Source organism: Bacillus sp. FSL H8-0534 (assembly GCF_038005885.1).
Classification (GTDB): Bacteria; Bacillota; Bacilli; order Bacillales; family Bacillaceae_G; genus Bacillus_A; species Bacillus_A pseudomycoides.
Genome location: NZ_JBBOUC010000001.1, coordinates 5,171,984 through 5,229,654 on the forward strand (window position 1 = coordinate 5,171,984; position 57,671 = coordinate 5,229,654).

The window sequence follows — 57,671 nt, forward strand, 5'->3', positions numbered from 1 at the left end:
GAAGACTTGCACTATATAGAGGAGGCACTACTTGTAGCGGAATGCAAAGGAATTAGTGTTATCTTAATTACAATCGGGACAAGTAAAACACCTCTTAAACATGTATTCCAGCATTATAGGGATGAAGAGTGGCCTGCTGATGAAAGGAAATTTTCTATTCTCTGTGATTCTAGTTCAGCTTTAATTGGTAGTTTCGGAGGAGAGATTAAGCCATCTGCATTAGAGACGAATCATCCAGCAGTAATTGAAGTAATAAAAAATGCTTTTTACCATGATATGATGATGCAGCACATCGAAGAGGATTTTGGGAAAGAATTTCAAGAGAAGTATGGGGAGAATTACCGGAAAATGTTAAGCTATTTCAAAGAGAAAGGCTGGCATATTTAATGACGGCAATTGATATTCAATTTTGTAGTGAACTAATAAAACGTGTAGGAACCCGTTTATATGAAATTGCTAAATGAGCGATTTCTTCCCATTCCACATATCCAATAAATGTACAAAAATCATTACAATGACTCAGCCAATACTCCTGTTTCCATCCACCATATCCAGGCGTTCTATGGATAAGTTCTTTTACTTTTTCTTCATCACTTACTTCCTCGCAGGAGTATGGATCTTGAAATTCTCCATCAAATTTTTTAGATGCATTTCCATTAGCAATACACCAAGGACAGATGCTTTCTACCCTTTCTATAGAATAGAAAGGACCACTATAAACATACTCACGTTCGTTTTTGCAAACAGAACAAGTCGTAAATTCTTTAAATATAATCCCTAGTTCTAATGCGTTTGGATTATATTTAAAGGTCGGTAATTGCACGTCTGATTCCCCCATAAATGCTATTTATATTTACATCGTATTTCTATTGCTAAATTGTAATCAGGTTAATTTGAATATAAACAAAATATCTTTATTTTACAAATATTACTGAGGATGATTTGACTGACACATTAACGAGAAAGAAGATTTTTTCTAATTTCATGTTACATATTTTTGTGAGTTGATTAACTTATGGATGTCCAACTTAATAGTAATTGCACGGCATTTTTTATTTAGGACTTGAATTGATAGTTTTTTCAGATTATTATGTATGAAATAGTTCATAAGATGAATCGTTATAAAAAGATCTTAAATTGTATATGAAATCTGTAACAGAATGGTGGGAGAGAATGAAATGAAAGCTGTAACTGCAAATCTGATAATTGCTTTAAAAGAGGTACTTCCTGAAAAACAAGTAGTAGTAAATGAAACGGTGAGAGAACTGCACAGTAAAGATGAATCTTATCATCCTAGCAGTCTGCCTGATGTTGTTGTATTTCCAACAATGACAAAAGAGGTTAGTGAGATAATGAAACTAGCGAACAAGTACCAAACACCAGTTGTACCATTTGGAGTAGGCTCAAGCTTGGAAGGTCATGTAATTCCATATGAAAATGGCATTACAATTGATTTTTCACTGATGAATCAAGTGCTGGAGGTAAGAGAAAAAGATTTTCTAGTTAAAGTGCAACCTGGAGTAACTCGTTCACAGCTTAATAAAGAATTAAAAAAGTATGGATTGTTTTTCAGTGTGGATCCAGGGGCGGATGCAACATTAGGTGGAATGGCTGCTACAAATGCAAGCGGAACGACCTCAGTAAAGTATGGCGTTATGCGTGATCAAGTTCGTGATTTAGAAGTTGTACTTGCAGATGGAACGATTATACATACAGGGAATTTAGCTGCAAAGTCGTCATCTGGTTATCATTTAAATAGTATTTTCGTTGGATCAGAAGGAACACTTGGCTGTTTTACGGAATTAACGCTAAGAGTATATGGAATACCTGAGCATACGATGGCAGCAAGAGCATCTTTTCCGACAGTGAATGATGCGGTAGAAGCTGTAATTGATATTTTACAAGCTGGCATTCCGATTGCGAGAATTGAGCTTGTCGATGAACTTTCAATGAAACAAGTTAACAAATATAGTGAAACAAACTATAGGGAAGAGCCAACGTTATTTTTAGAGTTTCATGGAAATGAAGCGGGATTAAAACAAGATATTGATTTCACAAAAGAAATTGTTAAAGATCACAAGTGTAAGGCTGTTTCATTTGAAACAGAAACAGCAGCAAGAAATAAATTATGGGAAGCAAGACATAATTTAGCATACGCTTATGTTCATAGTTGCCCAGGGAAAAAACTGATGAGTATGGATGTTTGTGTACCAATTTCAGAGTTAGCAAGTGCAATACAGTATGCAAAAGAGACTTTAGATTCTATGGGAATTGTTGGGGGAATACTTGGACATGTCGGAGATGGGAATTTTCACGTTCTATTAATGGTGAATCCAAATGATACAGAGGAAGTGCATAAAACAGAAGCGGCAAATGAAAAAATTGTGATGTATGCTCTTGAGCGCGGTGGAACATGTACAGGTGAACATGGGGTAGGGATTGGTAAACAAAAATATCAAGAAAAAGAGCATGGAGCAGCACTTCTTGTGATGAAAAAAATGAAACAAGCTCTTGATCCGAAAAACATTCTGAATCCAAATAAGATTTTTAAAATTAAAGAATAGGGAATGATTCTGTCAATGACCCACGACTGAAGTCGCGGGTTTGGAAACTTTGCTTCCGTTGGGGAACAAAATTTAAATAAAATTGAGACGATGCTTCACTTGAATATTGAAGCCTTAACCGTTCTGTCCTCTCTTTATGTACGTGACTATACAGATGTTGAAGGAACGCAAATCATCAATATTTCTTCAGGAGGAGGATACTTGATTGTTGCTGATGCTGTGACCTACTGCGCGACAAAGTTCTATGTAAGTGCCTTTACAGAAGGTCTCGCACAAGAATTGAAAGGAAAAGGAGCAGCCATGCAAGCGAAAGTCTTGGCTCCTGCTGCAACAGAGACCGAATTTGCGAAACGATCCTATGATGTTGATAATTTTGAATATAATGGTGTTGTTCCTAAATTCCATACAGCTGAACAAATGGCCGGTTTCTTGCTCGATTTATATGACAGTGGGAAGGTGGTAGGAATTGTGAATGGAGAAACGTATGACTTCGAATTAAGAGATCCGATTTATCCGTATGTGACCAGGACAAGAAACTAGTTTTTGAAAATCCCAACATAACAAAAAGCCGATAGTTCTGAAGTGACCCCAAAAAGTTAGACACATTTTAACAATTGGGGGCAGTTCATTACTACAAGTTCTTTTTTATTTTTCCTATAATAGCAAATGTAATTTCAAGGCTTATAATTTGTTATTTGCAAATATAGAATCTTCTAAGTGAATTACAGGGTATTGTTTAGAATCTAAGTTTTTAGTTATGACTGGATATAGTTCCATTTTTTCAGACAAATCAGTGATTGAAGCGCTCACTGTAAACCCATTTTTCGCATATAGATATATATGGAATTTATCATTCTTAGTTGGCAAAAAATTAATCTCAGATATTATACTTTGTATTTCGCTCGGTAATTTATTTAACTCCGAAATAAGTTTTCTAAGTTGTTTTTCATCATTTCTAGTAAATTGTTTTATTACAGGTACACTTTTGGAGATTTTATCATTTGTAAATTTATCCAACATTGTACCATTTTCAAGTAGAAGATAATACTTATTATCTTTAATCATATATGCAACAGTGCTATTTTCTTTAATATTAATAGTGACTCGACTTGGAAAGTTCTTTGAAATTTCGACTTCTTTAATCAGATTATTTTTCTGTATTCTTTTTTTTATATCTTCTTCATGTAAATTCCAATAATTATCTTTGTCGCTTAAATTGGATAGACTTATAATTTCTGCTTTTGAAATTATTTCATTTCCAGTTACATATATTGTTGAAATTTTTCCAAAGCGATTTAAAAATAATAACAAAATAAAAGTTATTAATACACATATACTTAATGCTTTTTTCCTTCTAGCTGCTTTTAAATTTCTACTTTGTATTAGTTGTTGATGACGAACCTGTTGGTTAAATGGATATACATTATTTTGATTCATAATACCTTCCTCTAGTAGCCTATTATATTCCATTTAAAAAAATGCTCTAACATTTGTTGTTTAGTATGTTAATGGCCATCATGTACATATTTAGACTTTTTTACACTGCAGGGTGTATCCCCTAGCCCTGAAACGGACATAAATTCCTAAAACATTATATACATAATAGAATAATTTCTCAATATAGTTATAATATACAAGTGATATTCTTCGCAATTAAATAAACAGATACAGCATTTTAGATTTCTAATTAAAAAATTAGTAACATTTAGTGATATAGTAAATCATCTCTAAGTGTTCTTAAAAAAATATCACCATTTTGTAAAATAATCAAGGTATCGAAAGAAATTTCATTCTCCCGATATCTAATATAGGGAATAAGGGAAGTAATGCTAAGAAAGATGAATGATTATTTTCGTCGCGGGACTGAGAAGATGCCACCCCTAAGCGAAGGCTAGGTGGCGAGTAGTTCATAAATGCTTCGTAAAAAATTACATAAACAAAGGGAGAAGAGTGATAAACATTCTTCTCCCTTTGTCTGTAATTAGGGTTAGCATTATACTAATAAATATACGCTGTTGTGAACTGCTAGATGAACAATCCACTTCTAAGATTTTAACAGAAATAAATAATAATATGATATGCAATATTGCATATTAAGATATAGGTGTTCGGTATATACCCTAAATTGGAAGACTTGTATTCTTTATTTTTTCCATTCTGTAAGTGTAACATCCCATAGTAATACATCGGTATCAATGAACTTGATACAAAGTTCATTTGCTTTATCCAACTCTATTTCAAAGGAACTTTTTGATGTAGATATGTTTTTTTCAGAGAATTGAACTGTTTGTACATCTTTTCCATCCACAGAAATAATTATCTTTCCAGAACGTTTACTAGCACCATCTGGGATACCAAGATAGCCCGAAATTTTTATATATTTACCCTTTAACAAGTATTTAAATTGCTGAAAATCTGTTCCATTACTACTATACATATTTAATTTAGATTCAATTTTTTTATGAGCAATTTCAAAACTATGGAAATTTTTGTCTTTCGGTGCATATCCATTAGTTTCTGTCAGTTGATTTAGTCCTATAATAGTTCCGTTTTTGAGAGAGTGTGGCTGCTTTTCTAATGATTTGTTAAATTCACCTACAACAACAATCAATCCTAAAGTAAGGATTGATGCTGTTACACAAGTAATAATAAGTTTTTTTAAAAAAGTATTTGAACGAAATCCTATTTTATATGCAGCAAATCCTATTATAGCACCCATTGCATTCACAATTACATCATCAATGTCAAAACCTCCAAGAAAAGTTAGCATTTGTAAAACTTCTAGTATAAGGATTGAAATACAAAATGAGGTAATGAATCGAATGAAGCTACAGCGGTATAACAAAGGAATTAGTACTCCAAAAGGTATGAATGCAGTTAAATTCCCAAAATTAAAAACCCATAGGTTAAAGTCTTCTTCACCTGTCATATTTGGTAATCCTAAAGGAATACTAGTCGGAATTAACTGGTATTGGTATTCATAATTAATATATTTTAATCCCAACCTATCAAAACCAAGAAACATAAAGTAAAGTATTAAAATTGAATAAAAACCTAATATTGTGAGGACAATCTTACGGTGTTTACCTTTGATAATAAAACCTCCTATTACTCAAGAATATTCGTATTGTTTTTATTAAATATGTATTTTTAAAATATAGCAATAAAAACATATTAATATAAGTAATAATGATGTATCAACAAAAAAATAATTTGTCAAAAAGTTAAATTGATAAAGGTGGTGAATAAGTATATCGGAATCAATTTTTGGTGATTTATTTATTTTAAATGTCGTTTAAACGTAATTTATATTTTTGAATAAAACTTATACACTACACAATTTTAAAAAGGTATTTTATACAGTTCATTCATAAAACGATTATTAACAATTCGATAAAATTTGTGAGGATTCAAAAAACATTTTTCAAACAATAACAAAATTATGGAACACGCTTGTTGAGAAGATTGAACATGAAATGTGTATAATCCGTAGGACAGGGTGCTTACAATTTAGATTTTGAATAAATTTATTGTGGAATAAATTTTATAAAACTTATATATAAAGATATTAAATTATTGTCGTTAAAGATATCCCTAAAGACTCTAAATAGAGAAAGTGTTCTTTAATTTTGTTTGACAGGAAAATTTTCATTTGTATAATTAAGAAATGAGTTTATCTAGGTATTGCTATTTTATTTTTCATTTGAAAATGGATCTATCGCTCTCACATTAGTAGTTATGCTAGTAACAGACGGATTGGAAACGTTTAATATAATGTCGTTTTTATTTGATTTATAATAATGTTTATTATTTCCGAAAAGTACAAATACTCCCGTTTAATAACATATTAATAAGTTTACTTGGGTATTTGAAGTTGTATTATCGTTAATCGTAAAATGCAATATACTAAATTAGTTAATGATTTTTTATTAGAAATCTATCAGCTGTAATAAACTTATTATTTTTAATTACATTTAGAACTGTATTATTTTAATATATTGTACTTAAGAGGAGAATGAAATGAAACAAAAACAGAAAAAAAATACTAAAAAAAGTACGATTCCCTTAAGGTTGAATATATTGTTTTTCTGTGTATTTTTACTATTTTCAGCTGTTATTATTCAGCTAGGAAAAGTACAAATCATTGATGGAGAGAGTTATAAGAATATAGCGGAGAAACAAGGGAATTCCACAATCAGCATTCCCGTTCCACGTGGGCAAATTTTTGATCGAGAAGGAGAAAAAGTTGTTAACAACAATGCTATTCGTACTATTACATATACAAGGATGAAGGGTGTAGATTCAGAAGGTATTCTAAAAACAGCTAGAGATCTGGCGAACGTACTTGAAATGCCAGAAGAAGACATAAATAAGTTAACCGAAACAGATAAAAAGGATTTTTGGGTAAAGTTAAATAAGGAAAAGGCTCAAAAAAAGATTACGAAACAAGATGAGGCAAAATTCCGAGCCAAAAATATTGAAGGGAAAGAGCTTGATAAAAAAATAGAGGAATTAAGACGAGAACGTATCACAGATAAAGAACTAGGCGAATTAACACCAAAAGATTTAAAAGTATTAGCTATTAAAAGTAAAATGAGTTCGGGCTACTCAATGACACCTCAAATTATAAAGAAAAATGTGCCTGAGAAAGAATACACCATTATAAGTGAAAATTTAGCTAAATACCCAGGGGTAGATACAACAGTTGAATGGGAACGTAATTATGTAAATGGTGATTTATTTCGTTCGGTATTGGGTAATATAACAAATTCTGAAGAAGGACTGCCTAAAGAACACTTAGACTCTTATATGGTACGTGGTTATAGCCGCAATGATCGCGTAGGAAAAAGTTATATTGAACAACGATATGAAGATGTATTACATGGAACAAAAGCAGAAATTAAAAATATTACTGATAAAGAAGGAAACATTATTCGAACGGAAACCGTTTCTAAAGGGAAAAGCGGAAACAATGTAACGTTAACAATAGACATGAAATTACAGAAACAGGTAGAAGAGATTATTGAAAAGCATTTAAAAGCTTTTAAAGGTTCAGAACGTTTATTAGACCGAGCATTTGTTGTTATGATGAATCCAAAAACGGGGCAACTTTTATCTATGGCAGGGAAAAAATTAGTCAAAAAAGATGGAAATATAGAAGTGGAAGATTATGCTTTAGGCACAATGACAAGCTCCTACGAGCTTGGATCTACTGTAAAGGGAGCAACACTTTTAACAGGATATGAGACAGGTGCCATAACACCAGGAACATATTTTTATGATGCACCAATGAAATTTAAGGGAACAGCAAAAGCTAAGAAATCTTGGAAAGACTTTGGAACTATTGATGATATAAGAGCATTACAAGTTTCATCTAACGTGTATATGTTTAATACAGCTTTAAAAATTGCAGGTATAAATTATGTACCGAACAGTTCTTTAGATATTAAAGCGGCTACATTTGATAGGATGAGATATTATTTTGGGCAATTTGGATTAGGAGTTTCGACTGGAATTGATTTACCAAATGAAACGTTGGGACAACAAAAAAAACAAAATTATCAACCAGGTTTTTTACTAGATTTAGCTATTGGTCAGTTTGATACATATACGCCTTTGCAACTTGCACAGTATGTTTCTACCATTGCAAATGGGGGGTATCGAATGAAGCCGCAGATTGTACAAGAAATTCGGGAGCAAACAACGCAAGAAGAAGATATTGGTAAAGTTGTACAAACTATGCAACCCATTGTGCTGAACCGCGTAGATATGAAAAAGGAATATATCGACCGAGTACAAGAAGGCTTTAGGCAAGTGTTCCAAGAGGGTGATGGAACTGGTGTGAGGTATTTTCAAAAAGCTCCTTATAAACCAGCTGGTAAAACAGGAACAGCGCAAACAGTTTATGGAGGCGAGGATCCTGTTGGTAGAGATTCAGAAGGGAATCGTATTCATTGTTACAATTTAACTTTAGCAGGATATGCCCCATATGATAATCCAGAGGTTGCATTTTCCGTTGTTGTACCATGGGTAAATGATGATAAAGGTGGAATTAATTCAATGATTGGTAAAGATATCTTAGATGCATATTTCGCTTTAAAAAAGAATCAAGGAAGTAACGTTTCTCCATAAACAAACAAGTTGAATGCTTCTAGTAAATATATATAAACGAAACGCCCCTACATTAAAATTTTGTAGAGGCGTTTTTCATGAAAATAATCAATAAGGAATGGAAAAACATGAAGCAAAAGAACCCAAAATATTGGTGTAATATAACATTGTTTTTATTGATTACAGTGATGCTTATGATAATAAGTTTAAACTTTTTATTATGTAAAATAGAAGGGGAATCTATGTATCCTACTTTACAAAATGAAGAGTATATACTAGTTAATAGAGCAGGTGCAGCAATTTTTCCATTACGTCATGGAGAAATTGTTATTATAAAAAAACCCAATGATCCTAAGTATTATGTGAAAAGGATAATTGGATTGCCAAAGGACAAAGTTAAAATAGAAAATGATATTCTGTATATTAATGGAAAGGAAAAAAAAGAAAACTATATTTATAAAGATTTAAGTAATAAATCCCAATATCTTGCTAACTTTGAAGAAAGAGAAGTACCTTCAAATAAATTATTTGTAATGGGGGATAACCGTTACCATAGTAAAGATAGTCGAAATGGTCTGGGATATATTGATAGATCTAGTATTGTAGGAACAATAATATATCAATTTTAATTATTTGAATTTTGATATTTTGTATCTAAATTCAAATGGTAGTATTGCTTCATAAAGTAACTAAATAATGGATTTATGATTTGAAATGATGGAAAACAAGGGAAAACGTGAAACAGAGAAAAGAAATAGTACATTACAATGACAAGATGTTAGAAACCATGAGGAATAGATAAAAATAATTATAGTGAATGTATATCACATAGTACTTGATGAATAGCCAAAAGCCCTAGCTAGGTGCAAAGCTAGGGCCCACAGTTTAATTAGATTGCCGACTACTGACTATCTACCTATCAAGTATAACATATAGTTTCTAAAAGTTTAATAAATGAATTTTGTAAATTAGTGAACAAAGAGGAATGTATAAGGGGCACGGCAACGATTCCTTCTTTTTGTGGCTATTTTTTAAGTGCTTAATTTTTAAAGGTCTTTTTATTAAACTGTCCATTTTATAGGGTACAGGTCAGAGGGAAATAAGCATTTTTGCTATTTAGACTCACACAAATGATTTGTACATCAATTTAGCCTTGATAAACAGATCATTTGTAAGATGATAATTCATTGTAAAGAAGTAAGGATTACATGAACGTTTTTAAAAGAGTTGTTACTAACGGAATTACTCCACCTAAAAATGATAAAATTGCAATTGCGATTGCCATAATAATGCCTCCTTTATAAATTTCTGAATATTAAGAAATTTGTAAGTTTATTATAAGTTTAAGAATATAACAATATATTTTATAAATTTATAAGGGGGGATTTTTAGAATGTTCCTGTATTTTAATGCTGATGTAATTTTGAAATATACTCTGACTAAAATAGACAGAAGAAATAGAACTACAAGACAAAGTATAATAAAAAGAACCGGCCGAAATTAGAGGGATTTTCGGATATGGCGGGTTATTCTGTGAATCGTTTCCGTACCCCATGAATAGAATATTCATAATGTGACATAGCATCATTTTTGATAAAATGGAATTAAAAGGAAGTTGATGCGTCTATGATAATAATAAAGGAGAAGATTATACTGAATATCTTTTTCTATTTCTTACTCATTCTGTTATTTCTTCTTGTTGATTACTATTGTTTAGATATGGATAACAAAAGATGGGGATGGTTTAAAAAAGAAGTAAAAAGCAAAAAACAATCTTTTTTACTCTAGTTCTTCTCTTAACCTTCATAGGATACATACTTATTGATGCTGAATACTTTAAAATCTGATGCCTTTAGTTAGCTAAAGAAGCCAATTTTTCTTAAGAACTCAATAGTTAATATCACTCACTTCCAATAGAGACGATTATGTGAATGGAAAATCCCTTTTCAGGTTACAAATATCTTTTGCAGTCTAAAACATTTTTATGAAATATAATTTAGTTGGTTTAGAAAGAATAACATTTTTTATACTTGAGGATAGAAAAATTCTTAAGTGGATGAGTAGGACGTACCGCCCGCATTTTAACGGAAATATACGCTAAGCAAAATTCGGCATGAAAAAGCGTTGATTTTACTAATCTAAGAAAATCCCCTAATCTCAAAAGCGTCAGTAAGTATTTGAGACAAATGCACTTCAACGTAAAAAACGTAAAATAAGCTAAAAATAGCTTAAACGGTTTCTCAAAACTTATCTTTAAATTAAAATCCCAATTGAAATCATGCTGTTGGTTTTTGAAAATCTCTTAGCGTATAAAAATATTAAAATGTGCGTGCTACACCTTTTTAAATTTCTGTTCAATCTTATCATGTACTGATTCGATTTTTTCAGGCAACACAAATAAATACTGGATAAGGACTTCTAATAATTCTGTTAATAAAGCTACTGTTTCATCATCAATTTCCTGTTTCAATTCAAGCATCTCATAAAGAGGGCTGTCTGGATGAACGAGGTGGCCAACATCTTGAATCGGTTTAGTTAAATCGATATATTTTGGCAATTGCTCAAATTGCTGGGAAAGAGGCTGCCCATTACTTTTCTCTCCAAGAAAATGTTTGAGGACACTTTCAAGAACTCGTTTTGACATTACTGCAGCAGCAGAATTATCTTTTGACTGACTGACATTTAAAGTAGAGCGATACGCCCTGACAAGGTCTATAGGGACATGTTTATTGCGTTCGAGCTGATCTGAAGGATCTTTTAAATCCGAAGGACTATAAATATAAACTTCTACTTCTTCATTTATTCGATCCATATAATCATTAAACATAATCACGAATTCTGATGGCTTTTTACATTCAAAACAAAGCCCTTCTGCGAATAATCCTCTTTTTGTAACTTGGTAAAAATTCGTTTTTAACGTAAATTCACTTGATTTACCGCATTTAGGACACTCGCTTTTGACATTTTTCGGCACCTTTAAATACCCATACTGGGTATGAGATGAAATGGCTCCTGGCAATATTTTTCTCATTTAAACCTCCTAAAAACTCAACCCTTATACGTAACTTATATAAATATTTCTGGTAACTATGCAGTCACCTCATGAAGATATAAGATATTTGGAAAAATTCACCAAAATATATTTGCCTGTTTTATCACAAGATGTAGTGTTATCGCACATGTTTGTGTTGTAGCAAAAAAATAGACCGAATTTTCGCCTATGAAACTCCTAAATTAAAGGTATTGCTGAGTAGTTATTATTTCCGTATAGTGTATAATTGATAATACAAATTTTTAAAGTTATAGAAAAAGTATAACTTTAAAAATTATAATTACAATATGTAATATATGGAAATAAAAGTTTTTTCTAGTAGAGTATCATCATAAATGCCCACATTTTAACACCAAGAAAGAGGAGGAAATATTATGGAAATCACAATGTCAGTTTTAAAATTTGTAGGTGGATTACTTCCATTCGTACAAGAGCTTTTAAAAGCATTTATGTAAGTTCATTATTTAGCAATTATTTATAAAAATTATCATACAAATGATCTGTATATCAAAGATGAATTGATGTGCAGATCATTTGTGTGAGCAAGGTCCCTTTAGACATTATGAATGGACTTATTTAACTTGCTTTATGCTTAGCGTACAGACAGCTACTGTACGTTAAGAGATACTTGTTCAGAAAATCATATGTTTATGAACAAAGGATAAATCGGTATTGGATTCACTATTCTATTATTTAATTTTATAATCTGTTAATTTTTAATACAGAGAACATACAGACTGTAAAACAATCAAGTAAAATTAAGAATTTGTAATTAGATGATGGTAAAGCTCAGGTATGTTTTTCATACAAAAGGATTTTTTCACCCCTCTAAGTAAAATAAAGTTAGGTATTGTATTTTTTAATAATATCCAGCTGGTTTTATGTTGAATTTGATTACCGTAAAAATATAAATAAGTTAATAAAGAAAGAGGTTTATGTAAATATGGTTCATTACAACAATCAAGATAGCTTACATCGAGTATTTACATTAAAAGGAACGATTATAAGGGATATTTCCCCTCAAATTTTATTATATATATGTGTCTCAACAGGTATGGTTATAATTAATCACTGTTATGTAGAAATAAATATAAATCAAACTCCATGGGTTATTGTTGGTGGAGCTTTAGGTTTACTATTAGTATTTCGGACCAATACTGCCTATGATAGGTATTGGGAAGGAAGAAAGTTATTTGGCGCTATTGGTGGCTCTACTAGGAATTTGGCGGTGAGTTTTTTAAGTCATTGGGATTCTAAAGGGGAAAATACGGATCAGGAGAAGCTGAAGTTTTTACATCTATTAATTGCTTTTCCAAAATTGGCTAAACAACATTTGAGAGATGAAAAAGATTTATCTGAAGTAAAAGATTTGTTTAAATTATGTTCTGATAAGGAAAAAAAGCTATTGATTGAGTCAAACTATTTACCGATTACTATTGTGTTTATGTTAAAAACTATCCTATCAAAAGGATTAAGATCTGGTCACCTTCACCCCAATATAATAATTAATATGGAAGCTGATTTGAATAATTTGCTTACTGCTATTGGTGGATGTGACCGTATCAAAGCAACCCCTATTCCTTTTGCATATTTCGCCCATATAAAAAGTTTACTGATTATATTTTGTGGGACTTTACCAATTGGTCTTGTTGATAGTCTCGGATGGTTTACAGTGCTTGCAACTACGTTTATTAGTTTTGCATTTATAGGGATTGAAGCGATAGGAGTTGAAATCGAAGATCCATTCGGTCATGATCCAAATGACCTTCCACTAGAAGGGATTTGTATAGGAGTGGAAACTCATTTATTACACTTATACAATCAAAATAATCTATTAGAGTCGTCAGCTTTAAATTCTCATAAAAAAATCATCTAATTGCATATTTCATGAGACTTTTTAAATTATTTATTCATATCATTAACAAAAAGAGTTCTATTCATTTAGAACTCTTTTTATATTCTCTTCATAAATGAATTCAAAAGTAGAAATACATTTAATAAAACACACATGGACTTTTCTTTATATCATAGCTTCAGTTTAATGATAGATAATTACCATGTAATTAGCAGTACTAAAAAAATACATATGATATTTTTATCTCCAGAGTTATATGATAGTGAACTGTTTTACGTTAATACCACGAAATTTCCTCAATTTCGTTTTTCATACTTCTTCATTATGTTATGTATTTTTGTAAATTTAATTTTGGTATTTATCATTTTTCTCTAAGGTGTTTTGAGGGAAAATAATTCTTCCTTTTTGATATGACTTAATATTAACTACTTGAGATTTATCTAAAGGTCACTATTACGCAATTTACTAATAACAAATAACCAATTACATTCCAAAACACTATTATGAGAGTGTAACTTTTTTATTATGTAATTCATTTTAAAAGTTGAATTTATATGGATGATGGCTTGGTTTTTAAATCTTGTCAAGAGCGAATTTTTCGCTTAACCACGGCTTTATATTTTTTATATAAATATATAATATTTCTCCGTGCTATAATCCACTCATGAAATGTGCACGTTTCTAAAATATAGAATCATAAGAGAATTGAATTGAGGAATAGTTGTATGTATCCAGCTATTTGCGGGCAGTAAGAACCCCATCTCAAAATTCGGCAAAAGCAAAGAAATTAGGTGGGGGGTCGGGCTGCTCGTAAAAGTCAGATTGATGAGAGCTAATAATCATTGAGGGATGAAGCCCCCCACTGATTAAAGTTTCACTTTATCTTGATAATGACTTGTTTCAATCAGTTACTCAATAACCCTTAAAATAGTGAGGTAAACAATATGAATCAAATACACAATGGAATTATTTTTACTGCAATACCAAATAAATCGAATCAATATTATCGACCATTTTATGAAGATCTTATTTATTTTAATGAGAACCTAAATGAAAATAAAGCATTTACCGATCAACTTATATCTTTAACTGTGGAAGAACAAGACTTTGATACAAACTTTTTTGAGTATGACGACATTTGGTTAAGAGACGTTGCACCAGTTGTAACAAATCACCTCGTTAAATTTAAATACCAACCAAATTACTTACCTGAAAGTCAAAGTCGATATTTAAATCAACAATTCAATAAATGGCTGAAGAAAAATGACTTTGAATATATTACTTCCCCATTGATATTAGATGGCGGTAATCTCATTTGGAATAAAAAAGATACAATTATATTAACGGATCGTATACTTGATGATAATTATGATTGGACAGAAAAAGAAATTATAGAGCAACTGGAATGGGATTTAGATGTCAGTCGAGTTATTATCATTCCTTCTGAACCAGGAGATGTGCTTGCACATGTAGACGGTATGATTAAGTTTATTGATGAATATACAATGTTTATCAGTGACTTTCTAGGAGATTACGAATTTAGGCATAGCATTCAAGAGATTATTCGAGAGCAAATGCCTGAAGCGGAGTTTGTAGTTGTTCCTTCTTCATATACAGAAGAAGGGCAATATGATCAAGAGATTGCATCAGCCAAAGGTCTATATATAAACATGTTAGAAACAAAAGATGCTCTCTATGTTCCTAGGTTTGGATTATCTAAAGATCAGGAAGTCTTACAATACATCCAAAAACATACTGATAAACATGCGATTCCAGTTCATGTAGGAGATATATCGACAATGGGAGGCGCAATTAATTGCTTAACGTGGTATTGTCCCATTCATTTGTTACCTCAAAAATTTAAAAGAATGAAAAGTCGGGAGGATGAATTCTCCATTTCGGATTTTTTTAATTGGAAATGATGTCTGTTTGCAAACTCCCTGTAAAAAAATATAATACCTTTCACGTTCATGCTTATTATGAGGGTGAAAGGTTATTATATGAGATCATAAAAGGCGTAGTAAATAAAGTTACTCAAGGAGTATTTAAATGTATAAAATTACTGAATTTTCTCGAATTTGTAAAATGAGTACTCGGATGTTGAGACATTACGACAAAGAGGAAATACTGAAACCAGCATATATTAATCCCATAAATGGATATAGGTATTATGAACAGGGTCAATTGGAAATGGCATTACAAATCAAAAAACTAAGAGAGTACAGATTTCCTCTCTCGAAAATCAAAATAATTCTTCAGTCATCAGACCAAAATTCACTTATCAAACATATGAAATCGCAAATTATGGAGTTATCACATGAAGTAAGAGAACATTTACAGGTTATTTCCGAAATGAGTGAAATGATAAATAGAAGCATAGATCTCATTTCAATCCAACGTAGACACTACGATATATTAATTGGAATGAGAAGTGAAATAACTGTCATAACGCAAAGATTACAAATCGATATTAATGATATAGATGAACATTTTGATTTATTATATGAAAAAGTACAAGTGAATAATTTTCAAATAATAGGTTCTCCATCCGCCATCTTCTATGATGAAGAGTATATTCCGAATCACAGTGATATTGAATTAAGAATTCCAATTATTTATGAGAACACTGGAAATTTATCATGGGATTGGGAGATAAAAAAGCTAGCTCAGCATCAAATTGTTACTACCTTGCATCATGGGAGTTATGACGATATAGGTTACGGTTATATGGCGCTAGAAGAATGGATTAAAAATAATGGATATCTGATAGTTGCTCCACCATGTGAAGTCTATTTAAAGGGTCCTGAATGCGATTGCCCAGTAGAGGATTATGTGACGCAAATTTGTTTTTCAGTTATTAAAAAGTAACAACAATAATGATTTGACCTTGACACTATGTTAACGTTTATTCTATTTTCAAAAGCAATTTATCTTAATAAAAGGAGTAGAAAAATGAAGGAAATTCCAAAGAAAGCACTAATGGTCATTTAATATGGTATTGATTTCAGCATGCGCTCCTGAAGTGGGGGAAGCCAAGCGAAATAGCACTGTTCTGCCTAACCATTTGCCAGACAATGTAGTATTTAAAAATGGGAAAATCTATACTTCTAATGAAAAACAAGATATGGCAGAAGCAGTAGCAATTAAAGATGGTAAAATTATATTTGTTGGTTCCGACAAGGATGTAGAAGAATTTATAAATAAAGATACGAAAGTCATAAATCTACAAGGGCGTTCCGTCCTTCCCGGTTTTGTGGACAATCATAATCATATATTTGAAGCAAAATCACCCGCGGCAGGAAATTGTAGTGTGTCATCAGATGCTTCATTACAAGACCAACGTTCGTATTTAAAGGATTGTCAAAAAGATTTAAAAGAAGGGGAATGGATAAGCGGATCGGGATTTAGTTTGGAAAGTTTGTTAAAAGACATGAGCGAAGAATCGGAAGAGCAGACTCCATTGCAGCTCCTTGATGAGCTGTTCCCCAATAATCCTGTAGTAATTATGGAAAGAACCTCTCATTCTGTATGGGTTAACTCCAAAGCAATGGAGTTGGCTGGAATGAATAAAGAGACGAAAGATCCACAGGGGGGGAAGAATTATTCGGGACCCGGAAACAGGAGAGCCTTTTGGTATTCTTTATGACTCAGCTGGTGATATTGTGATGGAGAAAGCATGGAGTTCACAACCAAATCTGTTTGAAAAAAATTACGAAGGTTTATTGGATGGCTTAGATGAGGTTGCGAAGAATGGTATTACTACAGTTGGTGATGGACGTCTATATTGGAAACGAGGTTGGTTAGATGTCTGGAATAAAGTTAATGATGAGAAAAAGTTAACATCACGAGTAGTACTTCGTCCGTGGGTGTATCCAAATTTAAATGAAGCAGAACAAATTGAGTATTTCAAAAAAATTAGGCGAGACGATTCATCGTCTCGAATGCTTATTAATCAAGTGAAAATGTATAGTGATGGAATTAGTATTAACAGCACAGCTAAAACACTAGAAAAATATAAATTTGAGTGGTTTAAAGGAACTCCATATGGTTTGAACTATATTCCAGAGCAGAAAATGAAATGGTGGTTGACCGAACTCGATAAAATTGGTTATGGTGCATTGATTCATACAATTGGAGACGGTGGAGCAAGAGAGAGTTTAAACGCAATTGAAGCAGCGAAAAAAGAAGGAGCAAAACAACCTTATACGCTCACGCACGTGGAAATGGTAGAAGATAGTGATATTAACCGTTTTGCTGATTTTAGGTGTTAGTGCGGATTTTCAAGTAGGGCATGATTTTGCGGAAGATCCTAAGCAAAGCTGGGCAAGTATGTATTTTTCAGATCAACAGATGAAACGAATTATGCCGCTAGGACGAATTTGGAAAACAGGAGCAAATGTATCGCTTAGTAGTGATTGGGACGTAAATGAACTGAATCCACTTGTCACTATTTCGAATTCACTAAGCATTGGTGAAAAAGGTTTACCTGATGTATACGCAGCTATTGATGCTTATACAATTAAGCCTGCCAAATCATTAGGACTTGATAATATAGCTGGTTCTATTGAAGTAGGTAAATCTGCTGATATGGTAGTACTTGATGAAAATATAACTGAAATGAGTAAGGATAAGATTCCAGATGCTCAAGTTTTAATGACAATTTTACAAGGAGAAGTAGTTTACCAAAAGGAGAAATAGATGAAAGGAAAAGCTTATGAAATTAATGCAAGCGAATCCAGAAATTTTTAAAGATAAAATCATTAAGCCGTCCAACTATTTAATTGAGCATGTCGGAAACAACCAATATCTATTGCATAGAGAAATTGCAGAATATGAAAAAGAAGCATTTAGAACAGAAAAATTATTTCAATATAAAGGAAGGAGTTTTTTACCAAACATTGAACAGTTTACTTCAGAAGAGCAAGCTAAAGCAGCTGTATACTCTTATTGGGAAGCAATTAACCAATTATATTAAAAGTGGATTAAATCACAGCTTGTTATTCACACAAAGAAACGAAAAATAATTTTTTATTAATGAGCTAAAAAAGAGGGCAGAATCAAAGAGGCCACTGAAAAAGTCCATATAGTTTAAACAAGTGAAGGCTTCCTCGATGAAATCGAGGAAGCCTTCACCATTTTTATGCATAATAGTTGTACTAATTCTAGGTGGTGTCTCGGATGATTTCAAACCAACAATCTCTTAACCTTAGTCCTTTCATGGCAATTTACGATATCGTCGTGCCGAAAGATAATATGCTTCGTCAATTTAATGAATTAGTTGAGTTTTCTTTTGTTTTAGAGGAATTACAGAATAAATATTGTCTTGATAATGGCCGCAATGCAGTGCCGCCTGTTCGTATGTTCAAATATTTATTGCTAAAGTCCATTTTTGACTTATCAGATGTAGATGTTGTTGAACGCTCAAAATATGACATGTCCTTTAAATATTTTTTAGACATGGCGCCAGAAGATGCGGTGATTAATCCGAGTTCGTTCTATGTTAGGATTAAAATCATTTAAAACAGCAATCTCTATATTGAGTGGTGTTGAAGCCATGCATATGATGAAAAAAGGACAAGTTGTTTTACCGGACGAATCCGTCCAAAACCAGAAAGAATTTATTCATAAATTGTTTGGCTTAGCTTCATAAGATAGAAATGTAGAGGAAATTGCTATTCTATGATTCTAACTAACATTTTTGCACCAGAACCATATTTAGTCATATACGCTGATCTATGTCTATCTCTTGTGAAACTTTGCAACAGAACCCCAAGAATAATCTACATGAAATGTATAATAATCTGATGAACAATTAGTTTGAAATTAAGTATAAAAGCAATTATCTGGAATCTAATTGTAATTCAGCTTTGTCGCTTGTGAGTGTATTAGAAAAATTACAATTTCCAGAGTAGATGGCTCTTGATTCATCACACGAATCAGATTTTTCACATCCTATAAGTATTCCTAATGTTATAAACAATAATAAAATCTTTTTCATTATAATACACGCTCCATAATAGTTAGAATGTTATGATGTACTTAGACTAAGATAGGACTCACTACACATACCCATCAACTTAAGAAATGGGTTGTTTCCCAAGACGAAAAAAAGAGTTGAATTCTCATAAATAACTGTAAAATAATAAAATTTTCGTTTAGGAGCTACTTTAATATCTTAACTTGATCGGAATGGCATGCTACCCTTATAACCCTAAAATTATATACGAATCAATATGTTTACATGCTATAAAATTAATAAAATGCAAAATTGCATATTTAACCTTCTCAATAGAGTGTACTCTATTGAGAATAGGGGTACCGCCACATCGCTATCAAGCTAATAAAAAGAAATGCCCCCTAAAATGAAAAAATACGCTATTCTTTCTGTAGAATCATAGGAAAGGATAGCGTTTTTTATGTTTGTTTCTGTGTCTGACGAATTACAACTATTTGCTCAAGAGATTCAAAGTTTTTTATCTCCAAATACCTTACGGGATCTTGCTAGAGATGTTGGTTTTGTACAACGAACCAGTAAGTACCAAGCAAAAGATTTAGTCGCTTTATGTGTATGGATGAGCCAAAATGTAGCTATGACTTCTTTAACTCAGTTATCTAGCTGTTTAGAAGCATCAACAGAAGTACCCATCAGTCCTGAGGGACTGAATCAACGATTTAATAAAGCGGCCGTCCAACTTTTACAACACATACTAGCCGAACTACTAAGCAAAAAATTGGCCTCATCTATGCCGATTTCTTCTCCATACACTTCCGTTTTCAAGCGTATTCGTATTTTAGATTCAACTGCATTTCAACTTCCGGATATATTTTCATTCGTTTATCCAGGTGCAGGAGGATGCAGCCATACAGCTGGGATAAAAATTCAACTTGAGTATGATCTGTTAAGTGGACAGTTCCTACATATTCATACAGGTCCAGGTAAACAACATGATCGCACTTACGGCTCTCTGTGTGTCCCAACTGTGAAAGCGAATGATTTATGTATCTGAGACTTAGGTTATTTTCATTTGAAAGACCTTCAATATATACAAGATAAAGAGGCATACTATTTTATAAAATGTTGAAGGTACCCCGTTTTACAGGTATCTCGTCTGAACCCCTGTATCACTTAATCTATGAACACATAAAAAAAGGAAGAGAATTTAAAATGCATCTTAATATGAAATATTGCATATTAAAATGTATTGATAAAAAAGTAAGTGCTTACTATAATAAAAGCATAAAGATGTACTACATCTTAACATCAAAAAAGAGGAGGAAATACTATGGCAATCGCAATGGCCGTTTTAAAATTTATAGGTGGAGTAATTCCATTCGTACAAGAGCTTTTAAAAGCATTTATGTAAGTTCTTTATTCAGCAATTATTTATAAAAATTATCATACAAATGGTCTGTATATCAAAGATGAATTGAGGTGCAGATCATTTGTATGAGCAAACTTTAAACAAGAAAAAGAATCCTAGAAATCATAAGGGATTCTTTTTCTTTATGTGTAATTAGGGCTGTAACCAGATTTATTGACTCTTTCAAGAGAAAGTTCTTCCACATAAGTTTCAAATTAACTTATCATGTTTACAATTCTATTTAATTATATCGAATAGGAGCAGAAATATATGAAGAGAAATATATTAGAATATCAATACCGCTTAAACACATTAAAAAGTTGTGTGTGGATTTTTGGGATCTTATTAATTATTAATTGGTATAATTTATGTGCAAATCTTATACTTAGACATAACTTTTTGTGGGAAAAGGCTTTATTGGTCATAATTTTTACTATCGTATTCATAAATACTTTACATCAAATTAAAACCAAGAACTATAAAATTACATAACATACATTTTTAACACATTGAATTTGATACACAAACTCTAAAATATGGTACTTACGGATTCGTTGCACACAACCTACATCTCTAGATACGCTGAATACTAAAATCCCAGTATTCTTTATTCGTTGTAAACCCAATAACCTTTAGGCTTACGCCTAACCGACATTCATCTCCCACCTACTCATTGGGCTACACCTTTTACATTCTTTGAAGTGGGATTCTTCTGTCGAGGGAATGATAAAATAATATGTAATAGCACATATTAAAATAAAATTTATGCGATACGGAAATTGTGTAAAAACATACCGAAAATATCCCCAAATACATTCCTCACTCATAAAAAAGAGATAAAGCACTTCATAAAATGCTTTATCTCTTTTTTTATGAGTATTTCTTATTTCACGTAAATTTACCATATGTATCACCTCCTACTATAACCATACACACCTTTTACTTTCTCATAACACTGTTGGATGAAGTGTTTCAGCCCTTCACTTTCCTATTGTCTTGGTGCAAGGATTCCTTGTCAGTTTAGCCATTTATAATAGCTGCTTCGAGAAACACTTATCAAACAACAGAGTAGGCTGACGGAGTATTCGGTTGTTAAAATATCGCAATTGAGTCGCTTGTATCACCTCTTTTGAAGATCCCATAACTTTTTTAATGTCATGCTTTATAATAGGAGGGTGTCCTCTATGTCTAATGAACATTAGTTCACTTATTAATAGTCAAATTATCTAGGATCTGCCACAAAAAAGAAGAAAATCACAAAAATTAACTTCTTTTTAAATAGGGAAACTTTTATGTTCATTAACTGTTGAATTCATCAGAAAACACTTTAGATTTGATATATTAAAAAATTAAAAAATCGTATAAATATGAAATATTGCATATTGAAATGCATTGATATCCAAATGAATTCTCGCTATTATAGTAGTATAAAAATTTACCACAATTCAATACTCAAAAAAGAGGAGGAAATCATATGGAAATCGCAATTGCAGTTTTGAAATTCATTGGTGGAGTAATTCCATTAGTAACAGAATTATTAAAAGCAGTGATGTAGTTTAGTTTTTGCAATTATTTATATCATATGAAGCACAAAATAAAGAGGTCAGTTTCTTTAAAATAAAGGATCGACCTCTTTATTTTGTGCTTCATATAGCCTAAGGTATTAAAAGGTTTTTAGCTTTTATTTTTTGGTTTATAGCCAGTTACTTTAGGTGGTTGTCCCATATAAATTGTTCAATAAACGTATGTACTAAATTATATCATCATTAAGGGGAAGACATTATGTTACCAACTACAACACATCGACCAACTAAAAAGAAAAAATGGATTATCATTGGGGTTATTGCATTAATTGTCATCGTTGCAGCCGTCAATATTTTTGTTATGCAAGGTAAGAAGAAGGAGACAGCAAAGGGAGACGCTGTTAGCTTTGAGAAAGTAACAGAACGTACACTCAATAATACAAAATTGATTTCTGGACAAGTAAAGCCTGGGAATATTGAGAGCTTCTATGCAGATCCGACAAAAGGAAAAGTGAAGGATATTGCGGTGAAAGAAGGGCAAGAAGTAGAAAAAGGGACGAAGTTATTCTCTTATGATAATGAAGAAATCAATCTACAATTGAAGCAAGCTGAGCTTGATCAAAAAATGGCAACAATGCGCTATGATCAAGGGAAAAAGAAAATAGATTCACTAAATAAAGAGATTAAGAAAGCAAAAGATAGCGGCGCTGGAAAAGAAGTAACAGATCCGTTAGAAGAGCAAGTAAGTGAACTAGAAATACAGCAAAAAACAACTGAACTTGAGAAAGAAAAAGGTCAATTACAATCACAACAATTAAAGAAAAAACAAGATGAACTCACAATTTATAGTAATTTCGCTGGTGTTGTGCAAAAGTTAGATAAAGATGCAGCACAAAGTTCAGCGCAAGCAATGGGTGGACAAGGAAAATCATTTTTACAAATCGCTTCTAAAGATTCATTCCAAATTCAAGGGACATTAACAGAACTTCAAAAATCACAAATTCAAAAGGATCAACCATTTACTGCAACTGCAAAAGCAAATAGTAAGAAGAAATGGACAGGTAAAATTACAGAGGTAAGCGAGTTCCCGACAAGTGCAGAAATGGCGCAAGCAGCTGGTGTTGGTGAGGGAACACAAAATATGTCTCAGTATACATATAAAGCTAGTTTAGATGGACAAGAAGGTTTATCTCCAGGCTATCACGTATCACTGCAAGTAAACTTAGAGAATAAGAAGATGATTGCTGTTCCTAGTAAAAGTATTATTGAAAAAGCTGGTAATCTATTTGTTTATGTAGAAGACAAAGGAAAGCTTCGTAAACAAAATGTGAAAAAAGGTTCTACTGATGGAGATTGGACAGAAATTCTTGAAGGTGTAACAATGGGACAAAAGGTGGTTAAAAATCCTTCCGACAACGTGTATGACGGAATGGAAGTGAAAGAAAAATGATTACGTTAAACAATATTCATAAAACATATTACCAAGGGAAGCTAGCGGTACCGATTTTACATGGTATTAGTTTAACAATTCAAAACGGTGAGTTTGTTTCCATTATGGGACCATCTGGCTCAGGGAAATCAACCCTCATGAATATTATCGGTTGTTTAGATCGTCCGACAGAAGGGGAATATGTGTTGAACGGCGTGAATATTTTAACGGCAGATGAAGCAAAACTTGCCCTTATTCGTAATGAATATATCGGTTTTGTATTCCAGCATTTTAACTTATTGCCACGTCTTTCAGCGGTAGAAAATGTAGAACTTCCGCTTATATATGGCGGCGTGAAGAAAGCGGAGCGCCGTCAGAGAGCTCTTGAAGCACTTGGGAAAGTCGGATTGTCTGACCGCGTGTATCACTTGCCAAGCGAACTTTCAGGTGGGCAAAAGCAGCGTGTAGCCATCGCACGTTCCATTGCAAATGACCCAACGTTCATTATGGCCGATGAACCAACAGGTGCTCTTGATACAAAGTCTGGGGAGCAAGTTATGGACATCTTCACAAAGTTAAATGCAGAAGGTACGACGATTGTCATGGTTACGCATGAAGAGGAAGTCGCTGCTTACTCTTCGCGCCGAATTGTGCTAAGGGACGGGGAAATTACAGAAGATAGAAGGTGTGTGATATGAGTTTACTAGATAGTATAAAGATTGCCCTATCTTCTATTCTAGCTCATAAACTGCGCTCAGCACTTACAATGCTTGGGATTATTATCGGTGTCGGCTCTATTATTACTGTTGTTGCGATTGGGCAGGGCGGGGAAGCAGCGTTAAAATCACAATTTGTTGGTTCTGGGAATAGTGTGATTTCTATTCACTATACTCCTGACATGAATGATTCATTTGGTATGGAATCCATGGGAAAACCGAAATTGACAGAAGAAGATATTTTTGAAATTAAAAAGCTTCCAGAGATTTCACACGTAATTAAGACGAATTCAAACATGGAAACACTTGATGTCAATGATAAAAAAGATATGGTGAATATTAAAGGGCTAGACAGCGAATATTTCGCTGCGAATAAAGTTAAGGTGTTAAAAGGCCGTTCTTTAAATGATACAGATATCGATTATGGAAATAACGTTGTCATGATTAGTTCCGATGTAGAAGAAAAGATATTTGAAAAAGAAAATCCAGTTGGAAAGATTATTGAAATGAAAGGCCAACCGCTGCAAATTATTGGTGTATATAAAGCCGAGGGCGGATTCATGGGAATGGGAGGTTCAGAAGTTCTAATTCCATTAACGTTATGGCCGTCGTTGTATGGAACAGATGAAATTCAAGAGATTTCTGTCCAAGCGAAAAATGTCGATAATTTAGATGACGCTGGAAAGAAAGCAGCTGATGCATTAAATAGTCGTAAGCCAAGTGAGTTTACAGGTAAATATGAGGTAATGAATTTAAAAGAAATTCAAGATGGTATTTCTAAAATGACAAATATCATGACGATGATTATTGGAGGTATTGCTGGTATTTCATTAGTCGTTGGTGGTATAGGGGTTATGAACATTATGCTCGTATCTGTAACAGAGCGTACACGTGAGATTGGGGTACGTAAAGCACTTGGAGCAACGCGTAGTAAAATTTTACTGCAATTCTTAATTGAGGCTGTTATGTTAACGCTTCTTGGTGGATTAATTGGGATTGGTCTTGGTTACGGGGGCGCATATATTGTTTCCACATTTGCGAAATGGCCACCACTCGTTTCATGGCAAGTAGTTGTTGGCGGCGTATTATTCTCGATGACGCTTGGTATTATCTTCGGGTTAATTCCAGCGAATAAGGCGGCGAAATTAGATCCAATTGAAGCACTTCGTTACGAATAGGTTAAATCGGGGCAGCAACTTAAGCTTATAGAAGCGGATACAATTGTAGAGCTAAATAATCTGTTTTAGAGCACAATCTTTTTTCACTTGTTCGCCCAATTATTTTAAAGCGCTAATGATAAAATAGTCATGGTACATTAAACTAATAATGAAAGTAAAAAAGACAGTATAATAACTGTCTTTTTTATTTTCATTATTCAATAAAAGAAACAAAAGGTTCATCTTCATTTTTTTCTCTTACAACAACTGCTTCAACTTTTTGCTCTGACTTTATATTCATTTGAACCTTAACATCTTTAGGGAAAACATCTAATATATTTTGGACTATCATTTGTGTAAAAGCAATCAGTTCTGATTTACCATTAAATTTAACTAAAACATTCATATCTACAGTATCCATATGATCATCTTTATAAAAAATTGTAGCATTAACCGGTATATAATCATCTTTATTGAATTTTTTCACTTTAACAGAAAACTTATCTAACTCTTCATTATCTTTATTATATACTTGTTTAAAATCATCAGAAGGATAAGCAAAGGATTTTTCGTTAATATTAGCCCACTGTCCTATACTATTCTCACCTTTTTGTACTGTTACACTAGAAATAAAAGTACCGGCTTTTAAAGAATCAGAAGCTTCCTGTTTAAAAATAGAAAAAGTAATAGGAACTTTTACAAAGTTCTTATTATCATAAAGAACTTTTAAAAGTTGATTAGCAATTTCACTGCCCTTAACATTTGCTTCTTCATTAGAATGATTTGAAGTCATGGCTAAACCGATAACAACACCAGCTAAACTCAATTCACCTGAATTTTTCTTAGTATAATAATCATATTCTATAATATTAGATACATAAGGTATTTCTTGTTTTGTGAGTAATTCGTCTATTGTTTTTTGAGCAATATATTCACTTCTTTGTAATAAATGATTTTTTGTATCAAATTGCTTAGATGCCATATTCATTAAACCTAATTCTAATTTATCTATATCTAATTTAGAATTAGTTTGTATATTAACTGTATTTATTATTTTATGCTCTTTTAAAGGAATAATAGTTTTATAATAATTATCAGAAATAGAATATTTCGGAATAATGCTATTTCCCTTCGTATTTTTTTCTACAACTTTCTCTTCTTTTTTAATAATATTAGTACCATTACAAGCACTTAATAACAAACTAATAATTATCAAAAATAATGATATCTTTTTCACCTATAATAACCACCTTTAACCATTTCTCTCGCTTTATACAACATATAGTGTATCATTAAATATCTAAAAAAAAAGAGATTAATGAAAATATATATATGCATCTAACAATATTCCCTAACGTTAAAAATAAAAATATGATATTTATATAAAAAAGCTACAAAAAACTCTTGAAACTATCCCTTCTGGATATTCTGTTATGTATTAAATTACTAGTTACGTAGGACCAACATGAATTCAAGCTTAGATTTATTAACATAAAAAAGAAGAGGGTTTTTATAATCCTCTTCTTTTTTATATGTTCATTAGCTGTTTTATTCACTTAAGAGTGCTTTAGAATTTACCTATTCTATTATAACTGTATAAAACACATTTTTAATATGAAATATTGCATATCGGAATGTATCTAAAATGAAGGTATAAGATTTACCACATCTTAATACTCAAACAAGGGGAGGAAATACTATGGCAATCGCAATGGCTGTTTTAAAATTTGTGGGTGGAGTAATTCCATTCGTACAAGAACTTTTAAAATCATTCATGTAAGTTTTTATTTCAAACATGTATGTAAAAATCTCACACAAATGATTTGTATATCTGGGCATAAGTGCTTTGTGAATCAATAGTATGAACAGATTTTAGAAAAGAAAAAGAATTTCATTAGGAATAGCAATCAAAAAGCACTCATTCGAGTGCTTTTTGATTGTACAGTAATACTTTAATACTCTATAATTAACTTTGGGGAAGGTAATCTAAGAGCATTAGACGTAGTCTTAGCATTATCTTTTATTTGATAAACCATAAAATTGAATAATTTTGTGGTTTATTTTTTGTAAATCCACAAGTTTTAAACTACTTTTAATAAACGTAATCATGAAATTAACATCGAATTACAGTTCCGGAATAGAGAGTCAGGAAATGGCCACCAATATCAATTATAGTAGTTGCTTGTATATAACCTTTAAAACCATCTGATGAATAATAAATTTCTTTTGGAATACTTTCTTTAACCTGATAACTAGTTTTTGAGTACTTCACATAATGGTTTGTGATTACTTTTGATTCAGGGACAATATTAGCTCTTTGTTCAAAAGTATTTGTGATAGTAGAAGGTGAATTAAATTCAACATTTTCATGAGAAATACGATCCAAACTTTCAGCTTTTACACCTTCTGTTTGAGAAAAGGCACCTAAGCTACCTATTCCTATTAATGTAGCAAGTGTAAACTTTGAAAATCCTGTAAATTTCCCCATTTTATAAGCCTCCTTTAAGTTTTTTGTAAGATAAGGTCCTTACACTTCACAGTCTATATCTAGCAGATAGGAAGTGTACATACATATCATTAGACAAAAATCTACATTATTCTCTATTTTTTTCTAGGTTATGTATAATAATCCGGTGTTCAACAAGTTGTCACAAATAAAAAATGATAATGATAACAAAAAAATGAATAGTATATTCGTTGCTTGTATTATTATTAATTATTTTAATATTCTAAAATAATTGGATAAAATCGGTTCTGGTGCAAATATATGAAGAATAACACGGAGAATAGTAGACTCCTAACGGAATCGTATTTTATGCTATAAGTCTAAACACTGGGTGGATGAACTCTTTTTGGTTTTGGACAGACTGGTTTTCTAAATCAATCTGTTCCTTTTTTATCATATGCATGGCTTCAACGTCACTCAATATAGAGGTTGCTGTTTTAAATGACTTGAATCCCAACATAGAGCGTACTCGTTTCTTAATAAAACGATGGTCTTGTTCCACATGTTATTCAGATATTTTATCTTCCTGGTTTGGATGCTGGCTGGCCTCTCTTTATCTAATAAAATAGAGATCTAGATTTACCACTAGATATTATGAAAAAACAATCAATTGTATTTAGCGCTGAGAAAAGAGTAGTTGAACAAACTGTGTAGGTTCTATATCTATATTAAATGATTTTGCATCAGAACCGAAAAAATGCCACTCCATTAGGTAAAGGAGTAGCATTATGTTGTAAAAATAGTAAATCATGAGAAGGTGTTAACTTAATTCTTTCTCATGTACCACAAAAAGTTCGATAAGGGCGGGATGATGGCGCCGGTGGTGTACAGTACTCAGACTGTTCAGGAGAGTGAGCATAAGGATTTGAAAGAACAACAAGCAGTTGTTCCATTACGCTGTGGTCCCCTTGTTTGACTGCGGCATCTAATGCTTCTTCCACGCGGTGATTTCGTGGGATTATCGCAGGATTGGTGTCTCGCATCAGCTGATCTGAAGAAGATTTCGACTCCTCCTGTCTGCTTAATCTTGCCTGCCATTTTTCATTCCACTTCGTAAATTCTTGACTTTTAAACAAATCGGTATCTTTATGTGTACCAAAAGTTAAAGCAAGGAAGGTATTAGTATAGTCTGCGCGATATTTCTCCATAATTTTAAGGAGCTCATCAATGAGGGCTTTATCTTCTGCTTCTTCGTTAAATATACCTAGTTTGGTCCGCATCCCAGCGAGCCAATGCTTTTCATACAGTGTGCCGAAATCTGAAATCGCATCTTGGGCTATTTGGGCAGCTTGTTCTAGGTCTGTATGTAGAAGCGGCAATAGAGATTCTGCAAATCGCGCGAGATTCCACACACCAATATACGGCTGGTTACCATAGGCGTATCGGCCTTGCGTGTCAATGGAACTAAATACCATTGCTGGGTCATATTCATCCATGAAGGCGCAAGGACCATAATCGATGGTTTCTCCGCTAATGGTCATGTTATCGGTATTCATTACCCCGTGAATAAAGCCAACGAGTTGCCACTTTGCAATTAAGCTGGCCTGTTGCTTCATCACTTCTTGTAGTAACGCTAGGTATGGATTTTCCTGTGATTGAATAGCTGGAAAATGACGCTTAATCGTATAGTCAGCCAAAATTTTTAGCTCCTCAACTGAACCGCTTGCTGCTGCGTATTGAAATGTGCCAACTCGTATATGACTGCTAGCTACACGTGTCAAAATTGCACCTGGTAAAGCAGTTTCGCGTATGATTGACTCACCTGTTGATACTATAGCTAGACTACGGGTAGTAGGAATACCAAGCGCGTGCATTGCTTCACTGATAATATACTCGCGTAGCATTGGTCCAAGTGCGGCGCGGCCATCCCCTCGGCGGGAGTATGGTGTTCTACCAGAGCCTTTTAATTGAATATCAAATCGTTCACCTGAAGGAGTAATCTGCTCACCGATTAGCAGCGCACGGCCGTCTCCTAGCATGTTGAAATGCCCGAATTGATGCCCTGCATAAGCTTGAGCAAGAGGGATAGAACCTTCGGGAATTCGGTTTCCAGCAAGAACCGCTACTCCATCTTCGCTTTGTAGTTCCTCAATGTTTAGCCCTAGGGATGTTGCCACAGGATGATTGAGAATGATTAACTTTGGTAAGCCTACAGGGGTTGGGCTAAGGGTGGAAAAAAATGATTCCGGTAGACGGGCATAACTATTGTCTAAGTTCCATCCGGTTTCTTTTGTTTCTTTTTTCTTTTTCATTGTATCTCCTTCTTTTACGTTTTTTTCTGTTACATAAAGCATAGATATAAATATTCAATGATATTCTCCATTTTATTGAGAATATAGAAGATTGGAATTTAATATTGATTAGTTAGTGCGCATTGTTTTTATAATTCACTTGTAGTTATGTACATTATATCCTTAATCAATGAAAAAAACGTATTAGTACTTGTTTTTTATAAACTATAATATTTTATCATTTTAACCGAGAAGACCTCCACCTCTAAAAGAAGTGAAGGTGGGGGTATTTCAATTAGCGGCTTATTAGGGTTCTTTGGCATTGGGTGGTTTAGTCTTTTTATGGTTGAAGTTGTTGAAACATCGCGGCAGGATTCAGTAGGAATTACGGTTAGCTTTGCACTTACGCTAAATCAAATTGCTATTATTTTAGCTCCGCCTGTTTTTGGCTTCATAGTGGATATCAAAGGGTATACGTGGGCGTGTGTGTGTATGGCTATATTGCTGTTTGTTTCAGCAATAAGTTTATTGAAAAATTGCAAAAAAAAAGTCATACGAATGACATTTTTTTGCAATATGATGTATAATCAATTTTGGTATGAATTTTAAAATGGTGATATTATGACATATAAATGAATTTGATTCTTATTCTTATTAATATTTGCTTTTCGTTCATTTCCTCTTTTGAAATTCCCTATTATTTTGGCCGTAATGAGCTTCCTCTCTTTTTATTGTTTGCATGATTTATTTTACTTGAAAATTTTTCTGCATCTTTTCTTTTCTTTTGACAATCATAATTTATTTTCCGTAATACTCGATAAATACCATGCTATTTTTGTTTGTTCGATAACTGAACATTTCACTATCTAGTTAATTTTGCTTATCGATGAATGCTAATAGATTACCTTTTTTGGCATTATTGTATATGTTGTTTGCAAGGAATGTTACATAAAAAAACAAAATTATAGTGAGATGAATCGGATTGTTGGGTGGAAATTTTCTAAGAAAGAAATACAATAGTAAGTGATCAAAAATTTGAGTATGGGAAGCTTCTCTTGAATAACTTTCCAATAATACAAACTTTTTAGGAAGATATAGATAATCAAGAGACATGCTAATTTATAGTAGTAGAATTGAGGATGAAATAGTAATATGTAGTTCATTTCTCGAATATAGTTCTTCAATAAATTTAAGCAAAAATTAAAGTCTTCTTTTAAATGAATAGAGATAGAATAAAACAATGAAAAGAGTAACAAGTATAAATTGAATAAAAAGAGGGCTCCTGTATGTTTAAGAGATGTTTAATCGTTTGCTTTATTATCGCGATTTTTTGCTTAAGTGTATATATGTTCATGCAAACAAATAAAGGTAAAACGCAGAATTTAAAGGCATTTTCAGATTCTACTAGTAAACTAGAAACAGATACACCGAAAGTAGATAGAAATCAGCGAAATCGTTATGCTGGGGCAACACAAAAATTAGACCAATATTTAAAAGAAAAGGGATTTAATGGAACGGTACTTGTGACGGATCAAAATAATGTGATTTTGCGAAAAGGGTATGGCTATGCAAATATGCAGGATAAAGTCTTAACAACGCCAAGAACAAAATATCGTATTGGTTCTATCACTAAGACAGTAGTGGCAGTGTCTATATTGCAGTTGCAGGAAAAAGGGGAATTGAATATAGAAGATAATGTAAATAAATATATTCCTTCATTCCCAGCGGATAAAAATATTACTTTAAGACATTTATTGACACATACATCTGGATTACCTGAACAAGGGCAAGGGAAAGTTGATGCGGCATCACGTTTAAAATTAGTGACATGGATTGGTTCACAAAATCTTGAATTCCCTGCTGGAACAGGTTGGAGATATACGGATTATAATTATATGGTACTTGCCTATGTTATAGAAAAAATCTCTAAACAACCATTAGCTGAATATATAAAAGAACATATTTTCACTCCAGTTGGAATGCATGAATCTGGCATGGGGGCAAAATTCCCTGGAGATATATTTTTCGCAGAAGGTTATACAAAGAAAGATAATGAATTCATATCTACTCCTAGGTTAAGAATGAACTGGCTATACGGTTGTGGTGAAATGTATACAACTGTAGAAGATATGAAGAGATTAGATGAGGCGATTATGACTGGCAAACTTCTTTCCAAACACAGTTTATCAGATATGTTTACTGTATCACCTGCAAGAAAATATGGATTTAGTTTTTACATTTATCCAGATTATTATCATAATCACGGTGTATTAGCTGGGTGGAATACATTTAATAATTTCAATTGGGATAAACGAATTTTTGTTATTCTATTCTCTAATGTTCAAAACGGTATGACCGATGAATTTAATCAGGAATTTCGGAAGATGGCAAAAGATTTATTGGAAGGAAAATAAGCGGTCTGTAGTATTCTGATTCATATAAATAAGTTAGATTAAGAAATTCTTTATAAATGATTTTATCCCGTATTAACGGGCAGTAATACTCCCACCTCAAAATTCGGTGAAAGCAAAGAAGTTAGGTGGGGGATCAACTGACCGTAAAAGTCCGATTGGTGTGGGCTAATAATCAGTGGGGGATGAAGAAAACCCCCACTGATTAAAGTTTTACTTTATCTTAATGTTTCTAATCATAAATTCCCCATTCAAACAAAAAGTAATGACTTTCAGACTGCCCAAATATTTGATCGTAAACATGTCCTTTTTTCACTTGTATTGTCTCAATATTATTCAATTTCATTAAAAGTTCTTTAACGATCGATTCAGGTGAGTCTACATCAAATAAATCCACTTTAAATCTATTAATAAAATTTTCACTGTTTACGTATTCTAAACAAATACCCCTATACTTTAAAAAGTACTCATGAATCCATATGTTTTTTAGAGCCTCTATCCATTGTTTATCTGAAGGCGCTGGTTCATCACTAATATCCCATTCTTCTCTTTCAAACAATTCTTTCTTAAATATTGCAGCAAACGCTTCTTGAAGATTTTTAAATTGGCTTTTTTCAGCGAATATTAAATCTACTACCATCTCATATTTTCTAAAGCTATATACATCAAATGATAAATTTGACAATCGGGCTTTTGCGATTAGTTTGGCAAATAAATCTCGTTCATTAAACAATTCTTGAATTTCATTTTTTATTATAAAAACCTCCTATCTGAGAATAAGTAAGAATTAAAGTTTTACTGTCGAAATACTCTTATTTTTTGTGATTAATATTATACCATGCTGATATATGCAGTATTATTTTCAATTAGTTTTTGTTTTTAATTCAAATTTCTATTTTTTGATTATTAAATTTTAAAAATGTAATAATCAAAAGCCAACTTCTTTAATATTGAAGAAGCTGGCTCTTTAAATGACCTAACATAGAATTCTGTCCATAGAATCTTATCATTTTTTGTTAAAGTGACGAAAATTCTTCAATTAGTTTACTAAAGCGTCCTAGTGCACTTTCAATTGGTTTTGGCGTTGTTAAATCTACACCAGTTTTCTTTAAAAGATTGAGCGGATAATCTGAACTTCCACCTTTTAAGAATTCGATATAATTTTGCTGAGCGGTAGGATCGCCACTTAAAAGCTGATCTGCAATTTGAATTGCGGAAGCAAATCCGGTAGCGTATTTATAAACGTAAAATGGTCGGTAAAAATGAGGGATTCTAGCCCATCCATATTTTACTTCTTCATCGAATATGAGTGTATCCCCATTGTATTCTCTAAATAATTTTTCATATACATCATTAAATGCTTGGGCGTTTAATGGTTTACCTTGATGCGCCATTTCGTGCGTAATCTTTTCAAATTCAGCAAACATAACTTGTGTAAAGAAAGTTCCTTTAAATTGATCAATAAAGTGATTGATTAAATGGTTGCGTACGTCTATATCTTTTGCTTCTTTTAATAGATGGTGAATTAAGAGTATTTCATTCACTGTAGAAGCGACTTCGGCCACAAAGATTGAATAATGAGCAGAGATTCTCGGCTGAAACTTATGTGAATAATATGTATGCATACCATGCCCACATTCATGAGTAAGTGTAAAGAGACTATTTAAGTCATCATTATGATTTAACAGGATGAAAGGGTGAGCGCCATATACGCCAAAATTATAGGCACCCGAACGTTTTCCAGGTAATTCTCTTACATCTATATAACGTTTATCTTTAAAACCTCGAAGTGTTTGAAGATATTCTTCACCGAGTGGAGAAAGGGATGTAAGCATGATTTCGAATGCTTCATCATAGGGAATCTCTTGCTTTACACCTTTTACTAAATCAACATGTAAGTCGTACTGTCTTAATTCATCTAGCTGCAATTTTTCTTTTCGTAAATGATTATATGTATGTAGAGATGCAATGTTCTTTTTAGTTGTATCAATTAAAGTATCATACACTTCTTTTGGAACCATATCACCAAATAAAGACCTTTCTAAAGCAGATGGATAGTTTCTAATTTTTGAAATGGTAACATTGTTTTTTATAGCTGCTGTTAAGGTAGAAGCAATAGAGTTTTTTAATTGCACATAAGGTTGATAGTATGCTTTGTAAGCTTCTTTTCTCTTATCTCGACTTTCATCCTTAATTAATTTTGAATACATCCCGCGTGTTAAATTTACTTTATTACCATCCTTGGTTGTAACTTCTCCAAATGTAATATCTGCGTTATTAAGCATTCCGTATGTATGCTGAGGAGAAGAGAGAGCTTCACCCATTTGAGACAAGATTTCTTCTTTATCTTCGTTTAAAACATGTTTCTTATATCGATATAATTCAAATAAGTCTTCTTTAAAATATTGTAAGCCTTCGTTTTCCTCTATATAAGAATGTAATATTTTCTCATCGATACTAAGTAAAAATGGAGAAAAGAAGGAACGAGCAGCACTTATTTTAACATGTAATTGTGATGCTTTATCTACAAGGGACTGCGCTTCTGTATCACGTGTATCAAGGTCGGATTGAAGTCTTGCATAAGCATAGACTAAATTAAACAAACTTGATATTTCTTCACTTTTCGTAAGATAGGCAAGTAGGCTCTGACCATCATGGATAGTTCCATTAAATTTTTTTAAATCCTCTGTTAAGGTTTCGATTTTTTGATAGTCGTTTTCCCAGTTTTCAATCGTTTTATAAATATCCGTTAAATCCCACTTTTCTTGATCGGATACATCCATTCTATTTTTAAATTCTGTCATAATCATTTCCTTCCTAGATATGTATTTTGTATACTATAAGATTAATCAAGTAGTATCTCCACAAAATTATACTACTTTCATTTCTTAATCAGGTAATAATTTTCAGTACTCATCTTCAAACAGGCAATTATATATGGTAACTCCTGTTTCTTTTAACTCTAACGAAATTTCCTCCACTTCAGTATTCAACGTGTCAATGTCAAGAACCTTTATTCCATTGACTTGGAATAAAGAAGTGGTTAATTCGATACTCCGCCCCTAAAAAAGCCTTAAGGTAGTTACCTTAAGGCTCATAAATTAAGAAAGTATTTTTTCTATTTTTTTGTCATAATTAGTTACTATATTATTAATTTCAATTAACAAAGTATCCTCATCAGTTGCAGGTTCATAACCAATTATAACTTTTGGAATATCATAATTTTTTTTCAAATCAACTAGAAAATGTACTAGCTTTTTCAACCTTAACTTATTATCGTTCCTCTCATCCTTTAATATTTCATTTTCAGGAAAGTTAAATACAATGTCACCATATTGTTCATCAAACGAGAAAACTATTACTACGTTTTTTAATGAAATACCTAACTTCAATTCTTCTAAAAATATATTTCCTGTTCCTTTCGGTGATAGAATCTCTTTTATGTTTTTCACTTGAGAAAAATTCAAATCTTTTTCTGAAATATTATTATACAAATGTGATGATTTAAGTTTTAATGTAGATAATTTAAGTTCTCCGTAAATTAATTTATCAATTTTTCTCTTATTAAAATCAGTTAATATAATCTCTAAATTTTCCATTTATAACTCACCCTTTTTACTGGTCAATATACCATTTAAAAGTTCCATCAAGGTTTAATCGAACTCCATTTCCATCTTGTAGTTTTTTCTCCAAAAATTCTATTCCTTTAGGATTTTTAATTTTGATAAAACCTCCCGGTCCATCCATTATTTCTTCAAGATGTTTCAATGCTGTTTGATTTATTTGGTCTGGGCCGCCTTTAACTTTCCCAAAAATGCTTGGATTTCTTTATCTGTAATTTGTTTTTTACTTACTGCAAACCATGTAACATTGTTCATTGTAATACACCATTCTACAGAAGATAATCTTTTAATGCTTCCTCAATTTTTCAGATTAACCATGATTTTAGCTACAAGGGAGCTGTCTCATCCGTGAACTAGCCTACTTTTCGGACAGCCTCTTTTTGTGCGCTATTTTTTCGTACTAGCCAAATACATTAGCATGTGGAATTTTTCGTCTATTACATGATAATCAAAATAAGGTCCTGGATCTGTACAGTAACCGATATTTTCACTTTGCGTGATTTGAAATCCGTTGACTGATAAATTTTCTTCTAAGTATTTTGGATATAAAATATGCTCGTGGGAATTTGGATATAAGGCTGAAATATTTTTCAAGGATTTGGCCGAGCTATCATAATAGGAGTATCCGCCGACAATTGTTGAACTGCTATGGAAATAGTTTTTTAGAACATGAATTGGAAACTGCGGATTGAGTAGTGAAAAATCAGTTGCTGTAAAACTATCCACAAAAATATCGATGCTAAGCGGTTTCAATGGCAGATTTAAATCAGAATTCAAAATATAAAGGACGTTTGGCTTCGGATTCATACGCTCAATTCTCTTTCTAACCTTCTTGAGCATTGCAAGCGAATAGCCACTGAATACATAGGATGCGCTCGTTTCAAGAACATCGATATATTTGGGTAGTGACACAAAAGCGTCAACGTTTGTTTCCACGATTAATTTGTTTTTCAAATCTACATTTTGTAGAACTTTTTGAAACCAAAAATTACTTTTTTCAAATAAGTTAATCATTTTGGGATTGATCTCTTTAATCGTTTCTTTATCGTAAAAATAAGATGGATAAGGAGACGTCTCGTACAAGTTCGCGGTAATGATAATACCTTCCTCGATAGCTGCCTCGTATCCACAAGTACAAGTTAAACTCCCCGTTTGAATGTAGACTTTTTTAATCGTTACATCTTTCATTTCAAGTGGAATGTGGCACTTCGGACAATAGAACAGATTTACAAAGGAAAGTGGGATCCCTGTAAGGTTCTCTTCTTTGGATGAAGGCGAGCTGGTTTGAACCGCTTTTTCAATCAATTGGATAGCTTTTGATATGTCTTCTTTTTTCTTGGTCAGCTGGTTCTTTTTATCAATGAGCAAGTTGTTGTAGTAGTCGATATCCTCATGGTCCGAGAAGTTTGTGACACGCTGATACGATAAAATTTGTTGAATTTCTAGCAGTGAAAAATGAAGTTTTTTCAGCTCAGTAATAAAAGCCATGTCGTCGAGACACAATTGGTTCATTTGATACTGGGTGTTTTTTTTGTCTGGTATTAATAATCCTAGTTCAATGTAATAACGAACGGTATCAGTTGTAACATGAAAAAGCTTTGCAAATGTACCAATTTTCATAGATGCCCCCCAACGAAAAAAGTGGAGTTACTCCACTTTTTTCACAAAAATGAATTCAAAAAACTCTCAAATGGCTATTGACTTGGAGGAAACTCCAAGTCATATGATAGACTCAAGAAGTTTGAATATTTTGAATAATTTTTGACTGTATTGTAACATACATGTCACAAAAGGAGAAGAATTAGCTATGGATAAGATGGATCGAATGGATACTCTCTCACTGTGGACAGCGACTGCAAACAGCTATGAAAAAGGAAAACTTCTTGAAGGAAATGAAGAGGCGGATGTTGTCATTATTGGCGCAGGCTTCACAGGTCTTTCTTCTGCATATCATTTGCAAAAATTAGGGAAGAGTGTCATTGTCCTTGAGCAAGAAACGATCGGATATGGCGCAAGCGGTCGTAACGGCGGAATGGTATTGCCAGGCTATAAGCCAACGATGCAGGAGCTTGCCAAAAAGTATGGTGCCGACGAGGCGAGACAGCTTAACGATCTCTCCCTATTTAGTGTTGAACTGGTTAAAAACATCATCGACGAGCATCAAATCAACTGTAACTTTAGAAAGACAGGTCACATTGTGGCGGCTTACAAAGCCAAGCATTTTGAAGGATTGAAACATGAAAGCGAATACTTAAACGGAAATTTCGGGTACGAATCAAGCGTGCTTGATCGAAGTCAGTTGCATCGAGAGATCGATTCTCCACATTATTATGGCTGCTTAGTCGACAACTCGAGTTACTCGTTCCAGCCACTGAACTATGCAATTGGTTTGGGAGAAGCAGCTAAATCGATCGGTGCAAAAATCTTTGAGCATTCGAAAGCACTATCTATTGAGTACGGTCGAAACAGTGTGAAAGTTGTAACAGAAAAAGGTGCTGTTACTGCGAAAGACATTATTGTGGCTACAGATGGTTACTCTGGAAAAATCATGAATGAACTGAACAAAGGCGTACTGCCAATTTCGGCACGTATTATTGCTACTGAACAGCTTCCAGAATCACTGGTGAGTACCGTCATTCCTAAAGATCGCATGGTTTTTGATACAAGCAGTTTCCTTTACTATTTCCGACGTACACCAGATAATCGGATCGTATTTGGCGGTGGCGATGTTCGTCCAAACTTAGGCGATGCTGTTTATCAAAGTGTTTACGATGCCATGGTTAAAATAATGCCAAAACTAGCAGGAAGCAAGATTGATTTCCGTTGGGGTGGATTTATCGGGGTTACAATTGATACGTTCCCGGTTATCGGCAGATCCAAAGAAGGCGCATATTTCGCAACGGGTTATACGGGACACGGTGCGTCTCTCTCAACATTGTTTGGTAAGTTATTGGCACAATGGATCGTTACGGGGAGTGCAGGTGGATATCGATTTGAAAAGGAACGCCTCAAATCATTCCCGTTCTATAATCAGAAAACGATGCTGGTCAATCTAGCACATATTGGTTTCAAACTGTTAGATATTATTGCGTAAAGGAGAGTTGTTTTATGAAAATTAACATGTTCATTGACGGGAAATGGATAGAAGCGTTATCCGGTGCTAGACGAAACATTATCAATCCTGCAACCGGAGAGGTGATCGCAACGTCTGCTTATGGATCAGCAGACGATGCGAAGATAGCAATCAAGGCGGCTCGTAAAGCGTTTGACAGCGGAATCTGGTCGGATTTATCGGCTGATGAAAGAGCTGACTATCTCTATAAGATTGCAGACCGTCTTGAAGAGAAGGCAGCTGAAATTGCACGCTTGGAAACTGCAAATAACGGTAAGGTTATTCGTGCAACCACTTATGTGGATATTCCGGTATCGATTCAATGCTTCCGCTATTATGCTGACTTGATCAAAGGCATGAAAAAGGAATCTTACACTCGTGCTGATTCTTCGGAAACAATTATTATTCATGAACCGATTGGTGTTTGTGGACTTATTGTACCTTGGAACTTCCCGCTTATGTTAGCTGTTTGGCAAATTGCTCCTGCACTCGCCGCAGGGAATACAATTGTACTTAAGCCTGCTGATGGCACTCCCGTAAGCGCATTCAAACTTTTTGAAATTATCGAAGAGATTGGACTTCCGGACGGAGTGGCAAACTTGGTATTGGGACCTGGATCAAAGGTTGGGAATGAGCTTGCCGAGAGCCATGATGTTGACAAGATCGCCTTTACCGGTGGAACAAAAACAGGTCAAAGCATTATGCGCGCAGCTGCGGGCAATATGAAAAAAATCACACTTGAACTGGGTGGTAAATCTCCACTTATTGTGTTCGACGATGTGGATTTTGAAACTGCAGTCGAGAATGCGATGTTTGGTATTTTCCACAATGCTGGGCAAGTTTGTTCAGCTGCATCTCGTTTGTTTGTACAAGAGACCATTTACGATAAGTTTGTTGAAAGATTGGCCGAGCGTGCAAGCAAAATTGTAGTTGGCAACGGGGAAAGCGAGAACATTGAAATGGGAGCCCTCACACACGAGCCTCATATGAATGAAGTTTTACATTACATCAAGAGCGGAATCGAAGAAGGTGCAAAATTAGTTTGTGGTGGTAAGCGCTTAATAGAAAATGGGCTTGATCGAGGATTTTTTATTGCGCCAACGATCTTTGCTGATGTAAATGCGAATATGCGTATTGTTAAGGAAGAGATTTTTGGTCCAGTCCTTGTTGTACAGAAATTTAAAGATGAGGAAGATGCCATCCAAAAAGCGAATGATTCCATTTATGGATTAGCCGGTGCTGTATTTACTGAAGATATGGATCGAGCAAAACGTGTCATTAGTAAATTGCGTGCGGGAATTACTTGGATTAATAGTTATCATCTCGCTTATGTTGAAGGTCCTTGGGGAGGGTATAAGCAAAGTGGAATCGGCAGAGCGTTAGGTGCTGCTGGGCTGGAGCACTTTATGGAAACGAAGCAAATCAATATCCACCAGCATGCCCAGCCTGTAGGTTGGTATGCGAATTAATTGAGCTTAACTTGCTATATAAATTATTTATAAGGGGACATGCTCATGAAAATAGTAGACAACCGTCCGTTATCGAAGATAGAGCAACTAGAAGTAATGAATAAGCCGGCGTATGATTCAGTGCTGGGAACCAAAAGTATTCCGTTACTATATTTACGGTTTGCTTTGGCAGGAATTATGGCTAACGTGATTCTAGGAGTTGTAGCGGTTGTCGATGGGTATTTCGTCAGTGGCTTTCAGGAGCTGGAAATCGAAGGGATCGGAATTGGATTTACGGTCATGGTTATTACCCGTATGCTTGGCGTTCTTTTGGGTGTGGGAGCCGGAGCGGTCATTTCACTTCGACTTGGAAAAGGGAAGATCGAAGAAGCTAGAGGTATTATGGGACAAACTTTATGGTTTACTCTTTTCCTCTCCATTTTGTTAGCTGTACTTGGAGTGGTCTTTGAAAATAATATTATGACCTTATTCGGAGCAAGTAATGAAGCGCTTCCATATGCGGTACAATATAGCCGTCTGCTATGGATTTCATTGCCATTAACGATATTGGCCGTTGTATTAAGTATTTTAACCAATATCGATGAAAAACCTGTATTATCAATGAACAGTTGGTTAGTCGCAGCAGTTGTTGCTGGGATTACAGAATGGATTATGGTAACGAAGTATGACATGGGGATGATGGGTTCCTCATGGGCCAATATGATTTCGCAATCGATCCCTGTTTTCCTAATCTTTTATTTCTGGTTTGGTAAAACAAAACTTAAGCCAAAAATGAAAGATATGATGATTAATCTCAAGACGATCGGTGAAGTGGCTTGGACGGGCTTTGCATCTTTCTCGAGTCAGTTCATGATGTTTATTGCAATTATTTTCTTCAACAACTTACTGCAAAGCTACGGTGGTGGGCTGCACGTTGCCGCTTTCACGATTCAAAACGGTTACATTACAAATCTGCTTGCCTTAGCAGCGCTCGGTGGGATGACAGGACTTCAACCGATCATTAGTTATAATTACGGTGCGGGCAACCTTGATCGTGTTAAACAAGCAATTAAGATGGGACTCATTTTTACGGTTGCCTTCTTTGTGATTGTGACAGCCATACTAATCATTTTTGCAGATCCAATTGTGTCATTTTTTTCCGGTGGTAATCCTGAATTGCAGAAACTGGGTATTTGGACGACAGTTGTATTCAATTCTTTGTTTACGCTTAATGCAGTCAGCTTGCTTATCTCAGGTTATTTCGAATCACAAGAGAGAAACTGGTCCGCAACGTTTATTAGTGTTAGCAAAATACTGTTGTTCATGGTACCGTTTCTATTTATTTTCCCGAAATTCTGGGGTGTAGAAGGTATATGGTACACAGGTCCCGCTGCAGAAATTCCAGGCGTTCTCATTGCCATATACTTTATGAAAAAAGAGCTCAAACGTTTAAAAGATACAAATAGTAAGACAGTACGTTTATAGAACCTATTCCTTCAAAATTACCAATAAGAAAGAGAGAGGAGTATCATGTTTTTTGCGAAAAAACTTACAGCAGAAGAAGCACAACAACTAGGTGTTGACACGTGGGAACTATGGGTAGGCGAACCAGATAAAGGAACGTGGCATCTAGAAGAACAGGAAGTTTTCTATGTGACAGACGGTGAAGTGTTTATTACTGTTGATGGAAAAAAGTATCATATTACAAAGGACTGGGTCGTTTCCTTGGCTAAGGACCTTGTCTGTGAATGGGATTGTCCAGTATTTTTGAAAAAGAATTATAAAATGAACCATGAGATCAATCTGAAATAATGTGAAATGAGAAGTGGGCAAATGCTAAGCAGACGACTGCTCCTGCGTATTTAATGGATAAGAAATTCAGAATAGTAAAGCGAAATGGAGATAAAGCCTAATGAACCAAAAAGCCGATATTGTTCTCTCAAGTAATGTTGACGAAATGTAGTGAAATTTATGCAAATAAGTTTACATACCGTCATATGAATGCGCTTTCTTTTGCGGATGCAATAAATACATAGGACGGTTATCTTAAAATAGGAGGTTTCACTATGGTAGTAACGAAAAATGTACAAACGTTGAAAAATTATATTGGCGGACAATGGATCGAATCCACAAACAAGTAAACAGGTTGAAGATGTACCAAATCCAGCAACAGGAGAAATCATTGCTCGTGTGCCGCTTTCGACTAAAGAAAACTTAGATAGAGCTGTAGCAACTGCTAAAGAAGCATTCAAAACATGGAGAAGGGTCGCTGTGCCTCGGCGTGCTCGTATTCTATTTCGCTATCAACAGCTATTGATTGAAAACTGGGAAGAGTTAGCTAAACTCGTTACCCTGGAAAACGGAAAAAGTTATAAAGAAGCTTACGGCTCGTTATTGAAAGAGTGATGTAAAATCATAAAAGGATAGAATGGAGTTGGTGATTGTGCAAACGACAGAACAAACACAAAATTTGCAAAAAGCAGATGAAAAGTACCTTTGGCATGCAATGAGAGGAGCAGCCCCTAGTCCAACGAATTTAATTATCACAAAAGCAGAAGGGGCATGGGTGACGGATATTGATGGAAACCGTTATTTAGACGGTATGTCCGGTCTTTGGTGCGTGAATGTTGGGTATGGTCGAAAAGAGCTTGCAAGAGCGGCTTTTGAACAGCTTGAAGAAATGCCGTACTTCCCTCTGACACAAAGTCATGTTCCTGCCATTAAATTAGCAGAAAAATTGAATGAATGGCTTGGTGACGAATACGTCATTTTCTTTTCTAACAGTGGATCGGAAGCGAATGAAACAGCGTTTAAAATTGCTCGTCAATATCATCAGCAAAAAGGTGATCATGGACGCTATAAGTTTATTTCACGCTATCGTGCTTACCACGGTAATTCAATGGGGCTCTTGCAGCAACAGGGCAAGCACAACGAAAGTACAAATATGAACCATTGGGGCAAGGATTTCTGCATGTAGCACCGCCTGATACGTATCGCAATCCAGATGATGTTCATACACTGGCAAGTGCTGATGAAATCGATCGTGTCATGACATGGGAGTTAAGCCAAACAGTAGCCGGCGTGATTATGGAGCCAATTATTACCGGGGGCGGAATTTTAATGCCTCCTGATGGATATATGGCAAAAGTAAAAGAAATTTGCGAGAAGCATGGTGCGTTGCTCATTTGTGATGAAGTTATATGTGGATTTGGCCGGACAGGGAAGCCGTTTGGATTTATGAACTATGGCGTCAAACCAGATATCATTACAATGGCAAAAGGTATTACAAGTGCGTATCTTCCTTTGTCAGCAACAGCAGTCAGACGAGAGGTTTATGAGGCATACATAGGCAGTGAAGATTATGATCGCTTCCGCCATGTGAATACGTTCGGAGGAAATCCTGCTGCTTGTGCCTTGGCTTTGAAGAATTTAGAAATTATGGAGAATGAAAAACTCATTGAACGTTCCAAAGAATTGGGTGAACGACTGCTATATGAACTAGAGGATGTAAAAGAGCATCCAAACGTAGGAGATGTTCGCGGAAAAGGCCTTCTTTTAGGTATTGAACTAGTGGAAGATAAGCAAATAAAAGAACCGGCTGCCATTGAAAAGGTGAACAAAGTCATCAATGCTTGTAAAGAAAAAGGTCTAATTATTGGTAAAAATGGTGACACTGTTGCAGGTTACAATAATATTTTGCAGCTTGCTCCTCCATTAAGCATCACAGAAGAAGACTTTACTTTTATTGTTAAAACAATTAAAGAATGTTTATCTCAACTTTAACTAATTATTGATAAATCTTGTTAAAAAGCGGAATAGCATATCGAGAGATATAGCTTTAAATACTGAACGAATCACTCTAAAAGAGTAATTCCGAAAGGGCTGAGTTTATGAAAGTTGATGTTGTATTGATAAATGGAGAAGTTATTACAGTAGACCAAAAGAATACAGTAGTCGAAGCTGTAGCAATAAAAGATAATCGTATCGTAGTTGTTGGTTCAAATCAGGAGGTTAAGAGTTTTATAGGAGAAAAAACGGATGTAATTGACCTGCAAGGAAAAACGCTTCTTCCTGGATTCATTGATTCTCATATTCACCTCATTTCTCATGGGGTGAATCAGTTGGCGGTAAGTTGTAAAGCTGAACATATTGATTCTATCGAGGCTTTGTTAGATGACCTGAAAAAGAAAGCCTTAGAAACGCCTAAAGGTGAATGGATACGTGCTTGGGGCTTTAATGAAACCGCTGTGAAGGAAAAGCGTTATCCAACAATCGCTGAGCTGGATGAAATTTCAGTTGAACACCCGATTATTGTATCCCGTACTTGCAGCCATATAAGTGTGGTGAACAGCAAAGCATTAGAAATTGCGCAAATTAACGAGAACACACCGGATTCTAATGGGGGAGTTATTGAAAAGAATCAGGCAGGAGGGCTTACAGGAAAGTTAATTGAAGCAGCAAATATGGGGATGAGCGAGGTTGCAAGTTATACAGAAAGTGAACTGATGAAGGCTGTGAAAATTGCATCAGATCATTTCGTTGCAGCGGGCATAACAAGTATACATGAGGCAGGTGGATATGGCCCTGAGAGTTACCGTTTACTACAACAAGCTGTGAAGAGTAAGGATATTCGTGTCCGAATATATGCAATGATATGTCAGTTAAATAACTCCCATGAATTTGTTAATAAAATGGTCGAAGCTGGTGTGGTAACTGGTACCGGAGATGAGAGATTCAAAGTTGGACCAGCTAAATTGTTTACAGATGGAAGTAGCACCGGGCCTACAATTGCAACCCGTGAGTCGTACTCCAGTGACTCTAACAATTATGGCATTCTTTATTATAGTGAGGAAGAAATCTACCAGGTTCTAGGTGAAGCACATAAAAAAGGATATCAAATCACTGTACATGCACAAGGTGATAAAGCCATTGAAATGTATTTAAATTGTGTAGAAAAGGCGTTGGAGGAATCACCAAGAAAAAACCACCGTCATCGGATTGAGCACGCGGGAATTTCTTCACCAGATTTACAAGAGAGAATGAAAAAACTCGAGGTGGTTCCTATTCCAAATCCTCCATTTCCATATGAATTCGGAGAGATATATGTCCAACACTATGGTGATCGTGTTAATCACATGTACGCTGTTCGTGATTTTATTGATCGTGGCATCATGGCAGCAGGTGGATCGGATGCGCCAGTTACTGACTATAATCCTTTATTAGGAATTCATGTTGCTGTCAATAGAAAAAGCCAGTCTGGAATGGAGTTTGGTGCTAATCAATCTATAAGCGTAATGGAAGCTATTAAACTATACACCTGGAATGGTGCTTATGCGAGTTTTGAAGAAGAGATAAAAGGAAGCATAGAGGTTGGAAAGTTGGCGGATTTAGTTATATTAAATGACAGCATTTTAAGTGTCAACCCAAACCAAATTAAAGATTTAAAAGTAGAAACAACTATTATTGATGGTGAAATTATCTATCAAGAAGAACAATCAGTGAAAATTTAATATATCATAGTTTGCATACCACGTAACCCTTGTAATGTTACGTGGTGTTTGTTGGAACTGTAGATGCAGGATTAGGATTTACAATCGATGAAAAGGTAACTGTTAATGGATCACCACAGTACAAAGTACAAAATAGCAAGGGCAAAACATACTATGTAACTGCAAGTGAAGCTTATGTATATGTGAAGTAAGAGTTGCAAAATAGCATCCCCTTAAATAATAATTTTTAATTTAAATCAACAAAAGAGACCTCAAATGTGAGGTCTCTATTATTGGTTATTCTCCATCTGTATTTTCTCTTCACTTACTCCAGGCCAGGTAACATGGTTCATTGAAATATATAATCCTAAAGAAGACTTGTTCCTCAAAAAGTTCTTTTCTTGCCCTCAGAATCTAGCAAAATAGACTAAATCAATTCTTATAAATTGCGATAAATTCACTAGGAATCTTATCTGCTAACCAAACTTTTTCATTTCCTAAATAGAACTTAATATTTTTCTCTCGATCTTTTCTAATATCTACCATCAAAATAATGGGATGATTGTCTTTCCTTTTTCCTACTAAGGTTGCAGTTTCAACATCTTCAGAAAGATGAACATACTGTCGAGACATAGGAGATAAGCCATTCGATTCAATAGAATTTATAAATCGAGAAGAAGTGCCATGATAAAGGTATCTGGGTGGTATAGCTTCTTCTTTTACTATTTTCATGGGAATAGAGTGTCCATAGTCCATACATCGCACGGATTTTATTTCCTTTTATCTCATGTCTCTTTTTTTTGATTTTTCTATCATCATTTTCAAGTCATCTAAATTTACATTTTTCCATACATTCGACCGACGAAGAGCATTTAGTAATTGGTCTATAGAGACCCACCCATTCTCATCTAACTCTAATTCATATTCCCACGGCGCATGACGCAAAGCATATGAAATTTCTTTACTTAAATTTGTATAGAATTTTTCTTCACTCCGATTATAAGAAATCATCTCGTTTACAGCACATTCAACCCACTCCCAAAAGTCATCAAATTCTTTTCTTTGTTCAAAACCTTCAGAAGCAAAATCATGAATAAGTTGAACTTTACTTCCTTTTCCAATTTCAAAACATGCAATATCATCATTATCAACTCTTTTAGCAAAAGGAATCAACTTACGATTAGGATATCTTTTCTTCATACCATAGTATATGTTAGTAGCCTGTTCTGATTCCATTAAAAACCATATATCAAAATTAACTAAATCTAATTCAACTAATCTTTCATAAGATTCAGGGTATTTATAAATAGATTCATCCATATGAAAATTTTTCATAGTTACCACCATTTCTTTCTACTTCATTTTTTCTAGGTCATACGATCCCATTGGATTATTATTTCTAAAACTTGCTTTTTGTTTTTGTATTCTTAAATCTAAAGATTCTCCCCATGTCTTAGGCACACCTTTAGGAGTTGTAAATCTACCAACCATATCTGCTGGAAGAGGATCGCTATAATTTCTAATAGTTACTTGAACTTCTATTCCAGCCTCTCTAGATGCAGCAACCCTTGTATTATCAATAGTCGTAAGATTGCCATCTGGCATTCTAATAAAATCAATTGGATCACCTTTCCAGCCATTCGATTTCATACTAGCAATAATCTCTTCTGAACCATTCACAGAAGTTTGACTGAATCTAATTTCTGAAGGATTGACATTCCTAACATTACTATTAAGTCCGATGGCTTTCTTACTAGTATTATCCATTCCCTTAGTAGCATTTCCCTCTTTATCAAGCCTATCAGTATCTTTAACTTTATTAGCACGCCCACCAGAAGACGGAGAAGACTGGATTTTTTGAAGAGTATCCTTACCATTTTGAATTGTATTATACCAAATGAATCCACCATGTGTAATTTTGTTCTTTTCAAGTGATTTCTGTAATTGGAGATTGGTGAGTGCGATTTTCCATAATTTATTGAGAAGGGGAGAGGTATAATATTTCTCAATGTATCTAACACGAAAACAGAAGTAGGATAGATTCTCTTGCTTTTATAATACTTTAAAAATCAGTTCACTTATAGAAAGGTGATGTAGGGGGAAGGAGATGAGAAACAATGGTGATTCATTTTAATTAGAATCAACAAAAGAGACCTCAAATGTGAGATCTCTTTTGTTAATTATACTTCATCTGTAACTTTCTCTTCACTTACTCTAGGCCAGGTAACATGGTTCATTGAAATATACAATCCTAAAGAAGACTTGTTCTTCAAAAAGTTCTTTTCTTGCCCTCAGAATCTAGCAAAATAGCTAGTCAAAAGATAATTGTAATCTATCAACTTGTAAATAAACATATTGCCCCTCTAAATATTTGTAGTCTTCAAGTAAATCACTAGTTATAAAGAAACCAACATCTAAAACATTATTTTCTAACATTTTTCCAAAAAGAATATAACTTCCATTAGCAATATTTTCTATTTTTTTGAATTTATCTTCTTTTTGCGTTTCTACTGTCAAAGCGTCATTCAGAAATATATCTATCTCAGCTTCGTATTCTTTATTTACAACAACTTCTTGAGGTGAAGCATTAAAACCTGTTACTTTTTGATTATTTACTAAAAAGTCTATTTCTTCTTCAATAATTGAATCAATTCTACATATCAATATCTTATTTTTCATTTTTTGACCTCTATTCTACTGAATTGATAACAGAGATATTTTTACCATTATTCATCATTTTCCAAAAAGTTTTTCCGCTTTCTACATGGTATGTTGTAATTGCCCCTAAATTATTAGTTCCTACAAACTCAAATTTAGCTTCTTGCTCTTTAAAGCCATTTCTTTTCCAATTTCAGCTTCACGAGCTTTGTCATTATCGTATTTAAAGTATAAATCAAGTAATAAGTTTTTTAGGCACTGCAATTAATCTCGTACGTTTGTTACCTTCGTGGTCTTTTGATTCAAATATCGATTTACATTTCATTTAACTATAAAACTTTTTATAACTATAAAAACCTTGAAAGACTAAAAGCCGATCAAGGTCAAAGTTTAAATAGCGACTATTATTTATGTATTTCCCTTTCCCATACTCTCTTTCCGTCGGTTAAAAATACTGCACTTGGTGGATCATCATAGAGGGAAATTTCAACCAATGAACCTTTTTCTTGTATTAACCAATTATATACACTGTCTTGGTTAGTAGTAGGATGGGATAAAATACTATTTACTTTAAATGCAGCTGCATCGTATTCTGTATAATTTATATCATCATCATCTAATCCATTGTCTGTTTCAAAAACTGTATCGAGTTCGCCAATTATCCTCAATCCACTGTTCCATTCTAGTATCATTTCACTATCTTCATATTTTATTAATGTTCCTATTAAAGAATCATATCCCATGTGCATCCTCTTTTCTTATATATTTTAAGGTTTTGCTGGTACTATATGAGCACCGTCTTTTCCGTAATGAAGCATTCCTCTAGTAGTCTCAAGGTATTGACCAGTATCGCGGTCATAGTATTTCCCAATTGGTTTACCAAAGTCTACTCCTTCTTTTTTACCGTCTGGTAGTAGTTGACCTTTCCCGGCAAACTTATCAAGCAATTCTTGTGCTGTTTTATTATCACCATAGAAGATACTTTTGTTTTTTCCATTTGCAACCTCTTGTTTGTAGTTAGGTGCATTAGGAATATGTTTTTCTTGAGCCCCAGCTTTCACTTTTATTGGGTAACCATTTACTTCACGGTATGGACCTTTAGGTACAGAATTTTTCCATAAGAAGGTAATAGAAGAAATATAAAAAAGTGCTAGCAAGTTTGCAAACGAACTTGCTAACACTTATACAAAATAAGTATAAATTATCGCTGATATGTCACTTGGTAAATTGATAATAATTAAATAGATAAAACGAATAAACATTCCTTAGAAAACAAGACTTAGTATATTCTATATAACTATGAAATACAATAAATTGCAAAGACTCTCTGCTCCACGATAAAAAGTCTTGCCAGAAGCGACAAGACTTTTAAATTTGTAAACTATAATTGTATACCAAATGTTGCGTACAATAGGTCTGCATATTGCTCTTTTGTAATCTCTTCTTTACTCTGTTTTCCTTGCTTTGTTACTGTGAAACGATCTTTTGTTAGAGTAGCATGCCCATCAGAAGTTAGTTTTACGGTGAGAGGTACTTTATTAAAAGGAGAGTCTGTATGTTCTACAATTGTTTTTTGTGCTTCATTTAATTTTCTTTCATCAACTGCCTCTATATAAAATGCGTAACCTAATGTCCAATCTTGAGAAGAATCCTGATTTAGAAATTCATTATTTTTTTTCATCTCTAAAATATAGTTTCCCTTTGTAGTTGTTTCTTTTCGAATGCGATAGTCCCCAGTAACGGAATGAACAATCTCACCGGTGAAAGGAACAGGTGAAAGTGGAAGGTTTGAACCGAAACCGACTTCAATTAAATAAAATTCAGTATTATGTTTTAAAACAGTTGCCACATGTCCTGAATCAACAGCCCAAGTATTAGAAGCGGCATGATAAACTGTTCCTGATACTAAGTGAACATCAAAACCGCAATCTTTAAGGAAGTAATACATCGTTGGATTTAATTCGTAACAAAGGCCACCGCGGTTATGAACTAAAATTTTTTCTTGAAGATTTTCTTTTGAAATTTCTTTTACTGTACCGTGAATAATATCTAGATTCTCAAAGGGAATCGCTTGTGCCATTGCATGAAGGATTTCGTTTAAATCTTCAAATGAAATGGACTCTCTTTCTTGTATATTTAATCTGGAAAAGAATTGCTTTTGTAGTTCTGTCATGTGAATCGCTCCTTATCCATGTTACTTATATATAATTGTATCGAATGTTGAATACGAAAACATCCGTAATACGTTGAATAAACAATCCATATATATACTTACGACTAAAGTATAATAAGAAGAATATTGTAAAGTATGGAACCTTTACTTTTGTCGTAACATATAGTATGATAATTTCAATAAATTAGATTTCAATGAACATAATTATAAATTAATGAGAGGTGCTTTTTGTGAGTGCGGTAGGTTCTAAATAGGAAAAAATTGAATGAAATAAATCTAATGAGAACAGGGGATTTTTATATACTTCTAACCCCTAACTTTGTCATGGATTTATTTCAAATAACCTATGAAGATACCTACAATACTTTATAAAGCGTGTAATGATTATGGGATAGCCATATGTTTTTTTGAGATGGTTTTATTTCCTTATATATTGCACAGGCCTTGTAAATGTAAAAAGCTGCGGTATCTACGCAGCTTTTTTGTGTTTATTTTTATCACATGAAAGTTATATTTAATTAAATATATCTCATTGAAATCTAATGGGTAGGTATCTTCATTTTTGATGTGAGTAAATCATAGTGAGGAGAATAGAAATTGAATAAAATGACTTTTGAAAAGTTGCAATATAATGAGTTAAAGGAAATAGTTAAATCATATTGCGTAAGTGGATTAGGAAAACAGTTGTTAAATAAATTGGAGCCAAGTACAAGTATCAAAGTAGTGAAAAATCGTTTGAATGAAACAACGGAAGCACGAGCGATATTGGATGCAGAAGGGCATGTTCCTTTTTTCGGAATTTCTAATATCGATAGTACAATTCAAAAATTGGAAAAGGGAATGATTTTAGATCCAACCGAGCTAGTTAGTGTATCAGACTTTTTACGAGGGTGTCGAAAGGTTAAAAAGTTTATGCTGGATAAAGAATTTTTTGCACCAGTACTAGCATCATATGCGAATTCAATGTCTGAATTCAAAAGTGTAGAAGAAGAAATTAATTTTTCAATTAAAGGAAATAGTATTGATTCTGCTGCAAGCAAAGAATTAAAACGAATACGAAATAATATCGACTCCGTAGAGGGGAAAATTAAGGAACGTTTAAGCAAATTTTTAAATAGTAGTGCAAATAAGAAATATATTCAAGAGTTCTTCATTAGTAAAAAAGACGATCGATATACGATTCCAGTGAAAGCTTCCTATAAAAATCAAGTTGCTGGAACAATTGTTGAAGTTTCTTCTAAAGGCTCTACCGTTTTTATAGAGCCAAATACAGTTACAAAGTTAAACGTGGAACTAGCAAGTTTAAAAGCTGAAGAAGCGATGGAAGAATATCAAATATTAGCCACTTTATCTGGAATGATCTTAGAGGACATTTATAACATTAAGATTAATATGGAGCTGATTAGTCAATATGATATGGTGTTTGCAAAAGCGAAATTTAGTAAACATATTGGCGGGATAGAGCCGAAATTAAATGATTATGGGTATGTAAAGTTAGTTCATTGCAAACACCCATTATTAGCAGGTGAAGTTGTACCACTTCACTTTGAAATTGGACCAAATTACCGAAGCTTAATTATTACAGGGCCAAATGCTGGAGGGAAAACGATTGTTTTGAAAACAATTGGATTATTAACATTGGCGACAATGTCAGGATTGCACATCGCTGGAGACAAGGAAACGGAAATTGCTGTTTTTGAAAATATATTTGTAGACATTGGCGATAATCAAAGTATAGAAAATGCGCTAAGTACATTTTCATCTCATATGAAAAACCTTTCAGAAATCATGAGAGTGTCAAATAATAATACGCTTCTACTATTTGATGAAATAGGCAGCGGTACGGAACCGAATGAAGGAGCGGCACTTGCGATTTCTATTTTAGAAGAATTTTATCATATGGGTTGTACGACTGTTGCAACTACTCATTATGGTGAAATTAAACGCTTTTCAGAAATGCACAGTGACTTTATGAATGCGGCGATGCAATTTAATAGTGAAACATTGGAACCGATGTATAAGTTAATGATAGGGAAATCAGGAGAGAGTAATGCTCTATGGATTTCTAGAAAAATGAACGTGCGAGAAAACGTACTGCAAAGAGCGAAAGGCTATATGGAAAATAAAGAGTACCGCTTAGAGCGAGTGAATGAAAGTAGACTGAGAAAGCCTAAGATTGTCAAAGAGAAAGCAGAAGAGAAGGATGAATATAAAAAAGGGGACCGTGTGAAATTATTAGACTATGATGACTTTGGAATTGTATATAAAGAAAAAGACAATTTCTTCAATATCGTTGTGTTTTATAATGCCCAATTCATTGAAGTAAACGTTAAGCGAATTTCTTTAGAAGTACAGGCAAAGGAATTATATCCAGAAGGGTATGATTTAGACACATTGTTTGTGGATTATAAAGAACGGAAAATGCAGCATGACATAGAGCGAGGATCGAAAAAAGCGCTGCGAAAAATTCAAAAAGAAATAAGAAAGAATAGAGGATAAGATGCTGTGAATATAAAGATTAGACAAGAACTTGAGAAAGATTATAACGGGGCAGAAGAGGTTGTAAAACAAGCATTTTTAAATGAAGCATTTAGCGATCAGAAAGAGCACGAACTTGTAAATCGTATCAGAAAATGTGATGCGTTTATTCCAGAGTTATCATTAGTGGCGGTAGATAAGGAAGTTGTTGGTCACGTTCTATTATCTAAAGTTAAAATAGTAGATGGTGATACATCTGTAGAGTCGTTAGCTCTTGCTCCAGTATCTGTTGTACCAGACTGCCAGAAAAAGGGGATTGGAAGTCTGTTGATTTCTCATGTATTAAGAAAAGCAAAAGAGCTTGGGTATCATTCTGTAATTGTGTTGGGGCATAAAGATTATTATCCGAAATTCGATTTTAAACCAGCTAGCATATGGAATATATGTGCGCCATTTGAGGTGCCAGACGAGGTGTTTATGGCAATGGAATTAACGGAGAATGCTCTTCAAAATATACAAGGGATAGTACAATATTCGGAAGCCTTTTCTGAATAGAACGGATAAAAGATAGCTAGAAGAAACCTTCTAGCTATCTTTTTTATTCTGATTTTTAAGTGGAAATTATCATGGTATCAATAAAATTTTCCCTGTACTTTTTCGACTTTCCAATAATCGATGTGCTTCAGCACCGTTTTCTAAAGCGAAAGTTGTTGGAGTTTGGATATTTAATTTTCCAGCAGTAATCCAAGCAAATAGTTGGCTTGAACGGTTTTTGCGTTCTTCATACGTTGTGAGTACGTTCCAAAGATCTCCGCCAGTCAATGTTTTTGAAGTATCCATCAACATTTGCGGATCAACAGGAGCAGGATCACCACCGGCCATTCCGTAAAATACGACGGTACCACCGATTTTTGTGGCTTTAAAGCTTTCTTCTAATGTAGAACCTATTGATTCGTACACAACATCTACACCATGTCCTTTTGTGACTTGTAGTATTTCTTCATGCCATGATTCTGAATATAAAAATACGCGGTCCGCTCCAGCTGAATAGGCTGCTTCTGCTTTTTCTTTAGATGAAGTAAGGCCAATTACTTGCGCATCTCTCATTTTTATCATTTGAATGAGAAGTTGACCAACTCCTCCAGCAGCCGCGTGAACTAAAACAAAATCACCAGCTTTTACTTTATAGCTGTCTTGTGTTAAGTAATGCGCTGTTAACCCTTGTAATAAAACGGAAGACGCTGTCTCAAAGGAAATAGAGTTTGGGAGTGGAATCGCTTTTTCTTTTGGAACGGCTACTAACTCTGCATTTGCGAATGGTACATCAGCAAATGCAATGCGGTCTCCGATAGTAACATCGGTAACTTCAGCACCAATTTGCTCTACAATTCCTGAGCCTTCATACCCTAATATATAAGGTGGTTTACCAGCGAGATGATAGTCACCCCTACGTCTATATATATCAGCAAAATTTAAGCCGATTGCTTTTGTGCGAACAAGAATTTCATTTGGATTTATAATTGGGTCTGACACTTCTTGATATTTTAATACATCAGTATTTCCGAATTCCTTGAAACAAAGTGCTTTCATATGGAATACCTCCAATTTGTAAGGTGCATGAATATTGTTTGTTAATGGTTCTTATCATACAATACATATATCAATAGGAAAAGCGGATTATTTCGATGAAATCAATCGGAAATATCGATTGAAAAGAGGGAATGATATTGGAAATAAAACAATTAATTACATTTAAAACCGCTGCGGAAAATTTGAATTTTACGCAGACTGCAAAGAAATTAAATTTTGCTCAATCGAGTGTGACTGCTCAAATAAAAGCATTGGAAACTGAGCTTGGCACACCACTATTCGAACGATTGGGGAAACGTCTCTTTTTGACTGAAGCGGGAAGAAAGTTTCAACTATATGCGGATAAAATGATTGCGCTAAGTCATGAAGCAAAAATGGCTCTGAAAGGTGATGAAGAAATATCCGGTACGCTAGTTATTGGTGCTCAAGAAAGTCAATGTACATATAGGCTTCCTTCAATTTTAAAAGAGTTTAAGACGCAATTTCCTCAAATAAAACTTATATTTAAGCCTGCTCATTCGAATGAAGATGTGAAGGAGAAACTGATGGAAGGAAAATTAGATTTAGCCTTTATTTTAGATGAATGTAAAGCAGAAGATGCTTTACATGTAGAGTCGTTGGTTCGAGAAAAATTAAAAATAGTAGTATTTCCTAATCATCCTTTACTTGAGAAATCTATAATTTCTACAAAGGATTTTGAAAGTGAAACACTTTTATTAACAGAGCTTGGTTGTTCCTATCGTACTATATTTGAAGAACTATTCCGTGCAGAAGACGTATATCCTGTAAATAAAATTGAGTTTGTTAGTGTGGAAGCAATTAAGCAATGTGTAATTGCGGGCTTAGGCATAGCAATTTTACCAGCAATGGTAGTAGAAAAAGATATACAACAGGGTACAATGAAAGAGTTAGTCTTAGAGAATACAATTTCTCCTATTTTTACACAAATTGCTTGGCATAAAGATAAATGGATCACTGCGCCATTACAGCAATTTATAGAGGTAACAAGAGTGTCAATAGAAAAGTAAAATAGAACAAGTCAACTTTCTATATGGAAGTTGGCTTGTTTTTATGTTCTTTCAAATGTTTAAGCTGAGCGACAATCATGATGCTAATGACAACGAGTAAAAACCACGAACTAATCTTTCCAATGTGAACAAGGCTCCACGCTTCTCGTTGATTTGGATATTGCCATGCTCCGAAGAAAGTAGCGATGTTTTCTGCAATCCAAATAAAAAATCCAATAAGGAAAAACGAGAGAACAAGCGGCATTGTATATGTAACGTTCTGCACTGAAAATTGAACAAACGTTCGAAAGAAAACAATAAATAAAAGGGCAGTTAAAACCCAGCGAAAGTCATATACAAAATGGTGTGTAAAAAAATTCAAATAGATCATAGCCCCTAAAGGTACAGTCCACATCGCCTTGGGCCACCTATGCATTTGCAAATGCAACCTTCTCCATGCTTGGCATATATAACTAGCAACACTAGCATACATAAATCCGCTATAAAGTGGGACACCAAAGATTTTTGAATATGCTTCTTCAGGGTAACTCCATGAACCGAAGTGAACTTTATATATTTCTAGTAGGAGCCCGATGAGATGAAAAACAGCAATTACTTTCAGCTCATCTTTTGTTTCCATACCCGTTTTGTACATGATGTATTGCATAAGAAGGCATACGATAAGGATAAAATCATAACGATAGAGTCCTGGGATTGAAATGAATTTTGACAGAGCAAGTGTTACAAAAATAACGACAGGGAAAATACAAGATAAAGCTTGTTGATAAGCAAAGAAAAGAAGTTGTTTGATATAAAACATTGTTTCTCCTTTCTTACATGTGAGTTAGTTTTCTGAAAAAACAGGATGGAAACTTACTATACTATAAATCTTTAGAATAAAAAGTCAATAGTTAAAAATACAAGGATAAAGTAGTGAATATTAATCATACATCCATCAAGGGAAGAACTAAAAAGTAAGTTGAATGAATAATTCGAAAAGTATAAAATGAATGTAATCATATGAAAAGGAGCTGTGCCAATGTTATCGCTTATTGTAAATATCCCATCATTACTGAAGACTATGGAACAAGGGGATAGATAGTCCTGATAAACTACAGAGCTATCCCCATAATTGAAAAGGGGGATTTTTGAAATGAACACGAAATTGAACAATCTT

The 57,671-nt window shown here is 33.8% G+C and carries 39 protein-coding genes and 15 pseudogenes (2 of these 54 running past the window's edge); 31 read left to right on the top strand and 23 right to left on the bottom strand.

From position 1 onward, the window contains the following. A protein-coding gene (locus tag MHH71_RS26520) for a TrmB family transcriptional regulator (RefSeq protein ID WP_006095550.1) crosses the window boundary here: on the top strand, nt 1–387 show its end. It extends 399 nt beyond the left edge of the window; 387 of the gene's 786 nt are visible here — the last part of the coding sequence; the start codon falls outside the window, past its left edge; the stop codon is at nt 385–387. 16 nt (nt 388–403) lie between these two features. On the opposite strand, the gene MHH71_RS26525 is transcribed toward MHH71_RS26520, so the two are convergent. Further along, on the bottom strand, nt 404–823 hold the full coding sequence (locus tag MHH71_RS26525; RefSeq protein ID WP_050774413.1) for a CbrC family protein: 420 nt from the start codon (nt 821–823) through the stop codon (nt 404–406). 355 nt (nt 824–1,178) lie between these two features. Between MHH71_RS26525 and MHH71_RS26530 the strand changes: the two genes are divergently transcribed. Both MHH71_RS26530 and MHH71_RS26535 read left to right on the top strand, forming a co-directional pair. Beyond that, nucleotides 1,179–2,564 (top strand): FAD-binding oxidoreductase, encoded by a 1,386-nt coding sequence (locus MHH71_RS26530; RefSeq protein WP_033799025.1) that lies wholly within the window; start codon nt 1,179–1,181, stop codon nt 2,562–2,564. 36 nt (nt 2,565–2,600) lie between these two features. Beyond that, nucleotides 2,601–3,104, top strand: a pseudogene (locus MHH71_RS26535) (SDR family NAD(P)-dependent oxidoreductase); the annotation flags it as partial. Between the two features lie 141 nt (nt 3,105–3,245). Here the strand turns inward: MHH71_RS26535 and MHH71_RS26540 are convergent. Both MHH71_RS26540 and MHH71_RS26545 read right to left on the bottom strand, forming a co-directional pair. After that, entirely contained in the window at nt 3,246–4,001 is a 756-nt protein-coding gene (locus MHH71_RS26540) for a cell division protein FtsQ/DivIB (RefSeq protein ID WP_240516975.1), read from the bottom strand. Between the two features lie 706 nt (nt 4,002–4,707). Beyond that, complete coding sequence (locus MHH71_RS26545; protein WP_255295776.1) at nt 4,708–5,607, bottom strand: VanZ family protein; 900 nt, start codon at nt 5,605–5,607, stop codon at nt 4,708–4,710. A 977-nt stretch (nt 5,608–6,584) separates the two neighbouring features. Between MHH71_RS26545 and MHH71_RS26550 the strand changes: the two genes are divergently transcribed. Next, nucleotides 6,585–8,696, top strand: a complete 2,112-nt coding sequence (locus tag MHH71_RS26550) for a peptidoglycan D,D-transpeptidase FtsI family protein (RefSeq protein ID WP_003207932.1) — start codon at nt 6,585–6,587, stop codon at nt 8,694–8,696. Nucleotides 8,697–8,773: 77 nt separating this feature from the next. Continuing rightward, complete coding sequence (gene lepB / locus MHH71_RS26555; protein WP_006095556.1) at nt 8,774–9,304, top strand: signal peptidase I; 531 nt, start codon at nt 8,774–8,776, stop codon at nt 9,302–9,304. Between the two features lie 1,703 nt (nt 9,305–11,007). Here lepB and MHH71_RS26560 read toward each other — a convergent pair. Next, nucleotides 11,008–11,706 carry a hypothetical protein gene (locus MHH71_RS26560; RefSeq protein WP_018781541.1) on the bottom strand — a complete coding sequence of 233 codons (699 nt, stop codon included), beginning with the start codon at nt 11,704–11,706 and terminating at the stop codon, nt 11,008–11,010. Nucleotides 11,707–12,670: 964 nt separating this feature from the next. On the opposite strand from MHH71_RS26560, the gene MHH71_RS26565 reads away from it, so the two are divergent. The 9 genes and pseudogenes from MHH71_RS26565 to MHH71_RS26605 all read left to right on the top strand — a co-directional run bounded on the left by MHH71_RS26565 (nt 12,671) and on the right by MHH71_RS26605 (nt 20,946). Then, entirely contained in the window at nt 12,671–13,603 is a 933-nt protein-coding gene (locus MHH71_RS26565) for a bestrophin family protein (RefSeq protein WP_006095558.1), read from the top strand. A 923-nt stretch (nt 13,604–14,526) separates the two neighbouring features. Further along, nucleotides 14,527–15,504, top strand: a complete 978-nt coding sequence (locus MHH71_RS26570; RefSeq protein ID WP_006095559.1) for an agmatine deiminase family protein — start codon at nt 14,527–14,529, stop codon at nt 15,502–15,504. Nucleotides 15,505–15,631: 127 nt separating this feature from the next. Then, on the top strand, nt 15,632–16,450 hold the full coding sequence (locus tag MHH71_RS26575; protein ID WP_006095560.1) for a MerR family transcriptional regulator: 819 nt from the start codon (nt 15,632–15,634) through the stop codon (nt 16,448–16,450). 84 nt (nt 16,451–16,534) lie between these two features. Next, nucleotides 16,535–18,280 (top strand): annotated as a pseudogene (locus tag MHH71_RS26580) (amidohydrolase). A 16-nt stretch (nt 18,281–18,296) separates the two neighbouring features. Beyond that, nucleotides 18,297–18,557 carry a hypothetical protein gene (locus MHH71_RS26585; protein WP_006095564.1) on the top strand — a complete coding sequence of 87 codons (261 nt, stop codon included), beginning with the start codon at nt 18,297–18,299 and terminating at the stop codon, nt 18,555–18,557. A 203-nt stretch (nt 18,558–18,760) separates the two neighbouring features. Continuing rightward, nucleotides 18,761–19,075 (top strand): annotated as a pseudogene (locus tag MHH71_RS26590) (transposase); the annotation flags it as partial. Then, a pseudogene (locus MHH71_RS26595) lies at nt 19,068–19,232 on the top strand (IS6 family transposase); the annotation flags it as partial. The pseudogenes MHH71_RS26590 and MHH71_RS26595, both read left to right, overlap by 8 nt. Before the next feature lie 766 nt (nt 19,233–19,998). After that, a pseudogene (locus MHH71_RS26600) lies at nt 19,999–20,649 on the top strand (IS4 family transposase); the annotation flags it as partial. A gap of 110 nt (nt 20,650–20,759) precedes the next feature. Then, a pseudogene (locus tag MHH71_RS26605) lies at nt 20,760–20,946 on the top strand (hypothetical protein). Nucleotides 20,947–21,587: 641 nt separating this feature from the next. On the opposite strand, the gene MHH71_RS26610 reads toward MHH71_RS26605, so the two are convergent. Beyond that, complete coding sequence (locus MHH71_RS26610; RefSeq protein WP_033799027.1) at nt 21,588–21,848, bottom strand: hypothetical protein; 261 nt, start codon at nt 21,846–21,848, stop codon at nt 21,588–21,590. A gap of 877 nt (nt 21,849–22,725) precedes the next feature. On the opposite strand from MHH71_RS26610, the gene MHH71_RS26620 reads away from it, so the two are divergent. Genes MHH71_RS26620 through MHH71_RS26630 form a run of 3 tightly spaced genes read left to right on the top strand, consistent with a single transcriptional unit; the run spans nt 22,726 to nt 25,789 of the window. Further along, nucleotides 22,726–23,916, top strand: a complete 1,191-nt coding sequence (locus MHH71_RS26620) for an efflux RND transporter periplasmic adaptor subunit (RefSeq protein WP_078211699.1) — start codon at nt 22,726–22,728, stop codon at nt 23,914–23,916. Beyond that, nucleotides 23,913–24,593: an ABC transporter ATP-binding protein gene (locus MHH71_RS26625; RefSeq protein WP_033799016.1), complete on the top strand. Its 681-nt coding sequence runs from the start codon at nt 23,913–23,915 to the stop codon at nt 24,591–24,593. Before MHH71_RS26620 ends, MHH71_RS26625 begins: the two co-directional genes overlap by 4 nt. Beyond that, on the top strand, nt 24,590–25,789 hold the full coding sequence (locus MHH71_RS26630) for an ABC transporter permease (RefSeq protein ID WP_018767608.1): 1,200 nt from the start codon (nt 24,590–24,592) through the stop codon (nt 25,787–25,789). Before MHH71_RS26625 ends, MHH71_RS26630 begins: the two co-directional genes overlap by 4 nt. A 193-nt stretch (nt 25,790–25,982) precedes the next feature. Here MHH71_RS26630 and MHH71_RS26635 read toward each other — a convergent pair whose 3' ends face one another. The 4 genes and pseudogenes from MHH71_RS26635 to MHH71_RS26650 all read right to left on the bottom strand — a co-directional run bounded on the left by MHH71_RS26635 (nt 25,983) and on the right by MHH71_RS26650 (nt 30,526). Further along, nucleotides 25,983–27,005, bottom strand: a complete 1,023-nt coding sequence (locus MHH71_RS26635; protein WP_033799015.1) for a CamS family sex pheromone protein — start codon at nt 27,003–27,005, stop codon at nt 25,983–25,985. Nucleotides 27,006–27,881: 876 nt separating this feature from the next. Beyond that, entirely contained in the window at nt 27,882–28,256 is a 375-nt protein-coding gene (locus tag MHH71_RS26640) for a hypothetical protein (protein ID WP_006095513.1), read from the bottom strand. 325 nt (nt 28,257–28,581) lie between these two features. Next, a pseudogene (locus MHH71_RS26645) lies at nt 28,582–28,802 on the bottom strand (DDE-type integrase/transposase/recombinase); the annotation flags it as partial. 248 nt (nt 28,803–29,050) lie between these two features. Then, entirely contained in the window at nt 29,051–30,526 is a 1,476-nt protein-coding gene (locus MHH71_RS26650; protein WP_033799683.1) for a protein adenylyltransferase SelO, read from the bottom strand. Nucleotides 30,527–30,799: 273 nt separating this feature from the next. Between MHH71_RS26650 and MHH71_RS26655 the strand changes: the two are divergent. After that, nucleotides 30,800–31,114: pseudogene (locus MHH71_RS26655) on the top strand (hypothetical protein); the annotation flags it as partial. Nucleotides 31,115–31,173: 59 nt separating this feature from the next. Here the strand turns inward: MHH71_RS26655 and MHH71_RS26660 are convergent. Then, nucleotides 31,174–31,363 (bottom strand): annotated as a pseudogene (locus tag MHH71_RS26660) (hypothetical protein); the annotation flags it as partial. Between the two features lie 428 nt (nt 31,364–31,791). Here MHH71_RS26660 and MHH71_RS26665 point away from each other — a divergent pair. Continuing rightward, entirely contained in the window at nt 31,792–32,919 is a 1,128-nt protein-coding gene (locus MHH71_RS26665; RefSeq protein ID WP_033799013.1) for a serine hydrolase domain-containing protein, read from the top strand. A gap of 229 nt (nt 32,920–33,148) precedes the next feature. On the opposite strand, the gene MHH71_RS26670 is transcribed toward MHH71_RS26665, so the two are convergent. The 4 genes from MHH71_RS26670 to MHH71_RS26685 form a co-directional block, all read right to left on the bottom strand. Continuing rightward, on the bottom strand, nt 33,149–33,649 hold the full coding sequence (locus MHH71_RS26670; protein WP_239500273.1) for a hypothetical protein: 501 nt from the start codon (nt 33,647–33,649) through the stop codon (nt 33,149–33,151). 283 nt (nt 33,650–33,932) lie between these two features. Continuing rightward, nucleotides 33,933–35,720, bottom strand: coding sequence for an oligoendopeptidase F (gene pepF / locus MHH71_RS26675; protein WP_033799012.1), 1,788 nt, complete (start codon nt 35,718–35,720; stop codon nt 33,933–33,935). A gap of 297 nt (nt 35,721–36,017) precedes the next feature. Then, on the bottom strand, nt 36,018–36,515 hold the full coding sequence (locus MHH71_RS26680) for a hypothetical protein (protein ID WP_006095508.1): 498 nt from the start codon (nt 36,513–36,515) through the stop codon (nt 36,018–36,020). 411 nt (nt 36,516–36,926) lie between these two features. Beyond that, nucleotides 36,927–38,159 (bottom strand): MerR family transcriptional regulator, encoded by a 1,233-nt coding sequence (locus MHH71_RS26685; protein ID WP_006095506.1) that lies wholly within the window; start codon nt 38,157–38,159, stop codon nt 36,927–36,929. 187 nt (nt 38,160–38,346) lie between these two features. On the opposite strand from MHH71_RS26685, the gene MHH71_RS26690 reads away from it, so the two are divergent. The 8 genes and pseudogenes from MHH71_RS26690 to MHH71_RS26725 form a co-directional block, all read left to right on the top strand. Next, a complete protein-coding gene (locus MHH71_RS26690; RefSeq protein ID WP_006095505.1) occupies nt 38,347–39,633 on the top strand; it encodes an NAD(P)/FAD-dependent oxidoreductase in 1,287 nt (428 codons plus the stop codon). A gap of 14 nt (nt 39,634–39,647) precedes the next feature. Further along, nucleotides 39,648–41,120, top strand: a complete 1,473-nt coding sequence (locus MHH71_RS26695) for an aldehyde dehydrogenase family protein (protein ID WP_033799011.1) — start codon at nt 39,648–39,650, stop codon at nt 41,118–41,120. 45 nt (nt 41,121–41,165) lie between these two features. Then, nucleotides 41,166–42,584 carry an MATE family efflux transporter gene (locus MHH71_RS26700; RefSeq protein WP_033799010.1) on the top strand — a complete coding sequence of 473 codons (1,419 nt, stop codon included), beginning with the start codon at nt 41,166–41,168 and terminating at the stop codon, nt 42,582–42,584. 45 nt (nt 42,585–42,629) lie between these two features. Next, nucleotides 42,630–42,911: a cupin domain-containing protein gene (locus MHH71_RS26705; protein ID WP_006095502.1), complete on the top strand. Its 282-nt coding sequence runs from the start codon at nt 42,630–42,632 to the stop codon at nt 42,909–42,911. Between the two features lie 254 nt (nt 42,912–43,165). Then, nucleotides 43,166–43,493 (top strand): annotated as a pseudogene (locus tag MHH71_RS26710) (aldehyde dehydrogenase family protein); the annotation flags it as partial. A 34-nt stretch (nt 43,494–43,527) separates the two neighbouring features. Continuing rightward, nucleotides 43,528–44,882: pseudogene (locus MHH71_RS26715) on the top strand (aspartate aminotransferase family protein). Nucleotides 44,883–44,989: 107 nt separating this feature from the next. Then, nucleotides 44,990–46,609: an amidohydrolase gene (locus tag MHH71_RS26720; protein ID WP_006095498.1), complete on the top strand. Its 1,620-nt coding sequence runs from the start codon at nt 44,990–44,992 to the stop codon at nt 46,607–46,609. 53 nt (nt 46,610–46,662) lie between these two features. Beyond that, nucleotides 46,663–46,800: pseudogene (locus MHH71_RS26725) on the top strand (hypothetical protein); the annotation flags it as partial. A 220-nt stretch (nt 46,801–47,020) separates the two neighbouring features. Here the strand turns inward: MHH71_RS26725 and MHH71_RS26730 are convergent. From MHH71_RS26730 to MHH71_RS26760, 7 genes and pseudogenes are all read right to left on the bottom strand, one after another. Beyond that, nucleotides 47,021–47,599 (bottom strand): annotated as a pseudogene (locus tag MHH71_RS26730) (RNA 2'-phosphotransferase). Then, nucleotides 47,573–47,923: pseudogene (locus tag MHH71_RS26735) on the bottom strand (hypothetical protein); the annotation flags it as partial. The pseudogenes MHH71_RS26735 and MHH71_RS26730, both read right to left, overlap by 27 nt. An 18-nt stretch (nt 47,924–47,941) precedes the next feature. Next, a pseudogene (locus MHH71_RS26740) lies at nt 47,942–48,499 on the bottom strand (hypothetical protein); the annotation flags it as partial. Nucleotides 48,500–48,898: 399 nt separating this feature from the next. Further along, on the bottom strand, nt 48,899–49,267 hold the full coding sequence (locus MHH71_RS26745) for a hypothetical protein (protein WP_006095494.1): 369 nt from the start codon (nt 49,265–49,267) through the stop codon (nt 48,899–48,901). Nucleotides 49,268–49,650: 383 nt separating this feature from the next. Then, a complete protein-coding gene (locus tag MHH71_RS26750; RefSeq protein ID WP_006095492.1) occupies nt 49,651–49,989 on the bottom strand; it encodes a hypothetical protein in 339 nt (112 codons plus the stop codon). A gap of 24 nt (nt 49,990–50,013) precedes the next feature. Beyond that, nucleotides 50,014–50,403, bottom strand: coding sequence for a polymorphic toxin type 50 domain-containing protein (locus tag MHH71_RS26755; RefSeq protein ID WP_244268581.1), 390 nt, complete (start codon nt 50,401–50,403; stop codon nt 50,014–50,016). Between the two features lie 224 nt (nt 50,404–50,627). Next, nucleotides 50,628–51,419 carry an arylamine N-acetyltransferase family protein gene (locus MHH71_RS26760; protein WP_006095490.1) on the bottom strand — a complete coding sequence of 264 codons (792 nt, stop codon included), beginning with the start codon at nt 51,417–51,419 and terminating at the stop codon, nt 50,628–50,630. A 597-nt stretch (nt 51,420–52,016) separates the two neighbouring features. On the opposite strand from MHH71_RS26760, the gene MHH71_RS26765 reads away from it, so the two are divergent. Both MHH71_RS26765 and MHH71_RS26770 read left to right on the top strand, forming a co-directional pair. Next, on the top strand, nt 52,017–53,918 hold the full coding sequence (locus MHH71_RS26765; protein ID WP_018781572.1) for an endonuclease MutS2: 1,902 nt from the start codon (nt 52,017–52,019) through the stop codon (nt 53,916–53,918). 6 nt (nt 53,919–53,924) lie between these two features. Continuing rightward, nucleotides 53,925–54,452, top strand: coding sequence for a GNAT family N-acetyltransferase (locus MHH71_RS26770; RefSeq protein ID WP_006095488.1), 528 nt, complete (start codon nt 53,925–53,927; stop codon nt 54,450–54,452). A gap of 69 nt (nt 54,453–54,521) precedes the next feature. Here the strand turns inward: MHH71_RS26770 and MHH71_RS26775 are convergent, their stop codons facing one another. Then, nucleotides 54,522–55,487, bottom strand: coding sequence for a quinone oxidoreductase family protein (locus tag MHH71_RS26775; RefSeq protein WP_006095487.1), 966 nt, complete (start codon nt 55,485–55,487; stop codon nt 54,522–54,524). A 137-nt stretch (nt 55,488–55,624) separates the two neighbouring features. Here MHH71_RS26775 and MHH71_RS26780 point away from each other — a divergent pair, with 137 nt between their 5' ends. Continuing rightward, nucleotides 55,625–56,515, top strand: a complete 891-nt coding sequence (locus MHH71_RS26780; protein ID WP_018781575.1) for a LysR family transcriptional regulator — start codon at nt 55,625–55,627, stop codon at nt 56,513–56,515. Between the two features lie 19 nt (nt 56,516–56,534). Here MHH71_RS26780 and MHH71_RS26785 read toward each other — a convergent pair whose 3' ends face one another. Continuing rightward, complete coding sequence (locus tag MHH71_RS26785) at nt 56,535–57,314, bottom strand: DUF817 domain-containing protein (protein WP_003198876.1); 780 nt, start codon at nt 57,312–57,314, stop codon at nt 56,535–56,537. A gap of 333 nt (nt 57,315–57,647) precedes the next feature. Here MHH71_RS26785 and MHH71_RS26790 point away from each other — a divergent pair, with 333 nt between their 5' ends. Further along, nucleotides 57,648–57,671: the beginning of a GNAT family N-acetyltransferase gene (locus MHH71_RS26790; RefSeq protein ID WP_033799009.1), read on the top strand. Its footprint extends 537 nt past the window's final position; only the first 24 of its 561 coding nucleotides appear in the window; it begins with the start codon at nt 57,648–57,650; its stop codon lies off the right edge, out of view.

Bases quoted from the DNA above. Each gene is read 5' to 3' on its own strand.
- MHH71_RS26585 (WP_006095564.1), top strand. From the start codon at position 18,297: ATGAAATTAATGCAAGCGAATCCAGAAATTTTTAAAGATAAAATCATT.
- MHH71_RS26750 (WP_006095492.1), bottom strand. From the start codon at position 49,989: ATGGGATATGATTCTTTAATAGGAACATTAATAAAATATGAAGATAGT.
- MHH71_RS26630 (WP_018767608.1), top strand. From the start codon at position 24,590: ATGAGTTTACTAGATAGTATAAAGATTGCCCTATCTTCTATTCTAGCT.
- MHH71_RS26705 (WP_006095502.1), top strand. From the start codon at position 42,630: ATGTTTTTTGCGAAAAAACTTACAGCAGAAGAAGCACAACAACTAGGT.
- MHH71_RS26610 (WP_033799027.1), bottom strand. From the start codon at position 21,848: ATGGTAAATTTACGTGAAATAAGAAATACTCATAAAAAAAGAGATAAA.
- MHH71_RS26720 (WP_006095498.1), top strand. From the start codon at position 44,990: ATGAAAGTTGATGTTGTATTGATAAATGGAGAAGTTATTACAGTAGAC.
- MHH71_RS26650 (WP_033799683.1), bottom strand. From the start codon at position 30,526: ATGAAAAAGAAAAAAGAAACAAAAGAAACCGGATGGAACTTAGACAAT.
- MHH71_RS26620 (WP_078211699.1), top strand. From the start codon at position 22,726: ATGTTACCAACTACAACACATCGACCAACTAAAAAGAAAAAATGGATT.
- MHH71_RS26695 (WP_033799011.1), top strand. From the start codon at position 39,648: ATGAAAATTAACATGTTCATTGACGGGAAATGGATAGAAGCGTTATCC.
- MHH71_RS26530 (WP_033799025.1), top strand. From the start codon at position 1,179: ATGAAAGCTGTAACTGCAAATCTGATAATTGCTTTAAAAGAGGTACTT.
- MHH71_RS26625 (WP_033799016.1), top strand. From the start codon at position 23,913: ATGATTACGTTAAACAATATTCATAAAACATATTACCAAGGGAAGCTA.
- MHH71_RS26570 (WP_006095559.1), top strand. From the start codon at position 14,527: ATGAATCAAATACACAATGGAATTATTTTTACTGCAATACCAAATAAA.
- MHH71_RS26745 (WP_006095494.1), bottom strand. From the start codon at position 49,267: ATGAAAAATAAGATATTGATATGTAGAATTGATTCAATTATTGAAGAA.
- MHH71_RS26540 (WP_240516975.1), bottom strand. From the start codon at position 4,001: ATGAATCAAAATAATGTATATCCATTTAACCAACAGGTTCGTCATCAA.
- MHH71_RS26775 (WP_006095487.1), bottom strand. From the start codon at position 55,487: ATGAAAGCACTTTGTTTCAAGGAATTCGGAAATACTGATGTATTAAAA.
- lepB (WP_006095556.1), top strand. From the start codon at position 8,774: ATGAAAATAATCAATAAGGAATGGAAAAACATGAAGCAAAAGAACCCA.
- MHH71_RS26640 (WP_006095513.1), bottom strand. From the start codon at position 28,256: ATGGGGAAATTTACAGGATTTTCAAAGTTTACACTTGCTACATTAATA.
- MHH71_RS26550 (WP_003207932.1), top strand. From the start codon at position 6,585: ATGAAACAAAAACAGAAAAAAAATACTAAAAAAAGTACGATTCCCTTA.
- MHH71_RS26685 (WP_006095506.1), bottom strand. From the start codon at position 38,159: ATGAAAATTGGTACATTTGCAAAGCTTTTTCATGTTACAACTGATACC.
- MHH71_RS26575 (WP_006095560.1), top strand. From the start codon at position 15,632: ATGTATAAAATTACTGAATTTTCTCGAATTTGTAAAATGAGTACTCGG.
- MHH71_RS26785 (WP_003198876.1), bottom strand. From the start codon at position 57,314: ATGTTTTATATCAAACAACTTCTTTTCTTTGCTTATCAACAAGCTTTA.
- MHH71_RS26690 (WP_006095505.1), top strand. From the start codon at position 38,347: ATGGATAAGATGGATCGAATGGATACTCTCTCACTGTGGACAGCGACT.
- MHH71_RS26560 (WP_018781541.1), bottom strand. From the start codon at position 11,706: ATGAGAAAAATATTGCCAGGAGCCATTTCATCTCATACCCAGTATGGG.
- MHH71_RS26680 (WP_006095508.1), bottom strand. From the start codon at position 36,515: ATGGAAAATTTAGAGATTATATTAACTGATTTTAATAAGAGAAAAATT.
- MHH71_RS26665 (WP_033799013.1), top strand. From the start codon at position 31,792: ATGTTTAAGAGATGTTTAATCGTTTGCTTTATTATCGCGATTTTTTGC.
- MHH71_RS26565 (WP_006095558.1), top strand. From the start codon at position 12,671: ATGGTTCATTACAACAATCAAGATAGCTTACATCGAGTATTTACATTA.
- MHH71_RS26760 (WP_006095490.1), bottom strand. From the start codon at position 51,419: ATGACAGAACTACAAAAGCAATTCTTTTCCAGATTAAATATACAAGAA.
- MHH71_RS26700 (WP_033799010.1), top strand. From the start codon at position 41,166: ATGAAAATAGTAGACAACCGTCCGTTATCGAAGATAGAGCAACTAGAA.
- pepF (WP_033799012.1), bottom strand. From the start codon at position 35,720: ATGACAGAATTTAAAAATAGAATGGATGTATCCGATCAAGAAAAGTGG.